Origin of the sequence: Amycolatopsis sp. A1MSW2902 (assembly GCF_017312175.1) — a bacterium.
Classification (GTDB): Bacteria; Actinomycetota; Actinomycetes; order Mycobacteriales; family Pseudonocardiaceae; genus Amycolatopsis; species Amycolatopsis nivea.
Genome location: NZ_QJPO01000001.1, coordinates 7,348,637 through 7,406,307, shown reverse-complemented (window position 1 = coordinate 7,406,307; position 57,671 = coordinate 7,348,637). Strand labels below are relative to the sequence as shown.

Sequence of the window (57,671 nt, the reverse complement as noted above, 5' to 3'; positions counted from 1 at the left end):
CACCGGCCGCAGCCGGTGCGCCAGGTCGCCCATCGAGGAAGTCACTTAGCTAGGCTAACAAGAATTAGTTAGGGTGGCGAAGTAATTCGGCTCACAAGGTGGTCCAGTCCAGGACCCCTAGGCTGGACCAGTGGATGCGGTGATCTTCGACCTCGACGGCGTGCTGGTGGACTCCGAGACGACGTGGGACGAGGTGCGCCGCGCGGTCGTCGCCGAGCACGGCGGGACCTGGCGGCCCGAGGCGACCCGCGCCCAGCAGGGGATGAGCACGCCGGAATGGGCGAACTACCTGGTGGAAACCCTGGGCGCGCAGCTCACCCCGGACGAGATCGCGCGCACCGTGATCGACGAGATGGCCGCCCGCTACGCGGACCGGCCGCCGGTGATCGACGGCGCGGACCAGGTCGTCCGCGAAATCTCCCGGCACTGGCCGGTCGCGATCGCCAGTTCGTCGCCGCCGGTGCTGATCCACTCGTTCCTGACCGCGTGCGACCTGACGTCGCTGGTCCCGGTCGCGGTGTCGAGCGAGGAAGTGGCCGCGGGCAAGCCGGCGCCGGACGTCTATCTGCGCGCGGCGATGCTGCTGAACGTCGAAGCGTCCCGCTGCGCCGCGGTCGAGGACTCGACCAACGGCCTGCGCGCGGCGTTCGCGGCGGACATGAAGGTGTTCGCGGTGCCGAACCCGCATTTCCCGCCGGACCCGGATGCGCTGCGGGACGCCACGGTGCTGCCGAATCTGGCCGCGCTGCCCGCCGCTCTCCGCGAGTGACGCAGCCCACAGCGGCAAATAACCCCAAATCGGTCGCAGCCGGTATCCGCCCGGTCGCGCAGTGCCATCCTGAACGCCTGCCAACAAGATCGGCGCAAGGGGTGGAAATGGCTGCACCGGACCAGGATTGGGACATCGTCAGCAGCGTCGGACTGACCGCGCTCGGGGTCGCGGCGGGCCGGGCGATCGCGACGGTGTCCCCGGATCCGCTGATCGAAGACCCGTATGCGGCGGAGTTCGTCCGCGCCGCGAACCCGCCGCGGCCGATGCCGGTCGAACCGGTCGACGACGCGCTCTGGACGGCGATGGCCGCGTATCTCGCGGTGCGGTCCCGGTTCTTCGACGAGGTGGTCACCGGGACGGAGGCGCCGCAGGTCGTGATCCTCGCGGCCGGGCTCGACGCCCGCGCCTACCGGCTGGACCTGTCCGGCCGCGACGTCTTCGAGGTCGACCAGCCGCGAGTGCTCGCGTTCAAACAGGACGTCCTGGACGGACTCGGCGCGGCCCCGCGCTGCCGCCGCCACGCGATCGGAGCCGACCTGCGCGAGGACTGGCCCGCCGCCTTGGAAAACGCCGGATTCGACCGCGGCCGCCCGGCAGTGTGGATCGCCGAGGGATTGCTGCCGTACCTGCCCCCGCGGGCGGAGGAGCTGCTGTTCGACCTCGTGCACGCCCGCAGCGCGCCGGGCAGCCGGATCGGCATCGAGCACATCCCCGACCTCGGCAGCACCGACATCCTCGACACCATCCGGTCGTCGGACGCGGGAGCGCGGCTGGGCCTCGACGTGAACGACGTGCTTTCGACCGAACCGCGCCGCAACCCGGTCGAATGGCTCGCCCGGCAAGGCTGGCAGACGACCGTCGACCGCGCGGGCGATCTCGCCGCCAGTTACGGCAAGCACCTGCCCGACCCGCTCGGCGACGCCATGACCAAAACCGAACTGGTCACCGCCGACCTGCCCTAAACGCCGAGAAGGACTCCCTGCAGGCATTCCCGCAAGGAGTCCTTCACGGACGGTCAGGCTGGGATCAGCGCTCCACGTCGCCGCGGATGAAGGCGTCGACCGCGTCGCGGGCGGTCGAGTCGTCGTACTGCTCCGGCGGCGACTTCATGAAGTAGGACGAGGCGGACAGGATCGGGCCGCCGATGCCGCGGTCCTTGGCGATCTTCGCCGCGCGCACCGCGTCGATGATGATGCCCGCCGAGTTGGGGGAGTCCCACACCTCGAGCTTGTACTCCAGGTTCAGCGGCACGTCGCCGAACGCGCGGCCCTCGAGGCGGACGTAGGCCCACTTGCGGTCGTCGAGCCACTGCACGTAGTCCGACGGTCCGATGTGGACATTGCCCTTGCCGAGCTCGCGGTCCACCTGCGACGTGACCGACTGGGTCTTCGAGATCTTCTTCGACTCGAGCCGCTCGAGCTCCTTCATGTTCAGGAAGTCCATGTTCCCGCCCACATTGAGCTGCATCGTGCGGTCGAGCTGCACGCCGCGGTCCTCGAACAGCTTCGCCAGCACGCGGTGCGTGATGGTGGCGCCGACCTGGGACTTGATGTCGTCGCCGACGATCGGGACGCCCGCGTCCTCGAACTTCTTCGCCCACTCCGGGTCGGAGGCGATGAACACCGGCAGCGCGTTGACGAACGCGACGTTCGCGTCGATCGCGGCCTGCGCATAGAACTTGTCGGCCTCTTCGGACCCGACGGGAAGATAGGAGACGAGCACGTCGACCCGCGCGTCGCGCAGCGCGGCGACCATGTCGACCGGAGCCTCGTCGGACTCCTCGATGGTCTCGCGGTAGAAGCGGCCGAGGCCGTCGAAGGTGTGCCCGCGCTGGACGGTGACGCCGAGCGGCGGCACGTCGGCGATCTTGATCGTGTTGTTCTCGCTGGCGGAGATCGCCTCCGAGAGGTCCCGGCCGACCTTCTTCGCGTCGACGTCGAACGCGGCGACGAACTCGATGTCGCGCACGTGGTAGTCGCCGAACTGGACGTGCATCAAACCGGGGACGCGCGCACCGGGATCCGCGTCGCGGTAGTACTGCACACCCTGGACCAGCGACGAGGCGCAGTTGCCGACGCCCACGATGGCCACCCGAACGCGGCGGTTCTCGCCCATGCCGGTTTCTCCTTCAATCTCATTCACTTGCATCTGCAGGTCTGCCGCCCCGTTGCGGCCCGCCGCTCAACTCGGTCCCGGCTGCTCCGGGCCGCGCTGCTCGGCTTGTTCGTGCGCGATCAGCTCGTTGAGCCAGCGCACCTCCCGCTCGCTCGACTCCAGCCCCAGCCGGTGCAGCTCGCGGGTGTAGCGGTCGATCTTCTCCTCGGCCCTGGCCAGCGCGTCCCGCAAGCCTTCGCGCCGCTCCTCGACGCGGCGGCGGCGGCCCTCCAGGATTCGCATCCTGACGTCGGCCGGTGTCCGCGAGAAGAACGCCAGGTGGACGCCGAATCCCTCGTCGTCCCACGTCTGCGGTCCCGCGTCGCCGAGCAGTTCGGCGAAGCGTTCCTTGCCCTCGGCGGTGAGCTTGTAGACGCGGCGGCCGCGCCGGGACCACGCCCGGTCGTCCGCCTCGTCGAACTCCTCGACGAGGTAACCGGCCCGCAGCAGCCGGCGCAAGGTCGGATACAGCGAGCCGTACGAGAACGTCCGGAACATCCCGAGCGTCTCGTGCAAACGTTTGCGCAGCACGTACCCGTGCATGGGCGCCTCGTGCAGCAATCCGAGGATCGCGAGTTCGAGCACACCACACCCCATTCCGGGAATACGCCGCGGCCAGCCTCGTTGATCACCGGGACCGGCTCAGCCAACCTACTCGCCGATTATATCGCGCCGATACATCGAAGTGGCGGAAGTAACCCGCGACCAGCATCCGCCCGCCGATCCGTGATCAGAGCGTTATCTAACTTTCGGCGTGTCCGAACGGTCGCCCAGGGTGCGGGAAAGCAGGGGGCACCGCGGACACAGCAAGAGCCCGTACTCTGTCCTCGTGCGAAACCAGCGGCAGGTTGTGGATTACGCCTTGCAGCGCCGTGCGCTGCTGGCCGGCGTCCGCTCCGGGCGCGTCGGAGACCACGAGGTCTGCGACGCGAGCCCATACCTGCTCCGCGCGGCGAAATTCCACGGCAGACCCGAGGACCGGGCCTGTCCGATGTGCCGCCGGGCTCCGCTGCACCTCGTCTCCTGGGTGTACGGCGACGAGCTGAAGCACGTCTCGGGATCGGCACGCACCCCCGCCGAACTCGCCCGGATGTCGGGGATTTTCGGGGAGTTCACCGTCTATGACGTAGAGGTGTGCCGGACGTGCCATTGGAACCATCTGGTCCTGTCCTATGTCCTCGGCACGGGAGAGCCCCAGCCGACCCGGCCGCGAAGGACTGCCGGGCAGTGACGAGTACCACAACCGCTGCAGAACGCGGGGCGGCGCCAGTGCAGACAGTGCTGCCTTCGGAGGCCCATTCGTGAACGACGACCGCAACCGCTCCTGGCCGAGCCAGGAGCCAGATGCACCTCGCCGTGCCCGGCGACCGCAGGAGGACCCCGGTCCCGCCTGGCCAGCCGACGACGCGCCCCGGCGCCCCGCACCGCCCCGCCGTCCTCCCGCGGGCGGCCCGCGTCCGCCGCGCGCCCCGCGAGCCGAAGCCGGTCCCGAATGGCCGAGCGGCGACGAAGGCGGTCCGCAGTGGCCCGCCGACGAACCGCGCCGTCCGCAGCGCCCGCCGCAGAACCGCGCGCCGCAAGGCCGTCCGCCCCAGGGCCCCGGCCCGCAGGACCGCGGTTCGGGCACCCGTGCGTCGCAGATCCTCGACGGACAGGGCGCGCCGCCTCCGCGTCGCCAGCCGCCTGCCGGACGCCCCGGTCCCAACGGCGGCCCGAACGGCGGTCCCAACGGGAACGCCACCCAGGGCTTCCGGCAGCCGCCGCCCGGCGGACGGCCGCCCCAAGGCCGCCGGGTCCCCCCGCCGCCTCCGCCGTCCTATCCGGAAGCGGAGCGCGAACCGGACCTGATCACGCACGCCGCGCACAACGGCTACGCCCCCTACGACGACCGGTACGACGACGACCACTACGACCCGTACGACGAGGAAACCCGCCTCGCGCAGTACTCGGACGACGCGGACTTCGAGGACGACCCGGAAGGCGAGGAGGACGGCAAGAAGTCCAAGATCCCGCTCTCGCCGATGCAGCGCCGCAAACGCCGGTGGAAGATCGTCCGGCGCGTGCTGTACGCGATGTTCGGCCTGTTCGTCGTGGTGCCCGCGATCGCGTTCGTGATCACCTATTTCACCGTCGACGTGCCCTCGCCGCAGGAAGTGCTCGCGAAGCAGAGCCAGCCGATCACCTTTTATTACGCCGACAAATCGGTGATGGGCCGGGTAGTCCCGGAGGGCGGCGACCGCGAGCTGCTGCAGCCCAACCAGGTGCCCGAGGTCGTCAAGCACGCCGTGTACGCGGCGGAGGACGCGACCTTCGAGACCAACTCGGGCTTCAACGTGATGGCGATCCTGCGGTCGGTCTTCAACCAGGCGACCGGCGGCACCGGCGGCGGTTCGACCATTTCGCAGCAGTACATCAAGCAGGCGACCAAGAACGACGCCCCGACGCTGACGCGTAAGTGGACCGAGCTGGCGAAGTCGTTCAAGCTCAACAACGAGACGTCCAAATCGGACATCATCACCGGCTACCTGAACATCGTCTTCTTCGGCCGCGGCTCGAACGGCATCGCCGCCGCGTCGAAGGCGTACTTCGGCAAGGACGTCAGCCAGCTCAACGCTTCCGAGGCGGCGCTGCTCGCCGGGATGATCCAGGGCCCGAGCCGCGACCGCGACACCGCGTACGTCCAGAAGCGGTGGAGCTACGTGATGGACCAGATGGTGGCCAACCACTGGCTCTCGCCCGCCGACCGCAAGGCCGCGCAGCTTCCCACGATGATCCCGCGCGATTCGCAGAAAAAGGAGAACGCGGGCACGCTGGACTACTTCATCCAGCAGCGCATCCTCGACGAGCTGAAAGACAAGGGCTACGACGAGGACAAGCTGTACTCCACCGGCGCGAAGATCTACACCACGATCGACCCGAACGCACAGAAGACCGCGGTGCAGGCAGTCCAGGACAACATGGAGGGCCAGACCGACGAGAACCTCCGGGGAGCGCTGGTCGCCGTCGACCCGAGAACCGGGGGCGTGCTCGCCTATTACGGCGGGCCGACCACGGTGAAGAACGACGCGGGCAAGGACGTGCTCGCCACCGACTGGGCGAACACCCCGCAGAACCCCGGCTCGTCGATGAAGGCCTACGACCTCACCGCCTGGCTCAAAATGGGCAAGGGGCTCGGCGAAACCTTCGACGGCACCAACAACCGCGAACTCGGCGGGCGCGTGGTCCGCAACGCGGGCGAGAGCGCCAGCTGCGGTCCGCAGTGCACGGTCAAGAAGGCCATGGAGGTCTCGGCGAACACCGTGTTCTACGACATGGTGCTGAACTGGACGAAACCGGCCAGGGTCGCGGAAGCCGCGAAGGAGGCGGGCGTGATTCCCGCCCCGAAGGGCAAGGCCAAGCTCGGCACGAGCGACGCCAACATCGCCCTCGGCGGTGGCGCCACCTCGGTCACCCCGGAGGACATGGCCGCCGGCTATTCGTCGTTCGCCTCCGGCGGCCTGCGCCGTGACCAGCACTTCGTCGCGAAGCTCACCAACTCCCAGGACGAGGTCATCTTCGACGACACCAACGGGCAGGGAAAGCCCGCGTTCGACGACAGCGCGGACAAGAGCAAGCAGATCGCGGGCAACGTGACCGACGCGCTCATCCCGGTCATCGCCGAATCGCACCTCAAGTGCCCGAGCGGCCACGAGTGCGCGGGCAAGACCGGTACCCAGCAGTACGACCCAAAGGACAGCGACCCGAGTTCGTACAGGGACCGCAACGCCCAGACCTGGATGGTCGGGTACACGCCGTCGGTGTCGGCCGCGGTCTGGGTCGGCGGCGACGGCAACAAGCCGCTGCACGACAAGAACGGCAAACCGATCTACGGCAAGACGGTCGCGGGGCCGGCCTGGCAGGACTTCCTCACGAACTACCTGAAGGACAAGCCGGGCGAGAAGTTCGACAAGGTGCAGCCGATCGGCAAGGACGCGGACGAGGTCGTCACCTCGAGCAAGGCGCCCCCGCCGCCGCGCGAGACGTCCAGCGAGCAGGCTCCGCCGCCGTCCACGACGTCCTCGTCGTCGGCACCGCCGACCAGCTCGTCGCATCCGCCGTCCTCGACGACGACCAGCCCGACCAAACCGGGCGGCATCTTCGGCGGCGGCACCGAAGGCGGCAACCCCGGCAGCGGGGGCGGTCCCGTGGTGAACGGCGAACCGCCGCGGCGCACCGGCTGACCCGCGCCCGAACCCCGACTGTGCCGATCGTTACTAATCCGACCACAGCCACGGCCGAATGACTTCGCTGCAACGGTTACGTGCCGCTGCGGGGTCGGCCTACTTTTGGTCGGATTAGTAAAAGAGGCTCCTCTCCACCGCGGAGAGGAGCCTCTTTTTGCCGGTACCGCCCGGCTGGGGGTGCGGTAGGTTCACCGACGGTCTCCTCCCCCGCGAAGGGGATCGGCCAGGAGAGTGAACCTCGACCGGGGTTGCCGCGTCTGGTCATCAGAGGGCCTTCTGCGTCCGCAGGCTGCCCGTGTCCGAGAAGAGGATCCGCAGTGAACGACGACCGCAGCCGCTCCTGGCCCGACCGGGATCCCGACCCGCGGCGTCAACCACCTCCGTCCCAGCCCGGACCGCCGCCGTGGGCGCGCGGCCCGCAGCGTCCCGCCGCCGGCCCGACCGGCCCGGCGGGTTCACCGCCGCCGCCCGGCCGCCGTCCGCCGCCTCCCGGACGCCGCCCGGTTCCGCCGCCGCAGCGCGAGCCGGAGCTGATGACCCACCGGATGATCGAGGACGATTACCGCGATCCGGGCTACCGCAACGACGGTTACCGGGACGCGGAGTACCGCGACGAGGGTCCGCTCGACCCGGACGACGGATATCCGGCGGAAGACTTGGACAAGAAGGGCCGCACGCCCGCGCAGCGCAAAAAGAGACGCTGGAAGATCATCCGGCGCTGTGCGTACGCGTTCGTCGGCATCTTCATCGTGATCCCGGCGATCGCGTTCGTGATCACCTACTTCATGGTCGACGTGCCCTCGCCGCAGAGCATCGCGCAGGGCCAGAACCAGGCCGTGACCTACCTCTACGCCGACGGCAGCCCGATGGGCAAGGACGTGCCTCCCGGCGGCAACCGGCAGATCCTCACCCCGGCGCAGATCCCGGACGTGGTGAAGCACGCGGTGATCGCGACCGAGGACTCCACGTTCGAGACCAACTCCGGCTTCGACGTCACCGGTCTGCTCCGCGCGGCGTTCAACCAGCTCACCGGCAAGGCGGGCGGCGGGTCCACGATCTCGCAGCAGTACATCAAGAAGGCCACCGACAACGACGCCCCGACGCTCACCCGTAAATGGACCGAGCTGGCGAAGTCCTTCAAGATGAACCAGACGTACGAGAAACAGGACATCATCACCGCGTACCTGAACATCATTTACTTCGGGCGCGGGGCGTACGGCATCGGCGCGGCGTCGCAGGCCTTCTTCCACAAGGACGTTTCCAAGCTGGACTACTCCGAGGCGGCGCTGCTCGCCGGGCTGATCCAGCAGCCGGGCCGTTCGGAGAACCCGAAGGTGGCCCAAGGCCGCTGGAACACCGCGCTCGACCGGATGCTCGAGAACAAGTACATCACCGCGCAGCAGCGGCAGTCGGCGAAGTTCCCGGACGTGATCCCGCTGGAGGAGTCGAAGGACGACGCGAACGCGCCCTACAAATTCGTCGTCACCCAGGTGAAGGCCGAACTGGCGCAGCACGGCATCGACGACGACAAGTACTACTCGGGCGGCTACACGGTCCAGACCACCATCGACAAGCACGCCCAGGAGGTCGCGACCCAGACGGCGACCGACGCGCTGAAGGACCAGTCCGACGACCGGCTGCTCGATTCGCTGGTGGCGGTCGATCCGAAGACCGGCGGGGTGCTCGCGTACTACGGCGGGCCGGCGACCATCGAGGTGAACGGGAAGAAGCAGGGCGCTCGCGACTGGGCGAACACGCCGCAGAACCCCGGTTCGTCGATGAAGGCGTTCGACCTCACCGCGTTCCTGAAGATGGGCAAGGGCATCAACTCGACGTTCGACGGCAGCAACAACCGGGTCTTCGACGGCCGCGTCGTGCGCAACGCGGGTCCCAGCTCCAGTTGCTCCGGGCAGTGCACGGTCGCCGAGGCGATGAAACGGTCGGCGAACACGGTGTTCTACGACATGGTGCTGAACGAGACGCATCCGGGCCCGGTCGGGCAGGCCGCGCAGGAAGCGGGCGTGAAGACCAAGGACAACGGCGGCCAGTCGCTGATCTCCACCGCGGACGCCAACATCGCGCTCGGCGGCGGGAACACCCAGATCACGCCCGCGGACATGGCCAGCGCGTACGCGACGTTCGCGGCCAACGGCATCCAGCGCGACCGGCACTTCGTGTTGAAGGTGACCAACTCCCAGAAGGAGGTCGCCTATGAGGCGCAGCCGAGTGCGGGCAAGCCGGCGTTCGACAGCAGCGCGGACAAGGCCAAGCAGATCGCGGGCAACGTGACCATGGCACTGGGTCCGGTGATCGACTTCTCGCACCTGAAGTGCCCGTCCGGCCACGAATGCGCGGGCAAGACCGGTACCCAGCAGCACACGAAGCGAGCGGGCGAACCGGCGTGGGCGGCGAACGCGAACGCGCAGACCTGGATGGTCGGCTACACCCCGTCGGTCTCGGTCGCGGCGTGGGTCGGTGCGGACGGCGACCAGGCACTGCACGGTTCGGGCACGTCGCCGATCTACGGTTCGACGATCGCGGGTCCGATGTGGCAGAAGTTCCTCGACGGATACCTGAAGGGCAAGCCGGCGGAGAAGTTCGACCAGGTGCAGCTGATCGGCGCGCAGGCCCCGCCGCCGCAGGGGGACGAGAACGCGGGCGACGAGCATCCGCCGCAGCAGACCGACAGCAACCAGCCGGACCCGGGCGGCGACGGCAACGACCACGGCGGGCCGATCTCCGGCGGGCCCAGCCAGCCGCATTGGCCGAGCGGGCTCCCGCACTGGCCGTCGGGCAAGCCGTCGTCGACGCACAACCCGCCTAGCGGCGGTCCGTCGACGGGCGAGGATCCGCCGCAGGAGTAAGGAAAAGGCCGTGGCCGCGACGGTGGGGGGAGGCCGTCGCGGCCACGGCCGTTCGGAGGGCGGCCTCAGCCGCCGAGTGTGATCACGCGTCCTTCGGCGCCCGAGCGGTGCGCGGCTTCGATCACGCGCAAAGTCTCGACCGCGCTCGCCGGGTCCACCGGGAAGTCCGCCTCGCCGCGCAGCGCGTCCCGGACCTGGGCGTAAAACGCTTCGTAGCAACCGGTTTCGGTCGGCACCGCTTCGGTTTCGTCGTTCACTCCGAGCAGGCCGGCGTCGCTTTCCGGCTCCACGCCCCAGCCGTCGTCGCCGGGGCGGAGACCGGCTTTGATCTGCGGTTCCTGGACGTCGAGGCCGTATTTCGTGAACGTCGCCTGATCGCCGAGCACGCGGAAACGCGGGTTGCGAGTGCCGGCGAGCGCGGACGACCACAGGTGCGACCGCACGCCGTTCGTGTGATGCAGAGCCACGAACACGTCGTCGTCCACCTGGACGCCGGGGCGGCGGCGATCCACCTCCGCGTACACCTGAGCGACCGGCCCGAACAACTGCAGCGCCTGGTCGACGATGTGCGCGCCGAGGTCGTACAGCAGACCGCCCGCCTCGGCCGGGTCGCCGAACTCGCGCCAGTTGTCCTTGATCTTCGGCACCCAGCGGTCGTAGCGGGATTCGAAGCGGAAGACGGTGCCGAGGCGACCGGATTCGAGCACCTTGCCGACGGTCCGGAAATCCGAGTCCCAGCGACGGTTCTGGAAGACCGTGAGGCCGACGTTCTTGGCTTTCGCCGCGTCGACGACCTGCTGTGCTTCCGCCGCGGTCGGCGCGAACGGCTTGTCCACGACCACCGGAAGGCCAGCCTCGATCGCGCGGAGGGCGAGCGGCACGTGCGTGCGGTTCGGCGTGGTCACCACGACCAGGTCGAGATCACCCGCGCGGGCGAAAAGTTCGTCCGCGTCCGGGACCACTTCGGCGCCCGGGTGGTCGGCGCGCGCCTGGGCGGCCCGGTCCGGGTTCGCGGTCACCAGCACGGCCGGGACCAGGCCGGGGGTCGCCGCGACCAGCGGCGCGTGGAAAACCCGGCCGCCGATCCCGTATCCGAGGATGCCGACCCGCGCGTCATCAGCCATGGCCCCTATTAAACAACACTGTTGCGTAATAGGCCACCCGTCCGCGATGATCGGCCGATGGCGGAAACCGGCGTCAACCTGCGCGGGCTGCGACGCCACAACCGCGCGCTGCTGCTCGGGCACATCCTGCGCGCGGGCGGGCTGAGCCGGGTCGAACTGGCACAGCGGTCCGGGCTGACCCAGCAGGCGGTGTCGAAAATCGTGTCCGACCTGCTTCCGGAAGGGCTGCTGGACGTCGAACGCGCCCCCGCGGCCGGGGTCGGCAAACCGCGCACGATGCTGCGGCTGCGCGCGGAAGCCCGCTGCGCACTCGGCGCACAACTCGACCGCGACGGCTTTCTCGTGCTGCGCACCGGCCTGACTGGCGAGGTCGAGGAGATCGTGGAGGGCCCGCTGCCAATCGGCTTTGGCCCCGAAGCCGCGGTGACCGCGATCGCCGACGCCGTGCGCAAACTGGTCACCGACGTCGATCCGGCGCGCGTGCTCGGGCTCGGCGTCGGCGCGGTGGGACCGCTCGACCACCACGCGGGCCGCGTCCGCGACGCCACGAACATGCCCGGCTGGCACGACGTTCCGCTGCGCGATCTGCTCGCCGAACGCACCGGTCTGCAGGTCACGCTGGACAAAAACACCAACTCCGCCGCCTTCGCCCATGCTTGGCCGGAGGAAACCTCGGCCGCGACCGCGGTGGTCCTGGTCGGCACCGGAATCGGGGTGGGCCTGCTAATCGACGGACGCGTCTACCGGGGCCCGCGCACCAACGCGGGTGAGTTCGGCCACACCACCATCGCCTACGCCGGACCTCGCTGCGCCTGCGGACGTCGCGGCTGCGTCGAGGTCATGCACCGCGCCGCCGGCACCCCGCACGACGCCGCCCGGCTGCTTGGCATCGGGCTCGCCGACCTGGTGCAGGTGCTCGATTTGGAACGGATCGTCCTGTTCGGACGGACGGTCCGCGGCGCGCCCGAGGTCTACCGCGAAACGGTCTCGCAACAGCTGCGCGATCTGCTGCCGGTGCCGTACTGGCAGCGCATCGACGTCGAATTGAGCGACCTCGACGAGGAGGCAGTAGCCCTCGGCGCCGCTTTCGAGGTGCTTGCCGGGTTTTACGAGGATCCGAAATGACCGGCACCCCACCCGCGGACCGATAGCATCCCGACGTGTCCCGCGTCTCCCAGCCCGCCGCCGCCGAAGAGCCGGATTCGGCTCCCCGCACGCTGACCCCGGCGGAGCGGATCGCCCCCAGCCGGCACGACCCGCTGGTGGCCGCGGCGACGAGACCCGTCGGCGGTCCGCTCGGCGAGCACGCGGCGGTCGGCAGGCAGTGGTTCTGGTCGCCGCAGCGCGTCGGGCTCGCGATGGCCGTGCTCGCGCTGGTCGTGTGCTGGTTCGGCAAAGCCTCGTGCATTCAGCAGTACAGCGACTCCAACGGCGTGCACCAGCTCGACTGGCGCTCCGGCCGTCCGTTCGTCGCGATGTGCTACTCCGACATCGTCCCGCTCTACAGCTCGGAAAAGCTCGACGACGCGCGCACCTTCCCCTACGTCACGTCGTGGCAGGAGGATTCGCAGACCGCGGAGAACCAGACCCGGTACATGGAATACCCGGTGGTCACCGGCCTGTTCCAGTGGATCAACGCGAAACTCGCGGCGGGCTGGACCTCGGTCGCGAACGCGGGCTGGCTGCCCGGCGCGCTGCCGGTGGCGATCTACTTCAACATCTCCGCGTTCTGGCTCGCGCTCGCCTGGCTGGTCACCGTGTGGGCCACCGGGCGGACGACGAAACGCAGGCCGTGGGACGCGGTGCTCGTCGCGATCTCGCCGCTGGTACTGGTCCATACCTTCACGAACTTCGACGCGCTCGCCACCGCGGCCACCGCTGCCGGGATCCTGGCGTGGTCGCGAAAACGCCCGGAGGTCGCCGGAGTCCTGTTCGGACTCGGCGTCGCCACCAAGCTGTATCCGCTGCTGCCGCTCGGCGTGCTGTTCCTGTTGTGCCTGCGCGCCGGGAAACTGCGCGCGTGGAGCCGGACCGCGGCGTTCACCGTGCTGGCCTGGCTGGTGGTGAACGTCCCGTTCATCGTGGCCGCGCCGCGCGGCTGGTGGGAGTTCTTCCGGCTCAACACGTTGCGCCCGATGGACCCGGATTCGCTCTACAACGTGGTCTCCTACGCCACCGGCTGGGCGGGCTTCGACGGCGTGCTCCAAAAAGGACAGTCGCCGACCGTGCTGAACATCGTGGTCGCGGTGCTGTTCCTGGCTTGTTGCGCGGGAATCGCGTACGTCGCGCTCACCGCGCCGCGCCGGCCGCGGTTCGGGCAGCTGGCTTTCCTTGTCGTGGCGGCGTTCCTGCTGACGAACAAGGTGTGGAGCCCGCAGTACTCGCTGTGGCTCGTCCCGCTGGCGGTGCTGGCGATCCCGCGCTGGCGGCCGCTGCTGGCGTGGATGGTCATCGACGCGGCGGTGTGGGCGCCCCGGATGTTCTATTACCTCGGCGTCGACCACAAAGGACTGCCGGCGGGCTGGTTCCTCGGCGGCGTGGTCATCCGCGACCTGGCCGTCGTCGGGCTGTGCGTGCTGGTGCTCCGCGAGATCTACCGGCCGCGCACCGACCTGGTCCGGCTCTCCGGCGACGACGACCCGGCGGGCGGCGTGCTGGAACGGGCCCGCGACAAGGTCACCTTCGCGTCCTTCCGCCGCTCCCGCGCCGAGCAACCCGTCTCCTGAAGTCCGTGAAGGACTCCTTCCGGGAACCTGATTCCCTCAAGGAGTCCTTCACGGCCGCTCAGGCGAGCTGTTTGCGCAGGTACGCGATGTCGGCGGCCTGGCCTTCGCCCGGTGTTTCGACGACCACCGGCGCACCCGCCTGGCGCACGACCTCGGCGAGCAGCTCCGGTTCGATCGTGCCGTCGCCGTCGACTACCGACGCGTGCCGGTCGCGGTTGGAACCGTGCTCGTCGCGGGAGTTGTTGCAGTGCACCAGGTCGATCCGGCCGGTGATGGCCTTGACCTTCTCCACCGCGGTCGCGAGATCCCAGCCGGCCGCGTAGGCGTGGCAGGTGTCGAGGCAGAAGCCCGCGCCGAACTCGCCGACCTTGTCCCACAGCCGGGCGATGACGTCGAGTTCGCGGGTCATCGCGTTGTCGCCGCCCGCGGTGTTCTCGATCAGGATCGGCACCGCGAAGCCGCCCTTTTCCGCCTCGCGCTCGAAAAGCTTGCGCCAGTTGACCAAGCCCTCCTCGACGTCGTCGCCCGCGCCGACGTGCCCGCCGTGCACGATCAGGCCCTTCGCGCCGATCGCGGCGGCCCCGTCGGCGTGCTGGGTGACGTTCTTGCGGGACGGGATGCGGATCCGGTTGTTCTTGGACGCGACGTTGATCAGGTACGGCGCGTGGATGAACACCTCGGCCGGGGAGGCCTTGATCTCCTCGCCGTGCGGATGCGGTTTCGGTGCCTTCCACCCCTGCGGGTCGGAGAGGAAGAACTGGACGACGTCGGCTTCTCGCTCGGCGACGGCGGCCAGCGGATCGTCGTCGCGGACATGGGCGCCAATCTGCATGCCCTGACGCTACTACCGGGCGAATCTCCCCCTTCGGCCCGAGTTGGTGACGCTCGTGGAGTACCGTGAGCGCGTTCCGTGATCCAGTCGGGGGAGGAAAGACATGCGGAAACGCGCTGGACGGTCGATTTCGCTGGGAGTCGCGCTCGCGGCACCGCTGCTGTCGGCGGTCCTGGCCTTTCCCTCCGCCGCGTCCGCGGACCCGAGCCCGACAGTGACCGGCGACTGCGAATCCACCCTGCAGAACGGCAAGGACGGCACCGGCCTCGCGCTCGACGCGGGCGCCCCGCTCAACGCGCCGAACCGGCTGACCGTCGGCCTCGATTCGAAGGCGAAGCAGACCGACGGCAACAACACGTTGCTCAACCTCCCGGTCGGCGACACCGTTCGCGCGCTGGGTGTCGGCGAGGCCCCCGTCGTTGGCGAGACGGCCGCGAAGGACACCTGCCCGTTCGTGCAGGCCGCGGGGAACGGCGTCGGCAACGCGACCCAGGGACTGGTCGGCGGACTTCCGGGAACCCCGCTTCCCAGCCCGCCGCCGAGCCCCAAGCCGCCGAACCCCACGCCGAACCCGCCGTCCCCGGCTCCCGGCCCAGGCGGCCCTGGCCAGCCCGTCCCCGGCGGCGACACGCTCGGCCCGGTGACGTCGGTCAGCGGCGACCTGTCCGGCCTCGACTCGGTGTCCGGCATCTTCACCGGAGCCGCGATGCTCCCGGCGAGTTTCGTGCAGGCCCCGATCGTCACCCAGGTCGTGCCCGGCCAGCTGCCGCAGGACCAGGTGCCGACCGTCGACGCGAAGAAGTCCGGCACCGCCGAGGCGCTGCCCGCGGCCAATCCGCCCGCCCGGTTGCCGCTGCTGATCGCGGTGCTCGCGCTCGCGCTGGTGGCCGCCGCGCTGGTGCGCGCGTGGCTGCGGCGCAAGCCCGCCTGACTCTTACCCTGAGTAGCGCCCGCTTCCACCCGAATGCCTGACCTCGGAGGGGAGGCGGGCGTTACTCGTCTTCGTTACCGTCGTTGTCCACAGCAAGGCAGGTACAACGGACGCGGCGAAAGGGTCGACGGCCATGCAGCAGCACCGGGCACGGAGGGCCACCGCGGTGGGCGCCGCCGCTTTCGTCCTGGCCGGCTCGGCCGCGCTCGCCGCACCAGGAACCGCGTCGGCGGACACTCTGACCGCACCATGTGGCTCCACCATCACCGCGAAGCCGGGCGACCACGTCCAGGCGACCACTCCGCTGCTCGGCATCCCGATCGACCTCGGCATCGTCGGCCAGGTCTCGGGCGTGCTCACCGGCACCATCAACACGGTCCTCGGCACGGTCTGCAAGGTCACGGTGAACGTGGTCAACACCGTCGTCTCGCCGGTCCCGGTGATCGGCGCGCCCGCCGCGAGCGCGGTCAACGGCGCGGTAGCGGGCGGCACCGCCGCGGTGCAGCAGGGCGTCGCCGCCGTCGGCCAGGGCTTCACGGGCGGCCAGCCGGGCAAGCAGAACCCGGGCCCGAACCCGCAGCAACCGCCGTCGTCCGGCGGAAACAGCGGCAGCCCGCAGCAGGGCGGGTCGCCGGGCCAGCAGTCCCAGATGCCGGGCTCGACCAGCCCGGTGCTCGGCGATTACGGCGGAGCGGGCGGCGGTGCCGCGCCGTTCTCGGCGTTCCTGCCGAACTTCAGCGATTTGTCGTACGGCTACAACACCGGATACGCGCCGATGCGCGATTACAGCGGCATCCCGATGGCGATGGCCGGATTGTTCAGCCCGTCGCCGTCGCTGCGCTACGGCAGCCAAATCCCGGGTTACGCGCCGCAATACGGCATTTCCAACCCGGACGGCTCGAACGGCGGCGACCGCACCATCCAGAACGCGGGTAACGCGCAGGCATTGCCCGGCACCGGCGGCAACCACACGAACGGGTTGGACTGGCCAGTTCTGGTGGCAGTTTTGGCACTCTCCGGAGTCAGCGCCGGCCTGGTCCGCACCTGGGTGCTCCGCCGAATGGCCGCTGCAGGTTAGCCCGCCCCGCCCCACCACCACCCTCAGTCGAGCGGCTTCGCCGCACTGTTGTCACAGCGCCAGTATCTTTACCGGAGTCCATTCGTTGTTCCTGATGCGACGAACCATGCCCGCGGACCCCGGAGGATAGTGCTCGTGCGGAAAATCCCCACCTGGAAGCGAACCCGTCGAGCACTCACCGTCACCGCCCTCGCCGCCCTCTTCACCGGCGGCGCGTTCCTGGGCACCGGCACCGCGTCCGCGGCGACCACGCTCGCGAACCAGTGCAAGGGCTCGGTCACCGGCGGCATGGGCGATGCGGTCGTCGTGCCCGGTTCGGCGGTCAAGGAGATCGTCCGCCAGTCGGCCAAGGACCAGGTCAACTTCTGGCGGCTGCTCACCGTGTGGCCGGATTCGCTGGCGAACGCCATCGCGAACAAGGGCAACCTGCAGGTCGGCGCGATCCCGAACTCCGCGGGCGGCACGATCAGCGGCGACGCCATCGGCCAGGTCGTCTCGAACGCGCTGAAGGACGAGTGGGGTCTCGGCGTGCTGCCGGACACCAAGACCAAGGTGCTGAACGGGATCCGCAGCGGCGTCGCGTCCGCGTGCGGGCTCACCACGGTGGCGAACAACTACCAGGCGCCGTCGTCCTCGAGCTCGCCGTCGCACGGCGGCACCCAGTCGAACGGCACCGCGCCCGCGCAGAACGGCGGCGGCAACCCGCTCGGCGACTACCAGCCGGGTTCGACCGGGATCGCCCCGCCGCGCGACTACGGCAACATCCCGACCGCGACCCCGGGCAACCCCGGTGTGCTGGGCACCGCGATCGCGCCCGGCGCGCGGTACGGCTCGCTGCCCGGTTCGGGCGCGCTGCCGCAGCAGCCGTCGGCCGGGCAGGACCCGCAGGGCCAGCAGGGCCCGGACATCCGCAACGCGGGCAACGCCGAGGCGCTGGCGAGCCAGGGCGGCGCCTCGGACGTCCAGCTGCCGATGCTGCTCGCGGTGATCGTGCTGGCCGGCGTCACCGCCGGGCTCGTCCGCACCTGGGTGCTGCGCCGCGTCAGCTGACCCGCCGCACCGGACTGTCGGACCCGCCGGGTACGCTTACCTGGACAAACCCTCCTGTCACGGATCCGCCGTGACCGCGAGCCCATAGGAGGTGAGTGGTTATGTCACGCCATTACGAGGTAATGGTCATCCTGGACCCGACGCTCGACGAGCGCACGGTCGCGCCCACGCTGGACAACTTCCTCAACGTGATCCGCACTTCGGGCGGAAGCGTCGAGAAGGTCGACGTGTGGGGCCGCCGTCGCTTGGCGTACGAGATCAAGAAGAACGCCGAGGGCATCTACGCGCTGCTGGACCTGAACTCGACGGCCGAGGCCGTCAAGGAACTGGACCGCCAGCTGTCGCTGCAGGAAACCGTGCTGCGCACCAAGGTCATGCGCCGCGAGGTCAAGGCCGCGGCCAAGCCCGCGCCCGCCAAGGCCTGATCCGAGCCCGATCCGAAGGGACGCCATCCGTGGCTGGAGACACCGTCATCACCGTGGTCGGGAACCTGACGTCCGACCCGGAGCTGCGCTTCACCCCGTCCGGTGCGGCGGTCGCGAACTTCACCGTCGCGTCCACCCCGCGCACCCTCGACCGCCAGAGCGGCGAGTGGAAGGACGGCGAGGCGCTGTTCCTGCGCTGCAACATCTGGCGGCAGGCGGCGGAGAACGTCGCCGAGTCGCTCACGCGGGGCGCCCGCGTGGTGGTGCAGGGGCGGCTGAAGCAGCGGTCTTTCGAGACCAAGGAAGGCGAGAAGCGCACCGTCGTAGAGCTCGAGGTCGACGAGATCGGCCCTTCGCTGCGCTACGCGACGGCGAAGGTCAACAAGGTCAGCCGCGGTGGCGGCGGCGGCGGTGACTTCGGCGGCGGAGGCGGCGGCTTCAACGGAGGCGGCGGCAATCGCGGCGGCGGCGGCAACAGCGCGCCCGCCGACGACCCGTGGGGCTCGGCCCCGCCCGCGGGCGGTGGCGGCGGAGGCTTCTCCGACGAACCCCCGTTCTGATCTCATCTCTTTCTAGAATTCCAGGAGTACAACAGTGGCCAAGCCACCCATTCGCAAGCCCAAGAAGAAGGTCTGCGTGTTCTGCAAGGCCGAGAAGAAGGGCCGCCCGGAAACGATCGACTACAAGGACACCAACCTGCTGCGGAAGTACATTTCCGACCGCGGCAAGATCCGTGCCCGTCGCGTCACCGGCAACTGCAGCCAGCACCAGCGCGACATCGCCATCGCGGTGAAGAACTCGCGCGAGATGGCTCTGCTGCCCTACACGTCCACCGCGCGCTGAGGGGAGCACTAGTCATGGCGAAGATCATTCTCACCACGGACGTGGCGAACCTCGGCGGCCCCGGCGACATCGTCGAGGTCAAGGACGGCTACGCCCGCAACTACCTGCTGCCGCGCGGTTACGCGATCGTGGCCAGCAAGGGCGCGGAGAAGAACGTGCGCACGATCCAGCGCGCACAGGAATCCCGCCGCATCCGCGACCTCGACCACGCCAAGGAAATCAAGGCGACCCTCGAGGGCCTCGGCGCGATCCAGCTGACCGGCAAGGCCGCGGCTGGCTCGAAGAAGCTCTTCGGCTCGATCACCGCCGGCGAGATCGTCGACGCGATCAAGGCCCAGGGCGGCCCGCTGCTCGACAAGCGCGTCCTCGACCTGCGCGACCACATCAAGACGGTCGGCAAGCACTCGGTCAACGCGCGCCTGCACCCGAACGTCAAGGTGGACCTCCGCCTCGAGGTCAAGGCTGTGGCCGCGAACTGACGGCTTTTCCGTGAAACCGCCCCCGGGAGATCCTCCCGGGGGCGGTTTCGTTTCTGGCCGTCCCCCGGGCGGTTCGTGACCTCTTCGAGATCTGCGATACGGCCTAAGTCCGCAGCTCGGAGGCACTTTCGCAGATTCGTGAACGCGGAGCGGGAACCAAGTGCCGTGCGTTACCATCCAAGGTGCTGATCTCGCCGTTTGGGGAGCGAGAGAGTTGCCAAAGGGGGTCAACCGGATGTCCGATGTGCCACCACCCGCTCCGATCATGGTCGGCGGCTACGGAACGGCCGGCGGGTACAAGTTCAGCGAGGACGAGGTCGACTCGGTCATCAAGCAGTGGGAAGACTTGCTCGCCCACCTGAACGACGATCTCGCCGACGCGAACAACATCAAGAACGTGAAGCCTCCCGCTCAGGAGTTCGCCAGCGAGGACTTCGTCAACAAGGGCGCGAATCCATCCGGCGAGACCCTGCTCAAGCAGCACGAGCGCATGCGTGACTACGTCTCCAACTTCATCACCGCGCTGCGGGCCGCCAAGAACAAGATCTCCGTCTCGGAGCAGCAAAACCGCGACACGTTGAACCAGCAGGCAAAGGGAGTCTGAGCACCAGATGCCGCACCGCACCGTCCGACTCGCCACCGCTGCCGTCGCCACGATCGGCTTGCTCGCCGCCTCCGCCTGCGGCGGTGAGACCGGCGGGACCGGAGGAACTGCTCAGCCGCCGGCCAGCAGCCCGGCCGACAGCGGCGGCTCGGGGCCCAAGGTTCCGGCCCCGCTGCCTACCAAGGACTTGCTCGCCGATCCGTGCAGCGTGCTCAACGCCGCGGAGGCAGCACAGGTCGGCCTCAAGTATCCCGGCGAGAAGAGCTCCGGCGTGTTGAACGGGTGCCGCTGGACTTCCTCCGGAAGCAACCTGAACTTCGTCAACAACACGCCGATCGAGCAGAACAAGCGCGGGATCAGCGACATCTACGACCAGAAGGCCAAGCAGGCCTACTTCGAACCCACCACCGTCAACGGCTACCCGGCCGTCTTCGCCGGTACCGAGGACAGCCGCTCGAACGGCATCTGCACCCTCTGGGTCGGCGTCACCGACCAGCTCGCCGTCTCGGTCCTGCCGAACATCAGCATGGGTTCGAACAAGAAGGACCCCTGCAGCATCGCGAAGAAGTTCGCCACCGCGATGATCGGACATCTCCAGGGGGCGTCGTGATCGTCACTCGACCTCTGCCCAGCACGGAAGGAATGGCTCATCATGGGGAATGACGCCAATACCGTAGGCAAAGAGCTGAAAGGCATGGCCATCGGCGCCGGGACCGGGGCCGCCATCGGGTCGGTCGTACCCGGTGTGGGCACTGCGGTCGGCGCTGGCGTCGGCGCCGTCGTCGGCGGTCTGGTCGGCCTGTTCAGCGGCGGTCCCGAAGCTCAGCAAATGTCGGCGGACCTCGGCGGCCGCTCGATCGACGCGTACACGATCTACGAGAAGATCCACGCAGGCGACACGTCTTCGCTCGACACCGGGGTCGCGTCGGCCAAGAGCCTCGGAGACGCCCACGACAAGCGGGCGACCGAGATCGACAATCTGAACAAGAAAATGGACGCGGCCTGGCAGGGCGGCGGCGCCACCGCCGCGCAGGCGGGCGCGCACCCGCTCAAGACCTGGCTCGAGGACTCCGTCCAGAACCTGAACAAGAGCCACACGTACCTCAACACGCAGGCCGACTGCTTCCACACGGTCAAGGGCAAGGTGCAGCAGCTGCCCAAGGATCCGCCGTCGGCCGGGTTCCTCGACGGGATCAACCCGTTGAGCGACAAAGACGACGAGATCAATCAGTACAACGACAACAGCAAGGCCAACGTCCAGGCGTACACGAACTACTTCAACGCCAGCGGACAGAACGCGGGCCAGTTGCCGCAGTACAGCGCCTGGCAGGGCAACAACCTCTCCGACGGCAGCGGCGACCCCGGCAAGTACGGCGGCGGTCCCGGCAGCAACGTGCCCGGCGGAACCGGCGGCATCGGCGGTGGCGGCGGCAGCTTCTCCCCGCCCAAGGTGGACACGCCCAAGTTCGACCCGAACGGCCCCGGATCGCACTCGAACGTGCCGGGCGGGCCGGGCCACTTCACCGACCCGAACGGTCCGGGCAAGTTCACCCCGACCGGGCCGGGCGGCTACACCGGACCCGGCGACGGGACAACGACCTCGGGCTGGACGCCTCCGGCGACGGACGCGGCGAAATTCAACCCCAGCACGTTCGGGCCGGCCGGCGGCGGCGCGGGCCAGTTCGGTCCCGGCGGCAGCGGCGGGGGCGCGGGCAGCGGTGCGGCCTTCGGGCCCGGCGCGTTCGGCGGCGCGGGCTTCGGTCCCGGCGGTGCCGGTTCGGGCGCGGCGGCGGGCGGCGCGGGAGCCGGTGTCGGCGGCGCGGGCGGTCTTCGCGGCGGTGGCATGGGCGCGGGCGCGGCGGGCAAGGCCGGAGCCTCGGGCATGGGCGGCATGGGCGGCGGCCGCGGCGGCCAAAAGGGCCAGGACGACGAGGAACACCAGACCAAGTACCTGGTGGAAGAGGACGCCAACGAGATCTTCGGGTCGGATCAGCTGACTGTTCCGCCGGTCATCGGTGAATGAGGACAGGCACAGTGATCACTCTCGACAGGCCCACCCGCTTCACCCTCCTCACCTTGTGCAACCTGATCAAGCGCCGCGGCGGGGAACCACACCAGGTCATCGCCGACGCGGCGACGTTCTACGACCCCACGGCTGAACGGCGCATCGACCAGGACGTCAACGCCGTGCTGACCGAGGCCGGGCTGATGGGCCCCCGCGGGATGGATCGCGATCTGCTCGCGCTGGTCGAGTCCGTCTCGCACCCGCAGATCGAGTACTACGGCTGGTTCGACGGGGCGTTCGAGGACGACAGCCCGTCCAACTACGGCGCTCTGGTCGGGAGCGGCAACGGCGGCGGCTTCGGCCTGATCAGGGTCCAAGGCGAGCAGGTCGTGACGGTCACCCGCCAGCGACCGGACCTGCTGCTGCAGACGTTCCTCGATCTCATTCCGGCAGGCAAGGCCGCGAACGGGCAGCCGCTCATCACCAGCCGGGCCGAGTACGAGAGCGGCCGGACCGCGGGCTCGGACGAAGTCCCGCAGGGTTCCATCATGCGAGGCGGCGGTCAGCGGACCGAAACCGTGGCACCGCTCAAGGAGATCCAGCGGATCCTGAAGCTGCCGCGCACCGGAAGCGGCGCGTTGTATGTCGCGTCTCGTCCGCAGGGTGGGCGTCGGCGGCGGGTGCCCAAGCCGGTCAACTTCATCGACACCAGCGAGGGCCGGTGGCTGATGGAGGAGCGGCCGGGGAAGGAGCCGCTCATCGTGTTCACTCCGGGCACGCAGCAGGCGATCTCCGAGCGGCTCCGCCAGGCTCAAAGCGCCTTGGGCTGAGCGGCCCGAGCGTTACTCCGGGTGGGGTTCCCGGCACGGCACCGTGCGGTGTCCGGCCGGTGAACCTCACCCGGTTTCGCGTTTGCACGCGGTTAACCTGCGCTTTTGCCAGATCGCTCACTGTGCGCAGCCATCGGCTGGGCCGCGTGGGGAATTCTCCTTCGTTCAGCCTATCGAGGCAGTGATCTACCGTGCGTAGCAACCATCCACAGGGCGGTGGACCAACGCGGGGGCGACACGCCGAAGAACCAGTTCGACACGACACGCCGGACGAGTTTTCGCGAAGTTCTCCACAGTCTCTGCACAGGCCTTGACCTGCGGGTTCAGTGAAGCCGATCTGCACTGTCCCCACTTTGCCCACAGGCTCGCGGGTACCTGTGATTCGTTGCCCCCAGTCATCCACAGGTTGTCCACAGCACGGTCAACAACCGGAATTGCGCTCGTCCTTCCGGGGGATCTAGCGTGCGTTCGCGCCCGGTACTCCCGGTGGCTCCGCGTGGCGGTCACCGGTGCGGGGAACCGTCCGGTCCATCATCGAAGGGGGCCGGACGGGCGGGTGGGAAAGCCGGGCCGATTCCGGCATACTCGAACAGGTGTTCGCCTGGGCTGACCGTTACGGGCGGCGGCAGGCGGGCGCGGTTCGGCACAGGACAGGCGCACGCGAGACGACGGGGACGGCCGAACGACGGCTGGGCGAGGGGAGGTGTCCGGGCAGTGGCGGTGACCGATGACCGCGGTCCGGCGTACGCGGAGTCCGATCCGGGTCCGAGCGACCCCGGCCCCGGCGGGTTCGACCGCCAGCCGCCGCAGGACATCGCGGCGGAGCAGTCGGTGCTCGGCGGCATGCTGCTGTCGAAGGACGCGGTCGCCGACGTCATCGAGGCGCTCGGACCCGGCGATTTCTACCGGCCCGCGCACCAGGCCGTCTACGACTGCATCCTCGACCTCTACGGACGCGGCGAACCGGCCGACCCGATCACCGTGGCGGCCGAACTCGAGCGGCGCGGCGAACTCGGCCGCGTCGGCGGCGCGCCGTACCTGCACACCCTCATCGCGACCGTGCCCACCGCGGCCAACGCGGGCTACTACGCCGAGATCGTGTCCGAGAAGGCGGTGCTGCGCCGTCTCGTGGAGGCGGGCACGCGCATCGTGCAGTACGGCTACGGCGCGGCCGCGGCGGACGGCGCGAACATCGACGAGGTCGTCGACCGCGCACAGGCCGCGATCTACGACGTCACCGAGCGCCGCACGAGCGAGGACTACGTCGCGCTGGAGGACCTGCTCCAGCCGACCATGGACGAGATCGACGCGATCGCCTCGCGCGGCGGCCAGTCCCAGGGCATCCCGACCGGGTTCGCCGACTTCGACGAGCTGACCAACGGCCTGCACCCCGGCCAGATGATCATCGTCGCGGCCCGTCCCGGTGTCGGCAAGTCGACTCTCGGCCTGGACTTCGTCCGCTCCGCCTCCATCAAACACGGCCTGACCAGCGTCATCTTCTCGCTGGAAATGAGCCGGACCGAGATCGTGATGCGCATGCTGTCGGCCGAGGCGAAAATCCGCCTCGCCGACATGCGCGGCGGCAAGATGTCCGACGACGACTGGACGCGGCTGGCCCGGCGGATGAGCGAGGTCTCGGAAGCCCCGCTGTTCGTCGACGACTCGCCGAACATGACGATGATGGAGATCCGCGCGAAGGCCCGCCGGCTCAAGCAGCGGCACGACCTCAAGCTCGTGGTCGTCGACTATCTGCAGCTGATGACCTCCGGCAAGCGCGTCGAATCGCGGCAGCAGGAAGTCTCGGAATTCTCCCGTCAGCTCAAGCTGCTGGCGAAGGAGATCGAGGTGCCGGTGATCGCGATCTCCCAGCTGAACCGTGGTCCGGAACAGCGCACCGACAAGAAGCCGATGCTGTCGGACCTGCGTGAATCCGGCTCGCTGGAGCAGGACGCGGACATCGTCATCCTGATCAACCGCCCGGACGCCTGGGAACGCGACGACCCGCGCGCCGGCGAGGCCGACCTGATCCTGGCGAAGCACCGTGCCGGTCCGACGAGCACGATCGTGGTCGCGCACCAGCTGCACTACAGCCGCTTCGCCGACCTGGCCCACGACTGACCCGAGCCGGGCCTGCCGGTCGCTCAGGAGCGGCCGCCGGGCGCCCAGTCGTGTACCTCGATCGCGGCGTAATGCTCCGCGGTGAGGAGTCCGCGGGCCGTGTCGGCATCGGTGGCTTGCACCAGGGCTGCCGTGCCGAGCCAGGCGGTGCCGTCGTCGGACCACAGGGGGCCGTAGGCGATCAGGGACTCCGTGGTGGACGGTTCGAGGTCGACGGCGGGGCCGGATCCCAAGCCCAGCACCAAATACAGGTTCGCCGCCTCCGGATCGCCGGGGAAGTCCCACATCGTGCGGCCAAGAGCGTTGTCCCAGCGGCGGATCAGGACGTCCCGATAGGCACCAGCCTGGTAATTCGGTTCCGCGAAAGCGAATTCGCGGACCGCAGCGGCGTCCGGGAGATCGACGATGTGCACGCTGCCGGTTGGCACTTCGCCGTCCAGGGTCGGGCCGCGGGCGATCAGTTCGGCGGCGAAACCGTCCATATAGGACCAATGCGCTTCGACCAGTTCGGCGCGCAACGCGGCGGAGCCCGGGCGGTCCCGGTGGTAGCAGAAGAAGTTCACCGGTCGAGTCTGGCGCACGGCGGCAGCCGCCGAGGACGCATTCGCCAAGTCCGCGAACCAGGCGTACCGTAGTAGTTGAAGTTTCAAACACTTGGAGGCAGTCATGGCGACCCGCACCCCGGTCCTGTACCTGAGCCACGGTGCGCCGCCGCTCGCCGACGACGCGACGTGGACTCGCCAGCTCGCGGAATGGTCCGCTGACCTGGCGAAACCTCGCGCGATCCTGGTCGTTTCGGCGCACTGGGAAGAGGCACCGCTGACGCTCGGGGCGACCACGACGGTCCCGCTCGTCTACGACTTCTGGGGCTTTCCCGAGCACTACTACCAGGTCAAATACGCCGCGCCGGGCGCGCCGGAGCTTGCCGCGCGGGTGCGCAAGCTGCTGCATTCGACCGCGACCCCGGTGCACGACGCCCCGGACCGCGGCCTCGACCACGGTGCGTACGTCCCGCTCGTGGAGATGTTCCCCGAAGCTGACGTCCCGGTGCTGCAGATCTCCATGCCCTCGCTCGATCCTCAGGCGCTCTACAACCTCGGCCGCAAGCTCGCGCCGCTGCGCGACGAGGGCGTGCTGATCATCGGCAGCGGATTCTTCACCCACAACCTCCGCGCGATGCGGGAGGTCGACGGCAGCGACGGAACCCCACCGGGATGGTCCGCGGAATTCGACCACTGGGGCGACGAGATGCTGCGCGCCCGCGACCTCGACGCGTTGCTCGACTTCCAGCACAAGGCCCCGGCCGCCGCGATGGCGCACCCGCGGATCGAGCACTTCGCGCCGCTGTTCGTCTCGCTCGGCGCCAGCTCGGCCGAAGGCGAGGGCCGCACGGTGATCGACGGTTTCTGGCACGGACTGGCGAAGCGGTCGCTCGAATTCTCCTGACCCAGCACAAAAAACGGGCCCGGAAGCACGTGGCTTCCGGGCCCGTCCGGGTTATCCCCGGCTCGCTTCAGGCGAAGCGATTCACTTCTTGAAGATGCTGGTCACCTTCGCGGCCAGCTTCTGGAACGCACCCAGCGGACCGGTCGCATCACCGATCGCCGGCACGGCCGGAGCGGTCGGCATCGTGGTCGGCAGGGTCGTCGGCGCACCCGGCACGGCCGGCAGCGCGGCGACGGCCGGCAGCTGGTTCAGCGTCGGCAGCGACGTCTTCACCGGCAGCTGAGCGGGCAGGGCCGGAACGTCCGCACGCTGCGCGGCGGCACCCGGCAGGGCCGGAACGCCGGGCAGAGCCGGAACGGCCGGGGCCGACGGCAGGTGGATGCCGTTCTGCAGCCCGGAGACCTGCGGCAGCGCCGAAGCACCCTTCAGCTGGTTCAGCTGACCCAGCGCGGACAGGCCGCTGACCTGCGGCACGTCGGCGCGCTCGGCACCCGGCAGCGCCGGGGCGGGGAGCGTGGTGGCGGTGGGCAGACCCGACAGGCCCGGCAGCGCCGGAGCCGACGGCAGCGACGGCGCGGCCGAGGAACCGCCCGGCAGACCCGGCACGGCCGGCAGCGCGGGGAGCTGGTCAGCACCCATCTCGCCGCCGAACGGCACGTCGATGGCCGGCTCGGGGTCGACCGTGGTCGAGTTGGGAGCCTCGGCGGTGGCCACGCCGATGACCTCCAGCGGCACGCCGAAGATCTGCACCAGCGCACCCAGCGGGTGGTAGTAGTCGAAGCCGGACAGCGCCGAGCCCGTGCCGTCGGTGCTGGTGGCGTCGTCGCCGTCGGTCACGGTGGTGACGTTGTCGCCGACCGCGTGCGCCACGCCGCCCACCGCGACCGCGTCGCCGAAGACCTGCGCGACGACCGGCACCGGGAAGTCGAGGATGTCGCCCGAGATCGAGCCTTCCATGCCCGACGTGGTGTCCTTGCCGGCGTCGGTGACGACGGTGTTGTTCATGGCGTCGCCCGAGGACACGCCCGCGACCGAAACCGCGTCGCCGAAGACCTGCGCGACCGGCGCCGGGTCCACGCCGACGATGTCGCCGGCGACCGCGCCGCCGTCACCGTTGGTGGTGGCGTCGCCGCCCGCGGTCGAGGTGATGTCGTTGGTGGCGGTGCCGTGGCCGATCGCGCCCCCGGCGAGCCCGTCGCCGAAGATCGTGCCCGCACCGGCGACCGGAGCCTTGACGATGTTGCCGGCGAGCGCGCCGTCCTTGCCGTCGGCCGTGGCGTCGCCGCCCGCGGTCGAGTCGGTCAGGTTGTCCGACATGCCGGTGCCGATGCCGGCCACCGAACCGCCGACGCCGTGGCCCTGAACCGGCAGCGAAACCGGGGCCTCGACGAGGTTGCCCGCGCCCGCGCCGCCCGCACCGGTCGCGTGCACGTCCTGGCCCGCGGTGGAGGTGGTGTCGTTGCTGGCCTTGCCGTGGCCCTGGCCGACGAACGAGCCGCCGATGCCGAACAGCTGCACCGGGGTCGACACCGGGACGGTGCCGAGGTTCGAGCTGAGGAAGCCGTTGTCGTCAGCGGTGTTGCCGCCGCCGCCCGCCTTCACGACCTTGGTCTCGGAGCCGTCGCCCGAGCCCTGCCCGATGAACGAGCCGCCCACGCCGAACACCTCGGCCGGCGCGGCCACCGGGACCTGCACGATGTTGCCCGAACCGGACGAGTCGTTGCCCTGGGTGCCGTCGTAGTTGCCCGCGGTCACGGTCTTGGTCTCGGTCGAGGTGCCCGAGGCCTGGCCGATGTGGCTGCCGCCGATGCCGTGCACCTCGGGGGCGCCCGCGACCTGGGTGTTGACGATGTTGCCGGTCAGCGTCGAGCCGTTGCCGGTCGTGTAGCTGCCGTCGCCGGAGGTCGCGGTGGTGGTGTTGTCGCAGTTCGCGACCGCGCGGCCGATGTAGGTGCCGCCCACGCCGCACGCCTCGACCGGGAGCGCCACTGCCGGGTCGACCACGTTGGCCGAGCCGGCGGCGTCGTTGCCGTTCGTCTTCACGAAGCCGCCGGAGGTGGCGGTGGTCTCGTGGGTGGAGGAGGACGCCTGGCGGCCGGCCACGCCGGTGGTGGCGTTGCCGATCCACGAGCCGGCGACGGACGCGACGTTCGCGACCGGGCTGGCCTGCGCGGCGGCGGCGTTGCCGGACAGGAACGACTGGTCGCCGTCGGTCTCGATGTAGGTCGGGATGCCCTTCAGGCTGCCCGGACGGGTGTCGCCCGCCTTCGCGTCAGCCGAGGAGTTGGAGGTGGAGTCCGCGTCCGAGCCCCACACGCCGCCGGCGTTGCCGTTGAACTTGACCGGCAGCGCGATCGGAGCGCCGACCACGTTGCCGCTGCCCGCGGCGCCCTTGCCGTTGGACTTCATCGAACCGCCGGAGGTGGCGGTGGTGTCGGCGTTGTAGCCGCCGCTGTAGGCGTTGCCGAGGATCCAGGACGCGGCGTTGCCGGTCACCTGGACCGGGGTCGCGAACTGGCCGCCGACGACGTTGCCGGACAGGCCGGAGCCCTCGCCGGTGGTGTCGATGTTGCCGGTCTCGCTGGTGCTCTGGTGCGCCGAACCGCCGTGGACCGCGCCGCTGCCGCCGGCAAGGCCGACGCCGTTGCCCGCGATCTGCACCGGGAGCGCGTAGTCGAGCGCCACGACGTTGCCCGCGATGCCGGAGTGCTTGCCGTCGGTCGCGACGTCCTGGTTGTGGCTGTAGGTCTGGTCGTGGTCGCCGCCCTGCACGTGGGCGTCGCCGATGACACCGACCGCGTTGTCGACGATCTGGATCGGGACGACGACGTCGCCGTTGACCTTGTTGCCCTTGAACGCGTCCTGGGTCGGCGTGAGCTGACGGGGCGCGTCCGCCTTCGGGAGGCTGTCGGTCAGGCTGCCCGCGGAGCCGCCGGGCGTCTTCGCCGAGGCGAGCGCTCCCTTGACGGCGGAGGTGACGGGCTTGGTGCTGATCTCGTTGTGGTGCGCCGGGAGGTCGACCTGCCCGAGCGGGGTGCCGATCGCGTTGTTGGCTTCGTCGATCGGGACGGTGACGTTGAGATCAAGCGGGGAGGCCGGGGTGTCCGGGTTGACGTTCTCGTCGGCCGAGGCGATGCCGGTGCCCAGCATCAGCAACCCACCCGTGACCAACGCGGTCTGGAGTCCGCGCTTTGCCCAGGTCTGCATGGGATTTTTCTCCTTCATATCGGGGTCCCTTGCGGGTTTGTGGAGGTGCGCCCTGTTTCGTGAGGGAATGCACCGGGAATGCGTGCGCGGAAATTGCGCAGCGCGCGAAAAACCCGCGGGAGATGTGTCGATGACGGTGACGGCACACGAAGATGTGCGCGTGGGTGCGTCAACGACCCCGCGGGTGAAGTGGATCAGTCAGGAGTGACGCCGGGCTGCTCGCCCGGGGTGCGCGGCGTGTGCGCGAGGCCGGTGCGGGTCGAACCCGCCACGGCGTTGTCGACGGCGGCGGCGACCCAGGAGGGAACGCCGAAGTTCAAACCGTCGAGGTGTCCACCGGGCGCGGTGCTGCCACCAGCCGGGGAGTTCGGGATGGAAAGCGGCGCGGCGGGAAGCTGCGCCGGAGAGAACGGGGCGCCGGGCAGGTCGCGGTCGCCGTGGTGGCGCTGCGGCAGTTCGGCGCCCTGCATCGGATCGACGGACTGGACGTCCATCGCCGGGAAGACCGACTGCAACGCGTCGGACGTGGTCATCGCGGCCGCGCCGAGGTTTTGCTCCGCCTCGGCGGGCTGCTCGGGAATGCCGGGTGCGGGTGCCTGCTCGGATTCCGGAGCGGGCGCGGTCGGCAGTTTCGGCAGGTCGACCAGGTTCGAGGGAGCGCTCGGGTCGAGCAGATCCCACAGTTTCCGGCCGAAATCCTGCGCGGCGGGCGGCGGGGTGGTCGCGTCGGCGATCACCTGGCGGGCGTCCTCCGGCTTGCGCGCGATGTGCTCGAGCGAGCCGAGCGTGCGCTCCACCGGCTTGACGACCGCGTGCTGGCCGAGGTCGCTCACCGCGTCGCTGACCTTTCCGGCGGCCTGCTGGCCTCCGGCGAGATCGTCGCGGTGCGCGCCGCCGAGCTGGCCGAGCGAGCAGGTGGGCCGCGCCGTGCCTGGTTCAGACCACGTGGTGGCTCCCTGGCCGCACGACGAAAGCCCTTGCACCGCACCGGTGACGTCGCCCGCGAACCGGGCCGCGCCGTCGGTGACGTCGCCGATTCCGGCGGCCGTCGCGTCGGTGACCGGCGTGACGCTCGCGTCGACCGGGTCCGCCGAAGCGGCGGAAGAGGAGACGGTCCACGCGGCCGCGGTGGCCGCGAGCGCGCCGCCGACGACGAACAACGCACGCGACGCGAGACGGCCGAAGCGCGTCGCGCCCCGCCTCTCGTGCACAGCGTCGTTCGTCACAGGTGATTTCTCCTCGGGTAAAAAATGATTTCGGTTTTTGCCGGGAACGGCACAGTTCCGCGGTGGTGCAAAACCGAGACAACCAAATTTGGGGGTCGCCGCGCATCCTTGACACGGCTTGATGCCACCATCGTGTGAACAACACAGAGTGTGGCCGGGTCTCACGATGGGTCATCCCCGGAGAAGACGGCCGGTTACTCCGGAGTCGGTTCGCGCGGCCCGGCGAAACGGTGATTCGCGCCCCGCACCGGGCGATCCGCCCGGTTTCGGTCGACGGGGCCGATACGGTTGACCCCGTGAGCCAGCCAGGGCGCGGACAACGCGAACAACCGTCCCTTTCCGAACCAGTCGCCGACGTCACCGGCTTCATCCCGCGCGGACTGCGCGTATCCGCCGCCCTGTCGTGGCGGTTCATCGTGGTCATCGCCGCCCTGTACGCCGTGGTGTGGCTGCTGGGCTACCTCGCCTCGGTCGTGGTGCCGGTGTCGATCGCGCTGCTGCTTTCGGCGCTGCTCGCCCCCGCGGTGTCGCGGCTCGTGCAGATCCGCTTCCCGCGCGGACTGGCCACGGCGATCGTGCTCGTGGCCGGGCTCGCGGTGCTCGGCGGGCTGCTGACCTTCGTGATCACCCAGTTCTCCAGCGGCCTCCCGGAACTGCAGCAGCAACTGACCACGAGCCTCAACCAGATCAAGGACTGGCTCATCAACGGTCCGCTGCACCTGCGCCAGGAGCAGATCCAGGACTTCATCAACCAGGCCATCGGCTTCCTGCAGAACAACCAGGCCTCGATCACCACCACCGCGCTGACCACCGCGGGCACCGTCGGCGAGATCCTCACCGGCTTCGTGCTGACGCTCTTCGTCACGATCTTCTTCCTGGCCGGCGGCGACGGCATCTGGTCGTTCCTGGTGCGCGGCGTGCCCACCCGGGTGCGCAATCGCGTGGACGTGGCGGGACGGCGCGGCTTCGCGTCGCTGGTCAGCTACATCCGCGCGACCGCCGCGGTGGCCGTGGTCGACGCGGTCGGCATCGGCATCGGGCTGTGGATCGTCGGCGTGCCGCTGGTGATCCCGCTGGCGACGCTGGTGTTCCTCGGCGCGTTCATCCCGATCATCGGTGCGTTGATCACCGGCGGCGTCGCGGTGCTGATCGCGCTCGTGTCGAAGGGCGTCATCGGCGCGGTGGTCGTGCTGGCCATCGTGGTCGGCGTGATGCAGCTGGAAAGCCATGTGCTGCAGCCGTTGCTGCTCGGCCGCGCGGTGCGGCTGCACCCGCTCGCGGTGGTGCTGGCGATCGCCACCGGTCTGGTCGCCGCCGGGATCGCGGGCGCGCTGCTCGCGGTGCCGCTGCTGGCCGTGCTCAACGCCGGGGTCCGGTCGCTGCTGCACGAACACGATCCGGATCCGGCGACCGTCGACGCGCTGCACAGCCAAGCCGCCAACCCGAACGACGATCCGGAAGAGGGCGCGGACAACAAGGACGCCGGCTCCGAAAAAAACACCGAAGACGAGAAGTGACTGTTCGACCTTCCCGAGATCCGGCGGCACCGCTGTGGCGCGGTGTCGTGGTGCTGCGCGTCGTCACGTGGTTGTTCGCGCTGGCAGTGGCGATCGCGCACCACAACGGCTTCCAGCGGCCGTGGCTGGGATGGGTCGTCATCGGAGTGATGGCCGTGTGGTCGGTCGTGTCGAGTCTGGCGTACGTGCGCGAGAACGGACGGCACCGCTGGCTGGTGATCTTCGACCTCGTCCTCACCACAGCGCTCCTGCTCACGTCGCCGTGGATCCTCTCGGAGGCGCAGTTCGACAACGCGACCACGCCGCTGATCACCACGGTCTGGGCGGCAGTAGCACCGATCGCGGTGGCAACGCGTTTCGGCGCGCGCTGTGGCGTATCGGCGGGCCTCGTCGTGGCAGTAAGCACTGGTGTCGCGCGCGCGAACGTCGACATCGACGTCATCCGTGACGGAGTGCTGTTGTGCGCGAGCGGTCTCCTTGTCGGCATGGCGGCGACGCTCGCGCGTAGCTCCGCCGAAGCGCTCGCGCGCGCACTTCGCACCGAAGCAGCGACAGCCGAGCGCGAACGGCTCGCACGCTCAATTCACGACAGCGTGCTCCAGGTACTCGCGCGCGTACGGCGTCGCGGTCTCGAAGCAGGCGGTGAAGCAGCGGAGCTGGCGAGGCTCGCGGGCGAGCAGGAGGTCGCGTTGCGCGCGTTGGTGAGCACCGAGCCGACGCGGTCCGGCGACACCGTGGACCTCCGTTCGGCGTTGCAACTGCTGTCGACCACGTCGGTGCAGGTCTCGACGCCGGCCGGAACCGTGGACCTGCCCGCGCACGTCACCGAGGAACTCGTCGCGATCACCCGCGAAGCACTGGCCAATGTGGAGAAACACGCTGGTCCGGACGCGCACGCCTGGGTCCTGCTCGAAGACCTCGGCGACGAGGTCGTGGTGAGCGTCCGCGACGACGGCCCGGGGATCGCGGGCGGCAGGCTCGAACAGGCGGCGGCCGAGGGCAGGCTCGGGGTGGTGAAGTCGATTCGCGGCCGGGTGGACGACCTCGGCGGGACCGCGGTGCTGGACAGCGCTCCCGGCCGCGGCACGGAGTGGGAAGTGCGGGTGCCAACCACGATGAGGGACGGGCGATGACGGAACGGACGATCTCCGTGATGGTGGTCGACGACCACCCGATGTGGCGCGACGGCGTGGCCCGCGACCTCAGCGAGAACGGGTTCGAGGTGGCCGCGACCGCGCCGGACGCCCCGGCGGCGATCCGGATCGCGCGCGCGGTGCGGCCGGACGTGGTGCTGATGGACCTGAACCTCGGCGGCACGTCCGGCGTCGAAGCGACCCGCGAGATCACCGCGGCCGCGCCGGACACGCGGGTCCTGGTGCTCTCGGCCAGCGGCGAACACAACGACGTGCTGGAAGCGGTGAAAGCGGGAGCGTCGGGTTACCTGGTGAAATCGGCGTCCGCGGCGGAACTGGTGGACGCGGTGCGCCGCACGGCCGACGGCGACCCGGTGTTCACCGCCGGGCTGGCCGGACTGGTGCTCGGCGAGTACCGGCGGATGGCCGACGTCCCGGACGGCGCGCCGGAGCCGCCGCGGCTCACCGACCGGGAGACCGACGTGCTCCGGCTGGTCGCGAAGGGACTGACCGCGCGGCAGATCGCGGAACGGCTGGTGCTGTCGCACCGGACGGTGGAAAACCACGTGCAGTCGACGTTGCGGAAGCTCCAGCTGCACAACCGGGTCGAGCTGGCGCGCTACGCGATCGAGCACGGCCTCGACGAGGACTGACCTCAGGAGGTCGCGACCCCGGCGGCCTGCTGCGCCGCGGCGAGTTTCGCCTTCCCCAGCCGCCAGGCCGGCTCGCCCGGATGCCACGCCGCGACCGCCCCGTCGTCGATGACCAGGTCGCCGGCTTCCGTCCAATCCAGACCGGAATGCTTCAGGTTCTCCGTCGAATACGGCATCGACGGAGCCTGCTGCCAGCTGCCGTCGCGCAGGTTCAGCAGCCACAGATCCCGGGTCTGCGTACCGGTTCCGGGGAACGACGGGGTGCCGAAATCGACCGCGGCGACATCGCCGTCCCGGCTCGGCAGGACGTACGGGTTGGGCGCGGGCACCGGCAGGGCCACCGGTTTCCGCGCTCCGCTGCGCAAATCGAGCACGGTCAGGTCGGTCAGCCCGCCGAGGACGAGCCGATCACCGGCGGCGGCGAGAATGCGCGGCGACTGCTGCACGGACCGCCCGGTGGCCGGGTCGATCAGGACGTCGACGGTTTCGGCGGTGCCGCTGCCGACGGTGATCAGCAACCCGTGCGAGGTCTCCACCCGGACGAGCGTGTGGCACGACGCCACGGTGCCCCGGCCGAACGAGGTGCCGGTGAGGGCGACGTGCTCCAACCGGCAAAGATCCGGACCGTCCTCGCGGATCAGCCACACGCTGGTGCCGTCCGCGCCCGGAGCCGCGCTCACCGCCTTGCCGAGCGACCGCGGGGTCGAAAGTCCCAGGTAGACGTACACCTCGGCCGGGTCGCAGGAGGACTGCTGGCAGGTCGGCGCGGTCAGCACGACCGGGGTGTGGCCGACGCGCAGCACGGACACCGTCCGCTGCCCGCCGGGAACGCCGGGCAGGGTTGCGCGCACGCCCGAATCGGCGTCGAACACCGTCGGCGGCGACGTGGCCAGCAGCAACTCCACGCCGATGCCGCCGGTGGCGACGAGCCCGTCGAGGCCGGTCGGCGGAGGGGTGGTCGGAGCGGGCCGCGCCGAACTCACCGGAGCGGGCGCGGGAGCCTCGCTCGTGCAGGAGGTCAGCAGACAGCAGGCCGCGGCAAGGGCGACCATCGCGCGAAGTACGGGTCCGTTCAGGGTTTTTCCCCGATCTGCCAGCGGAAATCGAGTTCTACCATCGATGCCATGGCCGAGGAAGAGACGACCGCCGCGCAGCCCGCGACCGAGACCAAGCCGTTGACCGCGCGCGACATCCGGGTGTCCGACGACGAACGCGAGCACGTCGTGGGCGTGCTGCAGAAAGCCATCGGACAGGGGATGCTCACCCTCGACGAGTTCACCGAACGCACCGACCAGGCGCTCGCGGCCCGCACCCGGGGCGACCTCAACGCGGTCCTCGCCGACCTGCCCGGGCTGGTGCACCCCGGCGCGGCTCCGCAGTACGCGCCGACGCCCGAACCGCCCGGCTACGGGCCGAACTACGGGCTGGGCCAGCGGCTCGAGCTCAACGCCAAGTACTCGTCACTGCAGCGCAGCGGCCCGTGGCAGGTCCCGGCCGCGATGGTGGTGCGCAACAAGTACGGCAGCACCAAACTCGACTTCACCGAGGCCCGCGTCGCCACCCCGGTGGTGCAGATCGAACTCGACTCGAAGTGGGGTTCGGTCGAGCTGATCATCCCGCAGCACGCGGCGGTGGACTACAACTCGATCACCGAGATCAAGTTCGGCTCGCTCGACGACAAGACCGGCAGCAACGGCCGTGCGGGCACCCCGCGCTACGTGCTGACCGGGCGCATCCACGGAGGCTCGCTGGTCATCCGCCACCCTCGGCGGGGCATCTTCGGCTGACCAGCGCCCGGCGCCGGATCCGGTTACCCCATCTCTCACCCGGATCCGGCGTCCCCTGACTAGGAAAGAGCGTCCGCGACGGCCTTGCGCGCCGCGGCCGGATCGGCGGTGGCGAGCGCGGCCGCAGCGATCTCGCGGGCCTTCTCCCTCGACACCGTCGCCAGGCTCGCGCCGACCGCGCGGACCGCCGGTGCGTTCATCGACAGGCTCGTCAGGCCGAGCCCGGCCAGCACCAGCGCGAGCCGCGGGTCGGCCGCCGCCTCGCCGCACACGCCCGCCGGTTTTCCGGTCGCTTCCGCCGCGTCGCCGATCAGCTTCAGCAGGCGCAGCAAACCGGGCTGCCACGGGTCGTTCAGCTTCGCCACCGCGCCGAGCTGGCGGTCGGCGGCGAAGGTGTACTGGGCCAGGTCGTTCGTGCCGACGGACACGAAATCGACCACGCCGAGAATCTCCCGTGCCAGCAGCGCGGCGGCGGGGATCTCGATCATCACGCCCGCGCGCGCGATCCCGGCGGCGCGCACGCGTTCGGCGAACCACGCGGCTTCCTCGACGGTGCCGACCATCGGGGCCATCACCGAAACTTCCGCGCCGGAGTCCTCCGCCGCGCCCGCGATGGCTTCGAGCTGCCGGTCGAGCACCTCCGGCCGGTCGAACGCGATCCGCACGCCGCGCACGCCGAGCGCCGGGTTGGGTTCGTCGTCCGGGGACAGGAACGCGAGCGGTTTGTCCGCGCCCGCGTCCAGCGTGCGCACGATGACCGGCTTGCCGCGGAACGGCGAAAGCACTGCGGCATAAGCTTTTCGCTGCTCTTCGACGGACGGCTCGGCCGGCGCGTCGAGGTAGCAGAATTCGGTGCGGAACAGCCCGACGCCCTCGGCGCCCGCGTCCGCGGCGGCCTGCGCGTCGGCCGGGGAGCCAACGTTGCCGTACACCTTCACCCGGTGCCCGTCGGACAGCTCGCCGACGCCGTTCCACTCGGCCGGCCCAGACGCGGCGGCGGTGACGATCGGCGCGGACGGGTCGACCGCCTCGATCACGCCGGTGTCGCCGTCGACCGACAGCGCCTTGGCGTCGGAAGCCAGCAGCCCGCGCACCGCGACGACCGCCGGAATCCCCAGCGCCCGCGCGAGAATCGCGGTGTGGCTTGTCGGGCCGCCCTCCTCGGTGACCAGCGCGAGCACCTTCGCCGGGTCGAGCCCCGCGGTGTCGGCGGGGGCGAGGTCGCGGGCGACGAGAACGCTCGGCGACGTCAGTTCGGGCACCCCGGGCGGGGCGATGCCGAGCAGTTCGGCGACGAGCCGGTCGCGCACGTCCCGGACGTCACGGACCCGCTCGGCCATGTACCCGCCCGCGGCCGCCAACGCGTCGGCGAATCCTTCGGCGGCCTGGTAGACGGCGCGGGCCGCGGGTAGGTTCCGCGCCGTCACCAGCTGTTGAGCCTGAGACGCAAGCGCCGGGTCGGCAGCCATCGCGGCGGTCGTGACGAGGATCGTCGCGGCCTCGCCGGTCGCGGCCTCGGCCTGCGCTTCCAGCCGCGCGGCGACCGCCTGCGCGGCGGGTTCGATCCGGGCCGCCTCCGCCGCCGGATCGTCCGGCGCGGGCGTGCTGGCGGGTTCCCCGAGCGGCTCGGCGACCCGTACGACGGGTCCGCTCGCGCGTCCGGGGCTCACCGCGACCCCGGTCAGCGAGGAACCGGCAGCGGACTCGGCCGGAGCGGCAGCACTCTCAGACATGGTCTAGACCATAGCTCACGTAAACCGCGATCTCTCGCGGCGCCGCGACTGATTCCCGATTTCGCACCCGTTCGACCACCGGACGCACCTCCTCGTGCCACCACGCGCGGGCCAGTTCCGCGCGATCGCGCAGCACCCGGCCCCGCAAAGTCTGCCGGAAACCCCAGGCCTCCGCCGAGTCCGCGAGCCGGAACCAGTCCGCCGGGTCGTCCAGCCACAGGTCGGTCCGGTCGGCGTCGGCGAGCGGGACCCGCTCCAGGAACATCCGTTCGGCCCGCTTCGACGGCAGGTCCGCCAGCGTCAGGCAGCGCATCGCGAACGCGACCGTGCAGACCGACCGCACCTCCGCGAGCACCGCCTCCGCCCCGCGCGCCCTGGCCAGCGCGATCCGGTGGTGCCCGTCCTCCACGAAGTACATGTCGCCCAGCCGCACGAGCCGCACCGGCGGAAGCTCCCCGACCGCGTCGGCGATCGCGCGCCAACGGTCCCGCAGCGCACGGTTGCGGGGCCGGAACAGCCGGTCGAAATCCTCGGCGCGCGCGAGGGAGCCCACTACGCCGTCGACCGGGACTTTGCGCAGGCCCTCGTAGGTTTCCGCGGTGCGGCCCAGCGCGGCGAGCGTCTCGTCGAGCGGCATCAACGCCAGCGGATCACGCGCTGCCGCGATCCTCCGCAACCGGGTCGCGTACCCCTGCCACCACGCCGAACCGAACGAATCGCCCACGTGACCTGCAACACGGCCCAGACGTGGCTCATTCCAGCTCGGCCGCCGTCGGATACGACGGCTGGGCGCCATGCCGGGTCACGGTCACCGCAGCGACTTTCACTGCCCGATGGGCGGCTTCGACCAGGTCAGCGCCATCGGCGAGAGCCGCCGCCAGGGCACCCGCGAACGCGTCGCCCGCGCCCGTCGTGTCGACCGCTTCCACCTTGGGCGACTCGACGGTTGTCGACTTGTCGCCTTCGAGCACCGCCGCACCCTTGGCCCCGAGCGTGACCACGGCCGCGCGCGGGCCGAGCTCGAGCAGCTTGCGCGGGTCAGCGTCGTCCGAACCGAGCAGGTAGGCGGCCTCGTGCTCGTTGACCAGCAGGACGTCCAGCGCGGCCAGCGTTTCCGGCGACACCTCGGCCGCCGGCGAGAGGTTCAGCAGCACCCGCACGCCGTTTTCCCGCGCCCGCACCACGGCGCGTTCGATCGTCGGCAGCGGCACTTCCAACGAGGCGACGAGCACCCGTACGCCGTCCAGTGCTTCGTCGGTGATGTCGCCGGGCTCCAGCGCGGAGTTCGCGCCGGGGGAGACGAGGATTGAGTTTTCCCCGTCCGGAGTCACGGTGATGTAAGCGATTCCGGTAGGCCGATCGACAGTCCGAACGAATTGCGTATCGACACCCGCATTCGACAACGAATCCCGCAGCAATCGACCGTAGGGGTCGTCGCCGACCGCACCGAGCAACGCGACGTCCGCGCCGAGTTTTCCCGCCGCGACCGCGGTATTCGCGCCTTTGCCGCCGGGGGACAACGCGGTGTCGCCGCCCAGCACCGTCTCGCCGCCGCCGGGACGACGGTCGACCGGGACCACCAAATCGGCATTCGCGGACCCGACTACCAGCACCGCAGCACTCATGCCGCCACTCTGCCATGGCCCTTCCTTTCCGCCGTCGGTGCCCGAAAGTGAAAGCGTTTGTAACTTTCTTGGCGCTCAGTGCGACAATCAGGCGGAACAGCGGCTGTCCGTCACTCGATCGGGGGATCCGTATCCCCCAGGCGTCACTTCTGCGACGGGCTTCGCTCTTCTTCGAGCGTCACCGGACTTGAGCCGATGACGTTGCCCCGACCGGAAGCGCACCGGAGAGGGCATCGGGTCGCCGGCGCCGATCACGTAGCCCCCCGAGTGATCGGCGTCGGCGGCGCCCCGGTTCTCCCGCCAAGTGCCGAAATCGGTGTCCAGACCACCTAGACTGCCCAGATGAGCAGCCCCACACGCAGGGGTCGCGCGCGAGCGGCTACCGAATCCGACATCCGCCGGACCGCGCGGAACCTGCTGGTAGGCCAGGGCCCGGAAGCCGTCACGCTGCGGGCCATCGCCCGGGAGCTGGGGATCACCGCACCGGCTCTCTACCGCTACTACGAATCCCGCGACGACCTGCTGGAAAGCCTCCGCCTCGACGTCTGCACCGACCTCGCCGCCGAAATCGCCGAGGACATCGCGGAACTGCAGGACGAGGGCCTGCTGCAGCTGTTCCAGATCTGCAAGGGGTTCCGCCGCTGGGCGCTGACCCACACCAAGGAATTCACCCTGGTGTTCGCGTCGCCGACCGGGGCCACCGGCACCGCGACCGGCAGCGCGCTGCGCAGGCTCGACGAGCCGTTCGGCAAGATCTTCCTCGCCGCGGCGGGCCACGTGCTCGCCCAGCACGACCTGGTCATGCCGCCGAACGACGTGGTCCCGCCCGAACTCCGCGACGACCTCACCGCGTTCCAGCAGGATCTGCTGACGGTGCTCAAGGAGTCCGGGCGGGAAATCCCGCCGGAGAAGCTGGACCTCGGGCTCACCTACCTGATGATCACCTTCTGGGCGCGGCTCTACGGCCACGTGACCCTCGAGGTGTTCGGCAACTACCCGATCCCGGTGTCCAAACCGGACGTCCTGTTCGAGGCCATGCTCACCGACCTCGCCCGCGACGTCGGCCTCTACCGGGATTAGGCCGCGTGCCCGCCGTCGACCGACAGGGTCGCGGCGGTGATGTAGGCGCTGTCCGGCGAAGCCAGGAAAGCCACCGCGTCAGCGACTTCCGCCGGATTGCCGTACCGGCCGGCCGCGGTCATCGACGCCTGGTCCGCGGCGTACGGGCCGTCGGCCGGGTTCATTTCGGTGTCGGTCGGCCCCGGGTGCACCAGGTTCACCGTCACGCCGTTCGCCGCCAATTCGCGGGCCAGCGCCTTGGTCAGCCCGACCATCGCGGACTTGCTGACCGCGTACAGCACCATCCCCGGCCCGGGCACGCGATCGGTCACGCAGCTGCCGATCGTGATCACCCGGCCGCCTTCGCGCAGGTGCTTGGCCGCCGCCTTGGTCGCGGCCAGCACGCCGCGCACGTTCACCGCGAGCACGCGGTCGACGTCGTCCATCCCGGTCTGCTCCAGCGGACCGACGAAACCAACGCCCGCGTTGTTGACCAGCACGTCCAGCCGCCCGAACTCGGCGACCGCCGCTTCCACCGCGGCTTCGACCGCCACCGCGTCCGCGTTGTCCGCACCGACCGCGAGCGCACGCCTGCCGAGCGCCTTGATCCGGTCGACCACGCTCGCTGCCTGCTCGGCGTTCACCGCGTAGGTGAGCACCACGTCCGCACCGGCCTCGGCGAGCCGCAGTGCCGTCGCCGCGCCGATTCCGCGGCTCCCGCCAGTCACCAGCGCCACTTTGCCGTCGAGGTTCATGTCCGTCCCTTCCGTTTGTTTCGCTTTCAACCATCGAAGCGCCGGCCGGCGGGCGAAGCTGGCGTCTTTCGGTCGTGACGGTTCGGGCCCGCGCCAAGATCGGCACTTCCGGCGACCAGGTCGTTTCATCAATGTCGATAACTTGACGTTAGTGTCACAAACGGCTTACCGTTTCGCTTCCCGAGGCCCCCATCTCAATGACGAGAGAGGCACTGATGACCAGTCGACCAGCCAAGGCCACCCCAGTCAGAATCCGGACGGCGGCGACCGCCGCCTCGATCGGCACCTTCGTCGAGTACTACGACTTCGTCGTCTACACCTACTTCGCTTCGGTTTTCGGTCCGCTGTTCTTCCCGGTGAAGTCCGCGCCCGCGTCGTTGCTGCTGACCTTCGCCGCCTTCGCGACCAGCTACCTGGTACGCCCGCTGGGCGCGATGATCTTCGGCCCCCTCGGCGACCGCTACGGACGTCGTTCGGTGCTTTCCGGCGTGATCCTGCTGATGTCGGCCGCCACCACGCTGATCGGGTTTTTGCCCGCATACGGCCAGATCGGGGTGGCCGCGCCGATCCTGCTGACGGTGATCCGGCTGGTACAGGGGATATCCGTCGGCGGCGAGTTCGGCGGCGCGATCTCCTACGTAGCCGAATTCGCGCCGGCGCGGCGCCGCGGCTTCCTGCTCTCGTGGCTGGGGGTGGCGATCGGGCTCGGGCTGCTGGCCGGCGCGCTGGTCTCGGCCGCGGTCAGCCGTTCCGTTTCGCCGGACGCTCTCGCGAGCTGGGGCTGGCGGGTGCCGTTCCTGCTGGCCCTGCCCCTCGGCCTGGTCGGCGTGTACCTCCGGCTCCGGCTTGCCGACACCCCGGAGTTCGTGGCCGCGGCTCGGGAAGGCGGCGTCGAAAACGCTCCGCTGCGCGCGAGTGTGCGACGCGATTTCCGCGCCATCGCCCTCACCGTCGCGATTCTCGCCGGCCTGACGGTCTTCACCTACCTCTACCTGATCTACCTGCCGACCTATCTGGTTTCGGTGCTGCACTACGGACGATCCGCCGCTCTGCTCGCGAACGTCGTCGGCATCGCGGCGTTCTGCGTCGGCATGCCGCTGTTCGCGGCGCTCAGCGACCGGTTCGGCAGGCGGCCGGTGCTGATCGCGGGCTCGGGTGCGCTGACCGCCTTGTCGTACCCGGGTTTTCTGCTCCTGGGCAGTGGGCGGACCGCCACTCTCGGGTGGACGCTCGCCGTACTGGGGCTGCTGACCGCGGCGACGTTCGCGCCCTGCCTCCCGATCCTGCCGGAACTGTTCGCGGTGGGCACGCGGTACACGAGCATGGGTCTCGGCTGGAACATCTGCGCGGTGCTTTTCGGCGGAGCGGCGCCGCTCGTCGCCACCAGTTTGATCGTCACCACGGGCGATCCGGCCGCACCGGCTTATTACGCGATGCTGGGCGGCGCGCTGAGTTTCGCCGCCGCGCTGGCGATCAAGGAGACAGCGGGAAACCGGCTGGCGCGAGCGGCGAACCAGGCCGTCAAACCGGATTCCCGAGTGCCCGCGGGAAATCCCGCCACCGCCCCGGAATAGCCGGTGGGCCGGGTCCGGCGGCACGCCCGGCCCGGCCCCGCTTGGTACCGTCACCGAAGAAGACGTCGAGCGAATGGCGGCAGAGGTGGCGAAGCGGGCCGAAGAACGCCGCGCGGCAGGCGGTGCCGGTTCGCGCGGCCGCCCAAGGGACCCGGCGATCGAAGCCGCGATCCTCGACGCGACGATCCGGCTGCTCGCTTCGGCCGGGGTCGAGGGCACTTCGGTGGAAAAGGTCGCTTCGGACGCGGGCACTTCCAAGGTGACGGTCTACACGCGGTTCCGCAGCAAATCCGAACTCATCGGCGCCGCGCTCGCCCGCCTGCAGATCGGCGACCTGCCCGCCCCGACCGGCGACCCGGAGAACGACCTGGTCGCCCTCCTCGCCGCGATGCGCAGGCAGTATGCCGAGGTCGGCGGGATGAGCATCATCGGGACCTGCCTGACCGCGGAGGCCCAGTCGGGCGAGTTCCTCGACATCGTCCGCGCCAGCACCCTGCACCCGCGCCGGGCCGCTTTCGCCGGGATCGTGCGGCACGCGATCGAGACCGGGGAATTCCGGCCCGGCACCGACGTCGAACGCACTGTCTCGCTGATCATCGGGGCGTTCTACGCCGACTATCTCGCCGGCGTCGAGATGGGCGAGGACTGGGACCGTTCGGTGGTCAAGGCCGTCCTCGACGGCGCGCGCTCCAGCAGCTGAACCCACGAGTGTCTTGACATCGGGCGACGTCCGGGGCAAAACTATTTACCAGTCCGTTCAGTAAATAAAAGGACGGACCGCGGCAACGAAGCCCGAACTCCCGATGGAGCGTCACATGACCGAACCGTCGAACTCCCGCCACTCGGCCGACTACGACCACCTCGACCGGTCGCTCACCCGAGACCAGGTGTGGGACGCCTACACCGAAATGCGCGAGCGGTGCCCCGTGGCGCACAACTCGCGGCACGGCGGCCACCTGCACGTCCTTCGCTACGAAGAGGTCCGTGCCACCGCGAACCGCGCCGCGGATTTCAGCTCCGCCGACGGCGCGTTCATCCCGCCGAGCGGGCTGCCCCGGCTCGCCCCGATCGACTACGACGGCGACGAGCACCTGGCCTGGCGCGCCGCGATGCAGGCCCCGCTCACCCCGGCCGCCGTCCGTGCCCTCGCCCCGGACCTGGCCGAGGTCGTCGACCGGCACATCGATGCCTTCGCCGGCACCGGAACCGCCGAGTTGTTCTCCGCGCTCGCCGAGCCGATCCCGGCCCACGTCGTCGGCCGGGTCGCCGGTCTTTCCCCCGCCGACTGCGGGGTGCTGCGCGAGGTGGCCATCGCGGCGTTCCAGTCCATCGGCACCCCGTCCTTCGGCCAGCGCAAATCCGCCTTCGACGCGTTCATTCGCGGCCAGCTCGACCAGCGGCGGCGAGAACCCCGCGACGACTACCTGTCGCAGCTCGCGTCCGGGAAGCTCGGCGACCGCGAACTCGGCGACGACGACATCATCGGCGTCCTGATGACCTTGCTGCTCGGCGGCCACCATTCCACCGCCGCGGCGATGGCGGGCCTGCTGCACCACGTGCTGACCGAACCCGGCCTGCGCGAGGTCGTGGCGGAAGGCGGCGCGAAACTGTCCGCACTCGTGGAGGAGAGCTTGCGGCTCACCACTCCGCTGCACATCTTCGCCAGGACAGCGACGAAGGACACCGCCATCGGCGACACCCCGGTCGCGAAGGGGACGCGGCTGTTTCTCAACTACGCCAGCGCGAACCACGATCCGAGGCGGTTCCCGGATCCCGAGGCTTTCCGGCTCGACCGCAAGCCGAACCCGCATGTCGCGTTCGGTTTCGGCGCGCACCTCTGCCTCGGCCGCCACCTCGCGCGGGCCGAGCTGAAAGAAGTCGTGACCCGGTTGTTCGCGCGGCTGCCGGACATCCGGCTCTCCGGCGACATCGCGTATTCGACGCTCCAGGGCGGAAAACTCCTGGAGATCGAGCATCTGCCGGTCGTCTTCACCCCCGAATCAGCCTGAACGGAGCATGCCGTGCCTACTGTGATTTTCGTGCGTCCCGGCGGGGATCGCCGCCCGGTCGAGGTCGGCGAGGGAGTGTCGGTGATGGAAGCGGCCGTGGACAACGGCATCGACGAGATCCTCGCCGAGTGCGGCGGAAACACCACCTGCGCCACGTGTCACGTTTTCGTCTGTGCCAACGACTTAGACCGGATGCCCGCGGTTTCCGAACTCGAGAACGAGATGCTCGACGGCACCGCGGAACCACGCCGCGCGACGAGCAGGCTGGCGTGTCAGCTCGTCGCGGACCCAGCCCTCGACGGACTCACCGTCTACCTTCCGGAGACCCAGTGCTGACCCGCGGCGGGACGGTCGTCATCGGTGCCGGACACGCCGGATTCGCCGCCGCGACCGCGTTGCGCGACACCGGCGTCGACGGTCCGGTCACCCTGCTTGACGTCCACTGTGGACTGCCGTATCAGCGTCCCCCGCTGTCCAAGGCCTATCTGCTGGGCAAGGCCGACCGCGCCCGCGTCGCGTTCCGCCCGGCCGCCTACTACGAGCGGCGGGAGATCACGCTGCGGACCGGCCAGCCCGCAGTGGCGATCGACCGATCGGCCCGGACCGTCCGGCTGCGTTCGGGCGAAACGGTCGGCTACGACACGCTCGTTCTCGCGACCGGCGCCCGGCCCCGCCCGCTTCCGGTGCCTGGCCATGGCCTGGGCGGCGTCCTCGTGCTGCGGACCCTGCCGGACGCCGACGCGTTACGCGCACGGCTGGAGACCGCGCGCCGCCCGGTCGTCATCGGCGGCGGCTTCATCGGTCTGGAATTCGCCGCGGTCGCGGCGGCCGGCGGCACTCCGGTGACGATTGTCGAAGCAGCGCAGCGGATTCTGTCGCGGTCGGTCTCCGCGCACACGGCGGCGCAACTGGAGAAAGCGCACCACGGCTGGGGAAACACCGTCCGCACCGGTACCGGGGTACAGCGAATCATCGGCGGTCCCGACGGCCAGGTCATCGGGGTCCGGCTCGCCGACGGCACGGACATCACCGCGGACCTCGTCGTGGTCGGCGTCGGCGCCGTTCCGGAGACAGCACTCGCCGAGTCCGCCGGGCTCGCCGTGGACGACGGCATCATCACCGACCGATACCTGCGTACCTCCGACCCCAGCGTCTTCGCCATCGGGGACTGCGCCCGGATCGAGGAGCGGAACGGCTCGCGCACGCGTCGCCGGGAGTCGGTGCAGAACGCCACGGACCAAGCTCGAACGGTGGCGCGCACGATAGGCGGAGCCCCGGCCGCCTACACGGCGTCGCCGTGGTTCTGGAGTGACCAGCACCAGCTCAAGCTGCAGATCGCCGGAGACCTCACCGGCTACGACGAGGCGGTCGCCGCGCCCGGAGAAGGTGCGTTTTCGACCTACTGCTTCCGACACGGCCAGCTCGTCGCGGTCGAATCCGTCAACCGGCCGACAGACCACGTCGCGGCCCGCAAACTCCTCGAGCGCACCGACGTCTCGCTCTCGCAGCGGGCGATCGGGCCGGGATTCGCGCTCGCCGATTTCCTGAAGTTCCGCTGACGCCCGGCCCGGGACGAGGTCCCGAGCCGGGCGTCAGCGGTTCACAGCACGATGTTGACCAGCCGGCCCGGCACCACGATCACCTTGCGCGGCGTCTTGTCGCCGACCAGCGCGGCGATCTTTTCGTCGGCCAGCGCGGTCGCCTGCACCGCGTCGTTCTTCGCGTCCGCGGCCACGGTGATCCGCGAGCGGACCTTGCCGTTGACCTGGATCGGGTACTCGACCGAGTCCTCGACCAGGTACTTCTCGTCCACGACCGGGAACGGCCCGTGCACCAGCGAATCGGCGTGGCCCATCCGGTGCCACAGCTCCTCGGCCACGTGCGGGGCCAGCGGGGCCAGCAGCAGCACCAGCGGTTCGGCCAGTTCGCGCGGGGTCGCCGCGGCCGAGCCGTACGCCTTGGTCAGGTGGTTGTTCAGCTCGATCAGCTTCGCGCCCGCGGTGTTGAACCGCATCTCCGCGTAGTCCTCGCGAACCCCGGCGATGGTGCGGTGCAACAGTTTCCGGTCCGCCTCGGTCGCCTCGTCCGCGGAAACCCGCAGCTCGCCGGTCTGCTCGTCGACCACCAGCCGCCACAGCCGCTGCAGGAACCGGTGCGCGCCGACGACGTCCTTGGTCGCCCACGGCCGCGACATGTCCAGCGGGCCCATCGACATCTCGTACAGCCGGAAGGTGTCCGCGCCGTAGGTGTCCGACATTTCGTCCGGCGTCACGGCGTTCTTCAGGCTCTTGCCCATCTTGCCGTATTCCTGCTTGACCTCTTCGTCGCCGAAGAAGAACTTGCCGTCGCGCTCGACGACGTCCTCAGCAGGCACGTACACACCGCGCTTGTCGGTGTAGGCGAACGCCTCGATATAGCCCTGGTTGAACAGGCGGCGGTACGGCTCCTTCGACGACACGTGGCCCAGGTCGTACAGCACCTTGTGCCAGAAGCGGGAGTACAGCAGGTGCAGCACCGCGTGCTCGACGCCGCCGACGTACAGGTCGACGCCGCCCGGGTCGTCCACGCCGTGCTCGGCCGGGCGCGGGCCCAGCCAGTACGCCTCGTTCTCCGGCGCGCAGAACACGTCCTGGCTCGCCGGGTCGACGTAACGCAGCTGGTACCAGCAGGAACCGGCCCACTGCGGCATGACGTTCGTGTCGCGGCGGTAGCGCTTCGGCCCGTCGCCCAGATCCAGGGTGACCTCGACCCAGTCCTTCGCGCGCGACAGCGGCGGCGACGGCTCGGAGTCGGCGTCGTCCGGGTCGAAGGTCTTCGGCGAGTAGTCGTCGACCTCCGGCAGCACGACCGGCAGCTGGTCCTCGGGCAGCGCGATCGGCAGGTTGTTCTCGTCGTAGACGATCGGGAACGGCTCGCCCCAGTAGCGCTGGCGGGCGAACAGCCAGTCGCGCAGCTTGTACTGCACGGTGCCCTCGCCCGCGCCGCGGTCCTCCAGCCAGGCGATGATCGTCTTCTTCGCGTCGGCGACGCCCATGCCGTTCAGGTCGACGGTGTCGTTGGCGGAGTTGATCGCCGGCCCGTCGCCGGTGAACGCCTCGCCCTCGAAGCCCTCGCCGGGGTCGACCGTGCGGACGATCTCCAGCTCGAACTTCTTCGCGAAGTCGTAGTCGCGCTGGTCCTGTGCCGGCACCGCCATGATCGCGCCGGTGCCGTAGCCCATCAGCACGTAGTCGCCGACGAAGACCGGGATTTCCTTGTCGTTGACCGGGTTCACCGCGTAGGTGCCGGTGAAGACGCCGGTCTTCTCCTTGTTCTCCTGCCGGTCCAGGTCGGACTTGCGGGAGGCGGCGGCCCGGTACGCGGCGACGGCCTCGGCGGGCGTCTTCGCGCCGCCGGTCCAGCTTTCCGGGTGCTCGCCCGGCCACTGCGCCGCGGTCAGCTTCTCGACCAGCGGGTGCTCCGGCGCGATCACCATGTAGGTGGCGCCGAACAGGGTGTCCGGACGGGTGGTGAAGACCTCGATCTTCTCGCCGCCCGCGGCGAACGAGACCCGCGCGCCCTGCGACCGGCCGACCCAGTTGCGCTGCATGGACTTGACCTTCTCCGGCCAGTCCAGCAGCTCCAGGTCGTCGACCAGGCGGTCGGCGTACGCGGTGATCCGCATCATCCACTGGCGCAGGCTCTTGCGGAACACCGGGAAGTTGCCGCGGTCGCTGCGGCCGTCCGCGGTCACCTCCTCGTTCGCGACGACGGTGCCCAGGCCGGGGGCCCAGTTCACCGGAGCCTCGGAGATGTAGACCAGCCGGTGGTCGTCGATGATCTTGCGCTGCTCGACGGTGCTCAGCTCGGCCCACGGACGGCCGTCCGGCGTCGTGCGCTCACCCGCCGCGTAGGCCTTCTCCAGCTCCTCGATCGGACGCGCCTTGCGGGCGTCCTCGTCGTAGTAGGAGTTGAAGATCTGCAGGAAGATCCACTGGGTCCACTTGTAGTAGTCCGGGTCGATCGTCTCGATCGAGCGGCGCTCGTCGTGGCCCAGCCCCAGCCGCTTCAGCTGGCGGCGCATCGTGGCGATGTTCTGCTCGGTCGTGGTGCGCGGATGCGTGCCGGTCTGCACCGCGTACTGCTCGGCGGGCAGGCCGAACGCGTCGTAGCCCAGCGTGTGCAGCACGTTCCGGCCGATCATCCGGTGATACCGCGCGTAGACGTCGGTGCCGATGTAGCCCAGCGGGTGCCCGACGTGCAGGCCGGAACCGGACGGGTACGGGAACATGTCCTGCACGAACAGCTTGTCCGAGGGCACCGGCTCGCCCGCTTCCGCGAGCGGGCCGACCGGGTTCGGCGCGTGGTAGGTGCCGTGGTCGGACCAGTGGTCCTGCCAGCGCTGCTCGATCTGCCCGGCCAGCTCCGCGGTGTAGCGGAACGGCGGGGCGTGCTCAGCGTCCGCGGCACTCTTCGCCGCGGCCCCGGTGGCCTCGTCAGACCCTGTCATCGCCGTCTTCCTCCGTGTCGAGCCACTCCCAGAAACAACTCGACCCCCCAAGCCAGAAGGCATGAGGGGTCGCCGCGCCGAGCCGGTCATCGGACCAGGTCAGCGCGGCAGGCCAAGGAGCAGCCGAGCCGTGTTCATGCACTCATCGTAACGCGCTGGTCAAAGCCGTTCCGACGGGACCGCCAAAGCGACGACCTGGGTGACTTGCGACGCGGAGAAGTTGTTGTCGCTCACGAGCACGAGCGTGCGTTCCCCGGACGGCAGCGCCGGGCCCCAGGTCATCCCCTCGATGTTGTCCACAGTGGAGAGCGGCAGGTCGGAGAGGTCGGCGAGCAGCTTCTTCTTCACCGGCTTGACGTGCTTCGCCGCGGTCAGGGACGGGGTGTGGAGGACGTTCGTCGCGCCAGTGGTGTCGATCTCGAAGATGCGCACCTTGTTGCCGACGCCGGTGACGAAGGACCGCTCCATCATGAGGAACTTCGTCGGATCGGCCTGGTTCACCGCGAGCATCGAGGAAACCCCGGTGTCGGCGAACCCGGTGGCGGGCTTGGGCTCGGCGAAAAGCTTCTCCTGCGGGTACGCGTACTGCGCGAGCACGGGCCCGAAGCGGCTCTGCAGGGTGATCCGCGACAACGCACCCGACGTCGGCGTGGGCGGCGGCCCGTCCTGCAGCAGCGGGGCCTCGACCTCGCTGGCCAGCAACGTGCCGAACCCGGTGTAGGCGAGCCCTTCGAGAACGTAATTGCGGCGCGGACCGGCGTCCGGCGTCATCCGCTCGTTGGCAGGCAGCGGCAGGCCGCGGACGTAGTGCCCGTCGCGGGTGGCTTCGCGGATCGAGGGCTGGATCAGGTGCTGGTCGGCGAGCCGATCGCCTTCCTGCGACCAGACGTAATGCCCGGTCCAAGGGTCGACGCGCAGTTCCTCGGGGTCGATCGTCTGCTCGTTCTGGGGAGCGGCCGGGTCGTTCTTCGCGAGCGGCGGATACGGCGTGCCGTCCGGGCGCAGCAGCGGATGCGTGCCGGTGAAGGTGACCGGACCCACACCGTTGGCTCCGACGTCGAACTTCGCGGTGTAGAAGCGGGCCGGGTTGATCGCGGACCGGTCGTCGCTGATGAAGACGTAGCCGCCGGTGCGCGGATCGAAGTCGACGGACGACAATCCGCCGACCGTGGTGCCCTGGAACTGCAGGTTGTGCGGCACACGCTGCTCGCCGAGCAGCCGGACCGGCCGCTGCGCGGCAGCAGCGGCGGTCCCGGTTCCGGAGACGAGCAAGGACAAGGTGACGATCCCGGCGGCAGCCAGCAGCCGGTGTCGCGTGGACGAAGACATGGCCCGTAGCACAGCCGACGAGGGTATCCGGGACATGGCCGCGAGGTCACGCTTATCCTCAGAGGGTGTTCGCTATCGCGCTCGTTCCGATCGTCCTTGGTGTCGTCGTCGGCTGGGGTGGCTTCCTCGGCGTGCGCGGACGGCTGAGCAGGGCGAGCGGGGCCGGAGTCCGGACCGAAGCCTCGATGCGCAGCGAAGAGGCGTTCAAGCTCGCCAACCGGGTGGCCGGCATCCCGACCCTGGCCGGAGGCGCGGCCGCGGTCGTCTGCGGACTCGCCGGTCTCGCGATCCCCGCCACCGCGGGCCTGGTCGCCGCCGCGATCGTCGGACTGCTCGGCCTGCTGGTGATGGTCGTCGCCGGAGCCCGGATGGGCGCGCGAGCGGCCCTGACCGTGCCCGCCCCGTCGCAGGCCCCGGCCGGCTGCAGCGGCTGCGCGTGCGGCGCCGGCGGCTGCGGAGTGCTGCAGAAGTCCAGCGAGGCCTAGTTCCGCTGCAAATCGCCAGGATGGGTGGCCAGCAACGCGAGCGGCACCCCCTGGCGGCGCAGCACCTGACCCCACAGGTCACGGCTGGGCGGCGCGAGAATGTCGCTCGGCAACGCGGGGACGATCACCCAGTCCTCGCGCTCGATCTCGCCTGCGAGCTGCCCTGAATCCCACCCGGCATAGCCCGCGAACACGCGCACGCCCCGCACCTTCGGCACGAGCACCTCGGGATCGCTGTCCAGATCGACCAGCGCGACCGGCCCCCGGACGGCAACCACGCCCGGAACGCTCGAAGCGGTCTCCCCAGTCCGCAACGCGGCGAGACAAAGCGCGGTCTTCTTGTCGACCGGCCCGCCGACGAACACCGACTGCGGCTCCGCGACATGCGCGCCCCACCCCGGCAGGACGTCATTCACCGGAACATCGGACGGCCGGTTCAAGACCACCCCGAGCGTGCCCTCCGCCCGATGATCGATCACGAACACCACTGTCCGCTTGAAGTTCGGGTCGAACATCGTGGGTGCGGCGACCAGGAGCGTTCCCGGTTCAACCTCGGCGTCCGCTGGCACGCCACCCATGATCCCATCACCCGCCGAGGGAAATCCTCCCGGCACGGGAACACCAGCACCACCCGCCCCGTTGAGAACAATGAGCCGGCGCACTCGTGTCCCCCGGGCTCACTGAAGAACCGCCTTTGTGGAATACCGGTCCGGCCGGAGCCACACTGCGCCAAGCCGCCGAGAGGCGAAACGAGTGCGCCGGTGTTCTCGAGTCCTGTTCGGTGCTGCGCACCTTCCCCTTCCACCGGCGCCGTGTACCCGGGGGGCCGAGCCCCCCGGACCCCCGCGGTGCCTTTGGCTGCGGTTTTCGGGGTGGGCGGGGGCGGAGCCCCCTTTGTTTTGGCAACCGTTGCTGGTGGGGTTTGTTGCTTCCGGGGTGTGGCTAGGACCGTTCGGTGGTCGGCGAGCTGGCTCGGGCGAGGCGGCGGCTTTGCCGGTGGTGAGATGCCGTAGCTCGCTCCGGGGCTCCGCCTCGACTTGGACGGATGTGGGTGTGCTTTGTTGTCTCGGGCCGTTGCAGGCTGGGCAGGCCAGCTCGCCGCCCAATGACCTCTCCCACCAATGTGGGTGAGCCTTTGTTTCTGCGGGGCCGCTCCTGGCTGGACAACCTCGCCCCACCAATGTGGGTGGGGCTCTGTGCTTCGGGGCCGTTGGTGGCTGGGCATGCCAACTCGCCGCCCAGCGACCTCGCCCCACCAATGTGGGGGAGCCTCTGTGCTGTGGGTCCGCTGCTGGCTGGACAAGCCAGCTCGCCGCCTCGTGACCTGCCCAGCCAGTGTGGGTCGTCGTTGTTTCGGGGCGTTGGTGGCTCGCCGGGCCAACTCGCTGCCCGGCGATCTGATTCGGGCAGGTGCGGGTGTGGCTTTGTTGACTCGGGGCCGCTGCAGGCTTGCCGGGTCAACTTGCCGCCCGGCGATCGGGCTCGGGCGGACGTGGGTGGCTTGTTGCTCGGGGCTGCTGTTGGCTGGGCAGGCCAGCTCGCCGTCCGGCCGTCTGATTCGGGCAGGTGCGGGTGGGCTTTTGTTGCCTCGGGCCGCTGCGGGCTCGCTGGGCCAGCTCGTCGCCCGGCGATCTGGCTCGGGCGGGCCTGGGTGGCCTTTGTTGCTCGGGGCCGCTGCTGGCTGGACAAGCCAACTTGCTGCCAGCGATCTGACTCGCGCGGACGTGGGTGGCTTGTTGCTCGGGGCTGCTGTTGGCTGGGCAGGCCAGCTCGCCGTCCGGCGATCTGATTCGGGCAGGTGCGGGTGGGCCTTTGTTGCTTCGGGGCCGCTGCGAGCTTGCCGGGTCAACTTGCCGCCTGGCGATCTGGCTCGGACGGGCGTGGGTGGGCTTTGTTGCGGTCGGGGTGGCGTTGGCTCGCCGTTCAGCGGCTTGGGCCGAGTCAGGTTGGGTTTGGGCGTTGTTGCTTCGGGGGCGCTGTCGGCTGGGCTAGTTCGGTAGCCAGGGGCGACGCGCCGCGATCTGCCCTCAGCCAGCCCGACGTACTTGACTGTCGATTTGTCGTCTTTTTGGGGTTCTTAGATTGTCGGGGGTGGTCAGTAGGGTTGTGTGGTGCGGGTGGGGGAGTGGGTCGTTCGGGAGCCGTTGTTTCGGCGGTTGTTGTTTACGCGGTTCGCGGCTCAGTGGGGGGACGGGGTCTTTCGGGCTGGGCTCGCTGGGGCCGTCCTGTTCAATCCGGAGCGGGCTGCTGATCCGTTGGCCATTGCGGAGGGGTTCGCTGCTCTGCTGCTGCCGTATTCGCTGGTGGGGCCGTTTGCTGGGGCGTTGCTCGACCGGTGGGACCGGCGGCGGGTGCTGGTGTTCGCCAATCTGGTGCGGGCCGTGGCGATCTTGGCGTCCGTTGTTGCGGTGGGGGCCGGGGTCGGCGGGATCGGGTTGTTCTCGCTTGCGTTGCTTGCGGAGGGGATCAGCCGGTTCATTGGGTCCGGGCTGTCTGCTGCGTTGCCGCATGTAGTGGAGCCGTCGGCGGTGGTTTCGGCTAATGCGGTGGCGGCGACGCTCGGGTCGGCGATCGCGGTCGTCGGTGGCGGGTGTGCGATCGGGTTGCGGGCGGTATTCGGGACCGGGAATGTCGGGTCGGCGGAGACCACTGCGTTTGCCGCGGTCGGGGCGTTGGTGTCCGCCGTGCTCGCGCATCGGTTCGCGAAGGGTGTGCTCGGGCCGACGGTGGTTGACGAGCCGACTAATCCGGTGGTGGCGGTTGCGCGTGGGCTTGCTGATGGGGCTCGGCATGCGTGGCGGGCGCCTCGGGTTACGGCTGGGTTTGTCGCGTTGTTCGCGCATCGGGCGGCGTATGGGACTTCGTTGCTGCTCAGCGTGTTGCTGATGCGCAATTATTTCGCTGACGACGGGATCTTTCGCGCGGGACTGCCCGGGCTCGGGCAGATGGTCGCTTGCGCGGGAGCAGGAATTCTCGTCGCGGGGCTGGTGACGGCGCGGCTGATTCGGTCGCTTGGGCGGACGTGGGCGGTGCTCGGGTCGCTGCTCGTTTCGGCGGTCGCGCAGGCCGCGTTCGGGTTGCCGATGTTGCTGCCGTTGGCGTTGATCGCGTCGTTCCTGATCATGGGGACCGGCCAGGTCGTGAAGCTGTCCGTCGACTCGTCGGTGCAGCTGGATGTCGCGGACGAGGCTCGCGGGCGGGTCTTCGCGCTGTACGACACGCTGTTCAACATCACCCAGGTGGTGGCGGTTTCGCTCGCGGCGCTCTTCGTCAAGGACAACGGGTACTCGCCTGAGCTCATGGTGGTCGCGACCGCGCTCTACCTGCTCGGCGGCGGCGGATACCTGCTGGCCGGCCGGCGGCGCGGCGATTCGCTGCCGCAAACCGTTGAACCCAAACGGGGGTAGTAACTCACCGTTGGGCATTAGGGTGACTTGTGACCCGGTCGAGTTAATCTCGGCACGCGCAACCGACACGGGGGGCCACCGTGAGCACCATCGGCGACGACCGTGCCCGTCTCGACGCCGCGCCGGCTGTCCTGACCTCGCCCGACGGACTCGTCCGCGCGACCGCCGGGCCAGCCGGCACGCTCGGCAGGCTTGAGTTCGCGCCGGACGCCTTCGAGCGGACGACCCCCGCGCAGCTCGCGTCGACCGTCCAGGCACTCGTGCAGCACCTGGCCGACGCACCCGAACCGCAGCACAGCTCCTCGATGCCCGCCCCGCGGCCGACCCCGCGTCGCGTTCGTCCGCGCGGAACCGTTCCGCAGAACCGCCGTCGCGGGTCCTGATGTCGTCCGCTCCGGACGCAATGATTCACGTGGAACCAACGGGTACCGGTCAGCAGGTGCTCGTCGAGATCGGTCGGCTGATCAAGGCGCACCGGGCCGATCCGGACGCGCTGGCCGGCATCGGATTCGCCCAGCTCGGCGACCATTACGAGGTGCAGGCCCGCAACACCGTCGCCACCAGCGAGATGGTCCAGCGGCTCACCGACTTGCGCGCCGAGATGTACCAAGCGGGCCGCGGCACCTGGGTTCAGGCGCGCTACGTGCTCACCCCGGACGGCGCGTTCGACTTCGACTACTTCACCGACGACGAGCCCCCGTGGACGACGCCGCCCGATTCGTCCGCCTACCTCGCCGAACTCACCACCTTTCCCCGTGACGACGAGCACCTTCCCGACTGGTGGCGGCTGCACGTCGGCCTCCCGCTCGGCGTCGTCTTCCGGCACGCCACCGCCAGCACCGGCGAATCGTTGCCGGAGGAAGAGCTGCCGCTCGTGTTGCGGTACCTCGAACGCGAGGCCGAGGTCGGCGAGCGACACCGCACTGACGGAACCTGGATTTGGCCGGTCGAAGTGGCCGAGCGCTTGAGAGAACACGGCACAGCGCCCGAGCCCGAACTGCTCCAGCACATCCGTGACCTGGGCTTTCACCCGCCATACGTCGATCACCTGGTGCGCCGCACGGCGGAAGCCGACCTGGCCGGGGAACCCCGTCCGCGACCGACGCCGGACGACCTCCAGCGGACCGCGGGCGACGTCGCCGCGGAGCGGGAAACCAACCCCGACCCGGTCCTGTCCGACGCCGAACTCCTGACCCACCTCGAACACCGGCTCGACTCGTTCGGCGTGTGGGCCGACGTCCGCTGCCTCGGCGGGCGGGAAGCCGGGAAATGGAGCCTCTACCAGGTTAAAGCCGGTTGGGCGGTCGTCGCGCCGGACGGTCGGGAGCAGGTTTTCGCCCGCCTCGAAGACGCCGCGCACCACCTGCTCGGCGCACTCCTGCTGCATCCCGCCCGCGCGACCGGCGGCCGCGAAACCCCGCTGGAAACGGCGCGGGAGGTCGCCGACTGGCCGGTCCAGCCCGTGCCGGGTGACCCTCCCCTCACGCTGCTGCGGAACAAGAGACTCACTCGGTTGGCGGAAGGTACCGTCGTTCTGCGATTCGGCGAAGAACCCGGCAACCTGGTCCACCACCAGGCGGTACGGTTCGCGACGACGTCCCTGCCACTCGAACGGGAGCGCATGACCAGCACTTTTCGCCTCCGAAGATCACTCCACGTGATCACCGGGGTGACGGTGCCCTGGGCGAACCTTCCCGGCGGCGCGGTGGCGTACGTCTTGCCCAAGCCGATCGCGGAGCACGAGTCCGACGGAAGCCTGGAGAGGATCGAGTAGGTGGAAGCGGCGGAAGCGGTGGAGAAGGTCGGGAAGTGGTTGCGCGCCGTGCACGGCCCCGAGGTCTCCGGGCCGGGCGGCCTCCGGGTCGACCACGACCGCGTGCTGCGGGTCCCCGAAGGCTGGTCGATCCCCTACAACACTGTCGCGTTCCTCGACGACGGCCGTCCGGACAAAGAGCTGTTCCCCGCCCCGTCGGTGCTCGTGCGCGAGCCGGACGGCGAGCTGCGCCAGGCGCATCCGCATCCGGGCGGGCTCAGCACCCCGGTCGCTTATCCGGGACAGGAGAGCTGGCGCGAGGTCGTCGACCCGGAGTACGCGAAGGCCGGGCTGGGCGAACTCGGCGTGCCGCTGCCCGCGGTCGCCGGCTGGGTGAAGGTCGACAACGACGGCCACCAGACCGGTGACGAACGCGAGAACCCCGAGTACAAGGCCGGTCCGATCCGCCGCGGCTACCCGAAGCCGGAAAACCCGCTGGAAACCCTCCTCGCCTTCGCGAGCGTCGGCTGGCTGTCGCGCGAGCAGCTGCTGATCGGCCTGCTGCGCTGCGAAGTCTTCGTTCCGTTCGACCTCAAAACCGGCGCGACCGACCGGTTCTACTTCTCCGAGGAACGCAACGAGCTCCGCGTCTTCAGCTCGACGCGGCATCTGCCTGCCCGCGAGCACGCGTGGTGGCGAGTCGACTTGGCGACATTAGCCGAGTTCGAACACCCGCCGAACCTGGTGATCAACGGCGGTCCGGCGACCTTCGAGGACGTCGCCGGCGCCGAGCTGACCGCGATCGCGAAGCGGTTTCCCCGCCAGGAACCGCGGGTGGACGAGAACGGCCGCTGCCCGGAGATCGAAGAAGACCTGGAGAAATTCGCCGTCGAAACCGCCGCCCGGATCGGGCTGGAGAAGCCGGTCGACATCCCGAAGGCGGCCGCGGAACGTGCGCGGCGGCACGGGTTCGAGCTGACCGCCGACGAATGCCGCAAGACCGTCCTCGGCCGGTCGTGGCTGCGCCGGTTCGAACAGCCGGAGCCGAGCCGCTCGCGGCCGAACGACCTGCGCGCCAACGGTCTCGTGCCGTCCTGGGACAACGACGGCCGGATCGTCCCGAAGCTCGACACGTTCGGCAAATACCCCGAGATCAGCCTGGAGAACTTCCGTTACGGCTGGCAGCGGGTCGTCGGCGCGTGGGTCGGCTTCGCGCTCGGCGAGGCGCTCGGCTCGGCCGTCGACCGGATGCGGCTGGACGAGATCGTCTCGACCTACGGTCCGGACGGCGTCCGCGACCTGCCGCTCGCGTTCGACCAGCCGGGCCGGATCGGCTCGATGACGCAACGACTGCTGTTCCTGACCGAGGCCGTGATCCGCAGCCCGCACCGCGAACAGCCGGAGTCGCGCGACGTCGAAAAGCTGT

At 69.8% G+C, this 57,671-nt stretch carries 51 protein-coding genes (2 of these 51 running past the window's edge); 35 read left to right on the top strand and 16 right to left on the bottom strand.

Annotated features, from left to right (window positions below; genetic code table 11):
• Positions 1 to 45: the beginning of a MarR family winged helix-turn-helix transcriptional regulator gene (locus DMP23_RS34465; protein ID WP_037809053.1), read on the bottom strand. It extends 441 nt beyond the left edge of the window; the window shows 45 of its 486 coding nt (coding positions 1-45); the start codon lies at positions 43 to 45; its stop codon lies off the left edge, out of view.
• A gap of 85 nt (positions 46 to 130) precedes the next feature.
• Between DMP23_RS34465 and DMP23_RS34460 the strand changes: the two genes are divergently transcribed.
• Positions 131 to 769, top strand: a complete 639-nt coding sequence (locus DMP23_RS34460; RefSeq protein WP_337823561.1) for an HAD family hydrolase — start codon at positions 131 to 133, stop codon at positions 767 to 769.
• Between the two features lie 107 nt (positions 770 to 876).
• The gene (locus tag DMP23_RS34455; RefSeq protein ID WP_337823560.1) at positions 877 to 1,734 is read left to right on the top strand and encodes an SAM-dependent methyltransferase; all 858 of its coding nucleotides are present in this window, start codon (positions 877 to 879) and stop codon (positions 1,732 to 1,734) included.
• A 64-nt stretch (positions 1,735 to 1,798) separates the two neighbouring features.
• On the opposite strand, the gene DMP23_RS34450 is transcribed toward DMP23_RS34455, so the two are convergent.
• Together DMP23_RS34450 and DMP23_RS34445 are read right to left on the bottom strand one after the other, a co-directional pair.
• Positions 1,799 to 2,887, bottom strand: coding sequence for an inositol-3-phosphate synthase (locus DMP23_RS34450; RefSeq protein WP_037809059.1), 1,089 nt, complete (start codon positions 2,885 to 2,887; stop codon positions 1,799 to 1,801).
• Between the two features lie 66 nt (positions 2,888 to 2,953).
• A complete protein-coding gene (locus DMP23_RS34445) occupies positions 2,954 to 3,511 on the bottom strand; it encodes a PadR family transcriptional regulator (RefSeq protein WP_037716279.1) in 558 nt (185 codons plus the stop codon).
• 244 nt (positions 3,512 to 3,755) lie between these two features.
• Between DMP23_RS34445 and DMP23_RS34440 the strand changes: the two genes are divergently transcribed.
• From DMP23_RS34440 to DMP23_RS34430, 3 genes are all read left to right on the top strand, one after another.
• Positions 3,756 to 4,157 carry a DUF5318 domain-containing protein gene (locus DMP23_RS34440; protein ID WP_043831456.1) on the top strand — a complete coding sequence of 134 codons (402 nt, stop codon included), beginning with the start codon at positions 3,756 to 3,758 and terminating at the stop codon, positions 4,155 to 4,157.
• A gap of 70 nt (positions 4,158 to 4,227) precedes the next feature.
• Complete coding sequence (locus DMP23_RS34435) at positions 4,228 to 7,146, top strand: transglycosylase domain-containing protein (protein ID WP_337823559.1); 2,919 nt, start codon at positions 4,228 to 4,230, stop codon at positions 7,144 to 7,146.
• A gap of 536 nt (positions 7,147 to 7,682) precedes the next feature.
• Complete coding sequence (locus DMP23_RS34430) at positions 7,683 to 10,013, top strand: transglycosylase domain-containing protein (RefSeq protein WP_240014466.1); 2,331 nt, start codon at positions 7,683 to 7,685, stop codon at positions 10,011 to 10,013.
• Positions 10,014 to 10,078: 65 nt separating this feature from the next.
• Here the strand turns inward: DMP23_RS34430 and DMP23_RS34425 are convergent, their stop codons facing one another.
• Entirely contained in the window at positions 10,079 to 11,137 is a 1,059-nt protein-coding gene (locus DMP23_RS34425; RefSeq protein WP_238603731.1) for a Gfo/Idh/MocA family oxidoreductase, read from the bottom strand.
• Between the two features lie 57 nt (positions 11,138 to 11,194).
• Between DMP23_RS34425 and DMP23_RS34420 the strand changes: the two genes are divergently transcribed.
• Together DMP23_RS34420 and DMP23_RS34415 are read left to right on the top strand one after the other, a co-directional pair.
• Positions 11,195 to 12,262 carry an ROK family transcriptional regulator gene (locus DMP23_RS34420; RefSeq protein WP_238603730.1) on the top strand — a complete coding sequence of 356 codons (1,068 nt, stop codon included), beginning with the start codon at positions 11,195 to 11,197 and terminating at the stop codon, positions 12,260 to 12,262.
• A 35-nt stretch (positions 12,263 to 12,297) separates the two neighbouring features.
• Positions 12,298 to 13,863, top strand: a complete 1,566-nt coding sequence (locus DMP23_RS34415) for a glycosyltransferase family 87 protein (RefSeq protein ID WP_337823558.1) — start codon at positions 12,298 to 12,300, stop codon at positions 13,861 to 13,863.
• Between the two features lie 58 nt (positions 13,864 to 13,921).
• Here the strand turns inward: DMP23_RS34415 and DMP23_RS34410 are convergent, their stop codons facing one another.
• Positions 13,922 to 14,695 carry a deoxyribonuclease IV gene (locus DMP23_RS34410; protein WP_337823557.1) on the bottom strand — a complete coding sequence of 258 codons (774 nt, stop codon included), beginning with the start codon at positions 14,693 to 14,695 and terminating at the stop codon, positions 13,922 to 13,924.
• Positions 14,696 to 14,798: 103 nt separating this feature from the next.
• Between DMP23_RS34410 and DMP23_RS34405 the strand changes: the two genes are divergently transcribed.
• From DMP23_RS34405 to dnaB, 12 genes are all read left to right on the top strand, one after another.
• A complete protein-coding gene (locus DMP23_RS34405) occupies positions 14,799 to 15,626 on the top strand; it encodes a hypothetical protein (RefSeq protein ID WP_337823556.1) in 828 nt (275 codons plus the stop codon).
• A gap of 166 nt (positions 15,627 to 15,792) precedes the next feature.
• Positions 15,793 to 16,704 (top strand): hypothetical protein, encoded by a 912-nt coding sequence (locus tag DMP23_RS34400; RefSeq protein ID WP_337823555.1) that lies wholly within the window; start codon positions 15,793 to 15,795, stop codon positions 16,702 to 16,704.
• A gap of 129 nt (positions 16,705 to 16,833) precedes the next feature.
• The gene (locus DMP23_RS34395) at positions 16,834 to 17,754 is read left to right on the top strand and encodes a hypothetical protein (RefSeq protein ID WP_337823554.1); all 921 of its coding nucleotides are present in this window, start codon (positions 16,834 to 16,836) and stop codon (positions 17,752 to 17,754) included.
• Positions 17,755 to 17,855: 101 nt separating this feature from the next.
• Positions 17,856 to 18,179: a 30S ribosomal protein S6 gene (rpsF, locus tag DMP23_RS34390; protein WP_093572314.1), complete on the top strand. Its 324-nt coding sequence runs from the start codon at positions 17,856 to 17,858 to the stop codon at positions 18,177 to 18,179.
• A 29-nt stretch (positions 18,180 to 18,208) separates the two neighbouring features.
• Entirely contained in the window at positions 18,209 to 18,739 is a 531-nt protein-coding gene (locus DMP23_RS34385) for a single-stranded DNA-binding protein (protein WP_037809077.1), read from the top strand.
• Between the two features lie 34 nt (positions 18,740 to 18,773).
• Positions 18,774 to 19,022 (top strand): 30S ribosomal protein S18, encoded by a 249-nt coding sequence (gene rpsR / locus DMP23_RS34380; RefSeq protein ID WP_009085242.1) that lies wholly within the window; start codon positions 18,774 to 18,776, stop codon positions 19,020 to 19,022.
• 14 nt (positions 19,023 to 19,036) lie between these two features.
• Positions 19,037 to 19,501: a 50S ribosomal protein L9 gene (gene rplI / locus DMP23_RS34375; protein WP_009085244.1), complete on the top strand. Its 465-nt coding sequence runs from the start codon at positions 19,037 to 19,039 to the stop codon at positions 19,499 to 19,501.
• Positions 19,502 to 19,736: 235 nt separating this feature from the next.
• Complete coding sequence (locus tag DMP23_RS34370) at positions 19,737 to 20,105, top strand: hypothetical protein (protein ID WP_081684814.1); 369 nt, start codon at positions 19,737 to 19,739, stop codon at positions 20,103 to 20,105.
• A gap of 7 nt (positions 20,106 to 20,112) precedes the next feature.
• Entirely contained in the window at positions 20,113 to 20,715 is a 603-nt protein-coding gene (locus DMP23_RS34365) for a DUF3558 domain-containing protein (RefSeq protein WP_043831439.1), read from the top strand.
• A 42-nt stretch (positions 20,716 to 20,757) separates the two neighbouring features.
• Complete coding sequence (locus DMP23_RS34360) at positions 20,758 to 22,128, top strand: hypothetical protein (RefSeq protein ID WP_238603727.1); 1,371 nt, start codon at positions 20,758 to 20,760, stop codon at positions 22,126 to 22,128.
• 11 nt (positions 22,129 to 22,139) lie between these two features.
• Positions 22,140 to 22,940 (top strand): ESX secretion-associated protein EspG, encoded by an 801-nt coding sequence (locus tag DMP23_RS34355; protein ID WP_235146697.1) that lies wholly within the window; start codon positions 22,140 to 22,142, stop codon positions 22,938 to 22,940.
• Between the two features lie 714 nt (positions 22,941 to 23,654).
• Positions 23,655 to 25,058: a replicative DNA helicase gene (dnaB, locus tag DMP23_RS34350; protein ID WP_037809085.1), complete on the top strand. Its 1,404-nt coding sequence runs from the start codon at positions 23,655 to 23,657 to the stop codon at positions 25,056 to 25,058.
• Between the two features lie 23 nt (positions 25,059 to 25,081).
• Here dnaB and DMP23_RS34345 read toward each other — a convergent pair whose 3' ends face one another.
• The gene (locus DMP23_RS34345) at positions 25,082 to 25,621 is read right to left on the bottom strand and encodes a YciI family protein (RefSeq protein WP_337823553.1); all 540 of its coding nucleotides are present in this window, start codon (positions 25,619 to 25,621) and stop codon (positions 25,082 to 25,084) included.
• A 103-nt stretch (positions 25,622 to 25,724) separates the two neighbouring features.
• On the opposite strand from DMP23_RS34345, the gene DMP23_RS34340 reads away from it, so the two are divergent.
• Positions 25,725 to 26,504 carry a dioxygenase family protein gene (locus DMP23_RS34340; protein WP_337823552.1) on the top strand — a complete coding sequence of 260 codons (780 nt, stop codon included), beginning with the start codon at positions 25,725 to 25,727 and terminating at the stop codon, positions 26,502 to 26,504.
• An 81-nt stretch (positions 26,505 to 26,585) separates the two neighbouring features.
• Here the strand turns inward: DMP23_RS34340 and DMP23_RS34335 are convergent, their stop codons facing one another.
• Both DMP23_RS34335 and DMP23_RS34330 read right to left on the bottom strand, forming a co-directional pair.
• On the bottom strand, positions 26,586 to 29,711 hold the full coding sequence (locus DMP23_RS34335) for a beta strand repeat-containing protein (RefSeq protein ID WP_337823551.1): 3,126 nt from the start codon (positions 29,709 to 29,711) through the stop codon (positions 26,586 to 26,588).
• Between the two features lie 194 nt (positions 29,712 to 29,905).
• On the bottom strand, positions 29,906 to 30,937 hold the full coding sequence (locus tag DMP23_RS34330) for a hypothetical protein (RefSeq protein WP_337823550.1): 1,032 nt from the start codon (positions 30,935 to 30,937) through the stop codon (positions 29,906 to 29,908).
• 296 nt (positions 30,938 to 31,233) lie between these two features.
• Between DMP23_RS34330 and DMP23_RS34325 the strand changes: the two genes are divergently transcribed.
• From DMP23_RS34325 to DMP23_RS34315, 3 genes are read left to right on the top strand one after another with little or no spacing between them, the layout of a single operon-like run.
• Positions 31,234 to 32,454: an AI-2E family transporter gene (locus DMP23_RS34325; RefSeq protein WP_337823549.1), complete on the top strand. Its 1,221-nt coding sequence runs from the start codon at positions 31,234 to 31,236 to the stop codon at positions 32,452 to 32,454.
• Positions 32,451 to 33,587 carry a MacS family sensor histidine kinase gene (gene macS, locus DMP23_RS34320; RefSeq protein ID WP_337823548.1) on the top strand — a complete coding sequence of 379 codons (1,137 nt, stop codon included), beginning with the start codon at positions 32,451 to 32,453 and terminating at the stop codon, positions 33,585 to 33,587. Before DMP23_RS34325 ends, macS begins: the two co-directional genes overlap by 4 nt.
• A complete protein-coding gene (locus DMP23_RS34315; protein ID WP_037809091.1) occupies positions 33,584 to 34,240 on the top strand; it encodes a response regulator in 657 nt (218 codons plus the stop codon). Before macS ends, DMP23_RS34315 begins: the two co-directional genes overlap by 4 nt.
• 2 nt (positions 34,241 to 34,242) lie before the next feature.
• On the opposite strand, the gene DMP23_RS34310 is transcribed toward DMP23_RS34315, so the two are convergent.
• Positions 34,243 to 35,292 carry a hypothetical protein gene (locus DMP23_RS34310; protein WP_337823547.1) on the bottom strand — a complete coding sequence of 350 codons (1,050 nt, stop codon included), beginning with the start codon at positions 35,290 to 35,292 and terminating at the stop codon, positions 34,243 to 34,245.
• Positions 35,293 to 35,364: 72 nt separating this feature from the next.
• Between DMP23_RS34310 and DMP23_RS34305 the strand changes: the two genes are divergently transcribed.
• On the top strand, positions 35,365 to 36,027 hold the full coding sequence (locus DMP23_RS34305; RefSeq protein WP_037809093.1) for a DUF1707 SHOCT-like domain-containing protein: 663 nt from the start codon (positions 35,365 to 35,367) through the stop codon (positions 36,025 to 36,027).
• Between the two features lie 59 nt (positions 36,028 to 36,086).
• Here DMP23_RS34305 and ptsP read toward each other — a convergent pair whose 3' ends face one another.
• From ptsP to DMP23_RS34290, 3 genes are read right to left on the bottom strand one after another with little or no spacing between them, the layout of a single operon-like run.
• Entirely contained in the window at positions 36,087 to 37,760 is a 1,674-nt protein-coding gene (gene ptsP / locus DMP23_RS34300; protein ID WP_275292671.1) for a phosphoenolpyruvate--protein phosphotransferase, read from the bottom strand.
• A complete protein-coding gene (locus DMP23_RS34295; RefSeq protein ID WP_037809094.1) occupies positions 37,753 to 38,484 on the bottom strand; it encodes a hypothetical protein in 732 nt (243 codons plus the stop codon). The genes ptsP and DMP23_RS34295 overlap by 8 nt, the downstream gene beginning before the upstream one ends.
• Before the next feature lie 28 nt (positions 38,485 to 38,512).
• Complete coding sequence (locus DMP23_RS34290; protein WP_134664175.1) at positions 38,513 to 39,385, bottom strand: ribokinase; 873 nt, start codon at positions 39,383 to 39,385, stop codon at positions 38,513 to 38,515.
• Positions 39,386 to 39,727: 342 nt separating this feature from the next.
• Between DMP23_RS34290 and DMP23_RS34285 the strand changes: the two genes are divergently transcribed.
• Positions 39,728 to 40,465: a TetR/AcrR family transcriptional regulator gene (locus DMP23_RS34285; RefSeq protein WP_037809097.1), complete on the top strand. Its 738-nt coding sequence runs from the start codon at positions 39,728 to 39,730 to the stop codon at positions 40,463 to 40,465.
• Here DMP23_RS34285 and DMP23_RS34280 read toward each other — a convergent pair.
• Complete coding sequence (locus DMP23_RS34280) at positions 40,462 to 41,199, bottom strand: 3-oxoacyl-ACP reductase family protein (protein WP_337823546.1); 738 nt, start codon at positions 41,197 to 41,199, stop codon at positions 40,462 to 40,464. The two genes, DMP23_RS34285 and DMP23_RS34280, sit on opposite strands and share 4 nt — an antisense overlap.
• A 215-nt stretch (positions 41,200 to 41,414) precedes the next feature.
• On the opposite strand from DMP23_RS34280, the gene DMP23_RS34275 reads away from it, so the two are divergent.
• The 5 genes from DMP23_RS34275 to DMP23_RS34255 all read left to right on the top strand — a co-directional run bounded on the left by DMP23_RS34275 (position 41,415) and on the right by DMP23_RS34255 (position 46,341).
• Positions 41,415 to 42,773: an MFS transporter gene (locus DMP23_RS34275; protein WP_337823545.1), complete on the top strand. Its 1,359-nt coding sequence runs from the start codon at positions 41,415 to 41,417 to the stop codon at positions 42,771 to 42,773.
• Between the two features lie 73 nt (positions 42,774 to 42,846).
• Entirely contained in the window at positions 42,847 to 43,473 is a 627-nt protein-coding gene (locus tag DMP23_RS34270) for a TetR/AcrR family transcriptional regulator (RefSeq protein WP_051728655.1), read from the top strand.
• Between the two features lie 115 nt (positions 43,474 to 43,588).
• Positions 43,589 to 44,782, top strand: coding sequence for a cytochrome P450 (locus tag DMP23_RS34265; protein WP_337823544.1), 1,194 nt, complete (start codon positions 43,589 to 43,591; stop codon positions 44,780 to 44,782).
• 12 nt (positions 44,783 to 44,794) lie between these two features.
• Positions 44,795 to 45,118 (top strand): 2Fe-2S iron-sulfur cluster-binding protein, encoded by a 324-nt coding sequence (locus tag DMP23_RS34260; RefSeq protein ID WP_337823543.1) that lies wholly within the window; start codon positions 44,795 to 44,797, stop codon positions 45,116 to 45,118.
• Entirely contained in the window at positions 45,112 to 46,341 is a 1,230-nt protein-coding gene (locus DMP23_RS34255; RefSeq protein WP_337823542.1) for an NAD(P)/FAD-dependent oxidoreductase, read from the top strand. The genes DMP23_RS34260 and DMP23_RS34255 overlap by 7 nt, the downstream gene beginning before the upstream one ends.
• A 41-nt stretch (positions 46,342 to 46,382) precedes the next feature.
• Here DMP23_RS34255 and leuS read toward each other — a convergent pair whose 3' ends face one another.
• Together leuS and DMP23_RS34245 are read right to left on the bottom strand one after the other, a co-directional pair.
• Positions 46,383 to 49,271: a leucine--tRNA ligase gene (leuS, locus tag DMP23_RS34250; RefSeq protein ID WP_337823541.1), complete on the bottom strand. Its 2,889-nt coding sequence runs from the start codon at positions 49,269 to 49,271 to the stop codon at positions 46,383 to 46,385.
• A gap of 159 nt (positions 49,272 to 49,430) precedes the next feature.
• Positions 49,431 to 50,600, bottom strand: coding sequence for an esterase-like activity of phytase family protein (locus tag DMP23_RS34245; RefSeq protein ID WP_337823540.1), 1,170 nt, complete (start codon positions 50,598 to 50,600; stop codon positions 49,431 to 49,433).
• Between the two features lie 65 nt (positions 50,601 to 50,665).
• Between DMP23_RS34245 and DMP23_RS34240 the strand changes: the two genes are divergently transcribed.
• Positions 50,666 to 51,085, top strand: coding sequence for an SdpI family protein (locus DMP23_RS34240; protein WP_337823539.1), 420 nt, complete (start codon positions 50,666 to 50,668; stop codon positions 51,083 to 51,085).
• Here DMP23_RS34240 and DMP23_RS34235 read toward each other — a convergent pair.
• Positions 51,082 to 51,663, bottom strand: a complete 582-nt coding sequence (locus tag DMP23_RS34235) for a YqgE/AlgH family protein (protein WP_037809108.1) — start codon at positions 51,661 to 51,663, stop codon at positions 51,082 to 51,084. The genes DMP23_RS34240 and DMP23_RS34235 overlap by 4 nt on opposite strands.
• Positions 51,664 to 53,193: 1,530 nt before the next feature.
• Here DMP23_RS34235 and DMP23_RS34230 point away from each other — a divergent pair.
• The 4 genes from DMP23_RS34230 to DMP23_RS34215 all read left to right on the top strand — a co-directional run.
• On the top strand, positions 53,194 to 54,492 hold the full coding sequence (locus DMP23_RS34230; RefSeq protein ID WP_337823538.1) for an MFS transporter: 1,299 nt from the start codon (positions 53,194 to 53,196) through the stop codon (positions 54,490 to 54,492).
• A gap of 80 nt (positions 54,493 to 54,572) precedes the next feature.
• Positions 54,573 to 54,875, top strand: a complete 303-nt coding sequence (locus tag DMP23_RS34225; protein ID WP_037809111.1) for a hypothetical protein — start codon at positions 54,573 to 54,575, stop codon at positions 54,873 to 54,875.
• Positions 54,876 to 54,895: 20 nt separating this feature from the next.
• A complete protein-coding gene (locus DMP23_RS34220) occupies positions 54,896 to 56,266 on the top strand; it encodes a TNT domain-containing protein (protein WP_443111306.1) in 1,371 nt (456 codons plus the stop codon).
• A protein-coding gene (locus DMP23_RS34215) for an ADP-ribosylglycohydrolase family protein (RefSeq protein ID WP_337823536.1) crosses the window boundary here: on the top strand, positions 56,267 to 57,671 show its 5' portion. 824 nt of this gene lie beyond the right edge of the window; 1,405 of the gene's 2,229 nt are visible here — the first part of the coding sequence; its start codon is at positions 56,267 to 56,269; the stop codon falls past the right edge of the window. It begins immediately after the preceding gene.

Coding starts and splice junctions, on each gene's coding strand:
- DMP23_RS34455 (WP_337823560.1), top strand. CDS start 877: ATGGCTGCACCGGACCAGGATTGGGACATCGTCAGCAGCGTCGGACTG.
- DMP23_RS34450 (WP_037809059.1), bottom strand. CDS start 2,887: ATGGGCGAGAACCGCCGCGTTCGGGTGGCCATCGTGGGCGTCGGCAAC.
- DMP23_RS34430 (WP_240014466.1), top strand. CDS start 7,683: ATGACCCACCGGATGATCGAGGACGATTACCGCGATCCGGGCTACCGC.
- DMP23_RS34425 (WP_238603731.1), bottom strand. CDS start 11,137: ATGGCTGATGACGCGCGGGTCGGCATCCTCGGATACGGGATCGGCGGC.
- DMP23_RS34420 (WP_238603730.1), top strand. CDS start 11,195: ATGGCGGAAACCGGCGTCAACCTGCGCGGGCTGCGACGCCACAACCGC.
- DMP23_RS34410 (WP_337823557.1), bottom strand. CDS start 14,695: ATGCAGATTGGCGCCCATGTCCGCGACGACGATCCGCTGGCCGCCGTC.
- DMP23_RS34405 (WP_337823556.1), top strand. CDS start 14,799: ATGCGGAAACGCGCTGGACGGTCGATTTCGCTGGGAGTCGCGCTCGCG.
- rpsF (WP_093572314.1), top strand. CDS start 17,856: ATGTCACGCCATTACGAGGTAATGGTCATCCTGGACCCGACGCTCGAC.
- rplI (WP_009085244.1), top strand. CDS start 19,037: ATGGCGAAGATCATTCTCACCACGGACGTGGCGAACCTCGGCGGCCCC.
- DMP23_RS34370 (WP_081684814.1), top strand. CDS start 19,737: ATGTCCGATGTGCCACCACCCGCTCCGATCATGGTCGGCGGCTACGGA.
- DMP23_RS34365 (WP_043831439.1), top strand. CDS start 20,113: ATGCCGCACCGCACCGTCCGACTCGCCACCGCTGCCGTCGCCACGATC.
- DMP23_RS34360 (WP_238603727.1), top strand. CDS start 20,758: ATGGGGAATGACGCCAATACCGTAGGCAAAGAGCTGAAAGGCATGGCC.
- DMP23_RS34340 (WP_337823552.1), top strand. CDS start 25,725: ATGGCGACCCGCACCCCGGTCCTGTACCTGAGCCACGGTGCGCCGCCG.
- DMP23_RS34335 (WP_337823551.1), bottom strand. CDS start 29,711: ATGCAGACCTGGGCAAAGCGCGGACTCCAGACCGCGTTGGTCACGGGT.
- DMP23_RS34315 (WP_037809091.1), top strand. CDS start 33,584: ATGACGGAACGGACGATCTCCGTGATGGTGGTCGACGACCACCCGATG.
- DMP23_RS34310 (WP_337823547.1), bottom strand. CDS start 35,292: ATGGTCGCCCTTGCCGCGGCCTGCTGTCTGCTGACCTCCTGCACGAGC.
- DMP23_RS34305 (WP_037809093.1), top strand. CDS start 35,365: ATGGCCGAGGAAGAGACGACCGCCGCGCAGCCCGCGACCGAGACCAAG.
- ptsP (WP_275292671.1), bottom strand. CDS start 37,760: ATGTCTGAGAGTGCTGCCGCTCCGGCCGAGTCCGCTGCCGGTTCCTCG.
- DMP23_RS34290 (WP_134664175.1), bottom strand. CDS start 39,385: ATGAGTGCTGCGGTGCTGGTAGTCGGGTCCGCGAATGCCGATTTGGTG.
- DMP23_RS34285 (WP_037809097.1), top strand. CDS start 39,728: ATGAGCAGCCCCACACGCAGGGGTCGCGCGCGAGCGGCTACCGAATCC.
- DMP23_RS34280 (WP_337823546.1), bottom strand. CDS start 41,199: ATGAACCTCGACGGCAAAGTGGCGCTGGTGACTGGCGGGAGCCGCGGA.
- DMP23_RS34275 (WP_337823545.1), top strand. CDS start 41,415: ATGACCAGTCGACCAGCCAAGGCCACCCCAGTCAGAATCCGGACGGCG.
- DMP23_RS34270 (WP_051728655.1), top strand. CDS start 42,847: ATGGCGGCAGAGGTGGCGAAGCGGGCCGAAGAACGCCGCGCGGCAGGC.
- DMP23_RS34265 (WP_337823544.1), top strand. CDS start 43,589: ATGACCGAACCGTCGAACTCCCGCCACTCGGCCGACTACGACCACCTC.
- leuS (WP_337823541.1), bottom strand. CDS start 49,271: ATGACAGGGTCTGACGAGGCCACCGGGGCCGCGGCGAAGAGTGCCGCG.
- DMP23_RS34245 (WP_337823540.1), bottom strand. CDS start 50,600: ATGTCTTCGTCCACGCGACACCGGCTGCTGGCTGCCGCCGGGATCGTC.
- DMP23_RS34235 (WP_037809108.1), bottom strand. CDS start 51,663: ATGGGTGGCGTGCCAGCGGACGCCGAGGTTGAACCGGGAACGCTCCTG.
- DMP23_RS34220 (WP_443111306.1), top strand. CDS start 54,896: ATGATTCACGTGGAACCAACGGGTACCGGTCAGCAGGTGCTCGTCGAG.